This window comes from Kribbella sp. CCNWLW201 (genome assembly GCF_037203805.1).
Taxonomy (GTDB): domain Bacteria; phylum Actinomycetota; class Actinomycetes; order Propionibacteriales; family Kribbellaceae; genus Kribbella.
On sequence record NZ_JBBCBQ010000003.1, the window covers coordinates 489,584 to 546,402 of the forward strand.

A 56,819-nucleotide genomic window follows, 5' to 3' on the forward strand; every position below is an offset into this window, starting at 1 on the left:
CCGTGGTGCGGTCGACGTACCTCGGAGCGTCTGCGGGCGTTGCTGCCGCGTTGCGGGCGTCCGTCTCAGACTCAGACCGCTCGGCCGTGGTGCGGTCGACGTACCTCGGAGCGTCTGCGGGCGTTGCTGCCGCGTTGCGGGCGTCCGTCTCAGACTCAGACGGCTCAGCTGCCTTGTTGTCGCCGTACGTCGCAGGTTCGGAGGGCTCGGGTGCGGAGTTGGGTCCGCGACGAGGCGTGTCGGCGCGACCACTCGGCTCGGAGCCGCGCGCGACCTGGCCTGGGTGATCGGTTGGCTGCCCGAGGCGAGCAGCGGGCGCGTCGACGGTTCGGTCGGAGTGGGTGGCGGGCACGTCTGCGGGCCGCTCGAGGTGAGCGGTGGACTCTTCGAGCTGTTGCAGGCGCTCCTCGACTCCACCGGCTTGCTGGTCGAAGCGAGCTGTGGGCGCGCCGCGGTTGGTCGCAGGCTCGTCCAGTCGAGCGGCGGGGGCGGAGAGGTGGGGCGCGGGCGCGTCCGGCCGGGCGGCAGGGTGGGCTCGTTCGGCAGCGTTGCCGAGGCGAACGGCGGGGTCGCCGAAGCGAGCGGCGGGTTGGTCGAGGTGGGCAGATGGGGCGGACTCGTGGGCTTCCGCCGGGGCGACCGGGGCGAACGGGGACGGGCCGGTGAAGGAGGCGGGCTCGTCTTCCTCGTTGGGGTCGTCGGTGTAGTCGGGCTCGATTACGGCGGCGATCTCGGCGGTTGGGGCGTCGTCGTCGAGTGCGGCTTCCGGTTCGGAGGGTACGGCGACGGGCGGATCGCCCTGGACCGACTGGTCGTCAGCGTGCAGTGGCTGGAAGTCGGGGTGGGGCGACAGGAACTCGGGGGCGACCGCCTCGTGCTCACGCTGGGGCGACTGGAAGTCGGACTGGACCGCCTGGGCTTCGCGGTGGGGTGACTGGAGTTGGGGCTGGACCGCTTGGTGCTCGGGGCGGAGCGGGTGGAAGTCGGGGTGGTGCGGCTGGTGCTCAGCCCGCACGCCGTCGTGCTCGGCTCGCGCGGTGTCGTGGTCGGGGCGGCCGGCGTGGCGTTCGGACTGCGCAGCATGGTCGGACGGCGCGGCAGGGTGTTCGGGGTGTTGGGCGGGGGCGTTCGGGGCTTGGGTGGCGGGGTCTTCTACCCATTCGCCGTTGATCCAGGCGCCGCCGACCCATTCGTGGTCCTGGGGTGCGGAGGGCGGTGGGGCGGTGTCGTCGGTGAAGGGGTTGTATTCGCTGGTGGCGTCCTGGTCGGACCAGGAGGGTTGTTCGGCGGTTTCCCAGTCCTGTGCGTCGGCGGGAGCAGGAGCTTCCTGCTGGAACGCCGCGGCCGGGGCATCGGCGAACAGGCTGGCGTAGAAGTCCTCCCCCTCGTGCACCCCACCACCGACGCGAGGCGGCTCCGACGACGGCAGAGCGCCGTACGGAAGGCCGTTGCCGATCTCGCCTTCGGGCAGATAGGTGCCCGGCGCGGGACCACCCGGGAAGACGTCAGCCGGAGGCGCAGGCTCGAACTCCGGCGCGTCGTCCTGCTTCCGCCGCCGCAGCCAGCCCTGCTTCTTCTCGACAACGCCGTAATTGTCATCACGAGCAGGCTCAGCCCGGTACGGCGTCTGCACGTACGGCGCCACAGCAGGTGGCGCCGCAGGTGGCTCCGCATACCCCACCGGATCGTCGATCGGCTGGCCGGTGAACGGGCTGATGCCGGGCGGGACGACGTACGACTCCTCGTCCTCCGGGCCCTCGGATGCTCCAGTCACGACCTCTTCAACGACCGAGACCTCGGCTGTGTCAGGCTCGTCGGCCAACATTTCCGGGACCGCAACGTTGCGGCCGAAATCCTCCGCCGCGACCACACCGGCCGGCAGGTCCGGCTGGACCGGCGACCGCGGGTCGATCCCGAACCGGTCGAAGAACTCCCCCAGGACGTCGACCGTGATCTCGGCCGACCGAATCAACTGCACCCCGAACGGCACCAACTCGTCCAGCCCGCCGAGGTAGTCGGCCCATTCGGCGACCCACTCGATCATCTCGACGGCGGCTTCCTCGTCCGAGGTGATCCACTGCCCGATCGGCGCGAATCCGTCGTCGAGCGGCTGCCACGGATCTCCCTGGTACGACGCTCGCGCCCAGGTGCCGTTGAAGGCGCCGTACACGAAGCCCAGCTCGCCCGCGGAGATCAGCCGCCGCACCTCCGGCTGCCCGATCCAGTCCGGCGAGCCCGCGAGCAGATCCGACCCGGCCGTCCGGCTGTGCTGGGTGTGGAACCCGAACAGCACCGACCGCCCGCCGTCGAGCCGGACCATCCGCAGGAACGACGCCGTCTCGTCCTGGTGGTGGTACCCGTCCTTGTCGGCGTACCAGCGCCGGTCGAACCCGGTGGCATGGGCGACCGCGGCGAGTGCGCACCAGCGGGCGCGCAACTCCTCCGGGTCGTCCAGGTCAACGAGCGGCATCAGGTCTCCAGCGCATTGGAATCCAGGGCCAGAACGCTACCCGAGCCCCCGGACACTGACCACTCACCGCCGTGGGGCCTCCCGGTCTGGACTGAGGAGTGGAGGGAGCGAAGCGACTGGAGCGACGACCGGGAGTCACAGCCCCACGGCCCGCCGCGCCGGAGGCGTGGCATCAATACTGTCCACAGGCTCCAAGATGGCCACGCACTCGATGTGGTGGGTCATGCCGAACAGGTCGAAAGCGCGCAATGATGCGATCCCGTACCCGAGCTGGCCGAACGTCTTCAGGTCTCGCGCCAGCGCCGCCGGATCACACGCCACGTACGCCACTCGCCGCGGAGTCAGCGCCGCAACCCGCCGTACGACGTCCTTGCCCGCACCGGTCCGTGGTGGGTCCAGTACGACCAGGTCCACGTGCTCGAGCCCCTGCCCGGCTGCCGTGTTCAGCACTCGATCCACGTCACCGGTCTCCAGCGTCACGCCCGGCAGGTCGTGCAGGTTCCGCCGCGCATTCCGCACCGCGTCCTTGTCACCCTCGATCGCCAGCACAGGACACCCAGCCTCGGCCAGGAACGCGGCAAACAGTCCGACTCCCGAGTACAGGTCCAGCGCCGTCTCGCCCGCCGCAGGCTCCAGTCCACTCAGTACGGCGTCCACCAGCGTCTCCGGGGCCGCAGGGTGCACCTGCCAGAACCCACCGGCCTCCACCCGGAACCGCCGCCCGCGCACGACCTCCACCACGCGCCCACCGGGTTCCTCGTCGGTCAGTACGGCGGTCTTGCCCTCAGACGACACCACAGTCTGCACCGACGCGACGCCCGGCCACTGCTGACCCAGCACGGCCGGACTGTCCGGGTGCGCGATCAGGCACTTGTCGATCTGAATCAGGTCGTGCGACCGGTGCGCGTACATGCCGGGTCGACCGTCGACCACGGCATACCGCTGACGGGTCCGCCAGCCCAGACCGTCGTCGCCCGGGGACTCCATCACCACCGTGCGCTCGATCCCGCCGATCCGCCGCAGCGTGTCCGACACCACGGTGGCCTTCAGCCGCCGCTGCTCCACGATGTTGGCGTGCTGGAAGTCACAGCCTCCGCACAACCCGGGCCCGGCGTACGGGCACGGCGGCTCGATCCGCTGCGGCGACGGTGTGAGCACCTGTACGGCGTCGGCCCGCAAGTACTTCGCGTTCTGCTCGGTCACGCGAGCGTGGACCAGCTCACCCGGCAACGCGTGCCGGACGAAGACCACCTGCCCCTCGTGCCGGGCCACACAGTGTCCCCCGTGCGCTACTGGTCCTACTTCCAGCTCTACTACTGTCCCGACGATGTTCTCGTCTGTCACCGATCTCCTGACGCCTTGCGGGCTCCACGCCGTACCTGGCCTGCCACCCGTTCCACCCTGTCCTGCCGTTCCTCCGCCGCCTGCGACGAGATCAGCTGGTAAGGAACCGACGTAACCATGACACCAGGTGTGAACAAGAGCCGCCCCTTGAGCCGCAGGGCACTCTGGTTGTGCAGGATGTGCTCCCACCAGTGGCCGACGACGTACTCGGGGATGTAGACCATCACGACGTCGCGCGGCGACTGGCGCCTGATGTCCCGGACGTACTGCAGGATCGGCCGGGTGATCTCCCGGTACGGCGAGGCCAGCCGCTTCAACGGGACCGGGATGCTCCGGCGGTCCCACTCGGCCTGCAGCGCCTCCGACTCCTCCCGGTCGACATCGACCGTGACCGCCTCGAGCATGTACGGCCGGGCCGCCTTGGCGAAGGCCAGCGCCCGCAGGGTCGGCTTGTGCAGCTTGGACACCAGCACGATCGCGTGCACCCGCGACGGCAGCATCAACTGCTCGTCGCCTTCGGCCGCCATCTGCTTGCTCACCGCCGCGTAGTGCCGGTGGATGCCCTTCATCATGAGGAACAGCACCGCCATCGCGATGATCGCGATATAGGCACCGAGCAGGAACTTGGTCAGCAGTACGACGATCAGCACCACACCGGTGAAGGACAGCCCGATGCTGTTGATGATCCGGGACTGCTTCATCTTCCGCCGCCGGGCCGGATCCTGCTCAGTGCGCAGCAGCCGGGTCCAGTGCCGCACCATGCCGGTCTGGCTGACTGTGAACGAGACGAACACACCGACGATGTAGAGCTGGATCAGCCGGGTGACCTCGGCGTCGAAGGCCATGATCAGGACGATCGCGAAGAGGGCCAGGATGACGATGCCGTTGCTGAACGCGAGCCGGTCGCCGCGGGTGTGCAGCTGGCGCGGCAGGAAGCCGTCCCGGGCGAGGATCGACCCGAGCACCGGGAACCCGTTGAAGGCGGTGTTCGCGGCCAGCACCAGGATGATGCCGGTCGCGGCCGCGACCAGGTAGAAGCCGGGCGAGAAGTGGTCGAAGATGCCCTTCGCCAACTGCCCGATAATCGGATCCTGGTGGTAGCCCTCGCCGACCGGGACTCCGTCGCGGAGCAACTGGTGCGCCGGGTCCTCGGCGAAGCGAACCTTCATCACGTTCGCCAGCGTCACCACGCTGAGCACCATCGTGATCGAGAGGCAGCCCAGCAGCAGCAGCGTGGTCGCCGCGTTCTTGCTCTTCGGCTTCTTGAACGCCGGTACGCCGTTGCTGATCGCCTCGACACCTGTCAGCGCGGCGCACCCGGACGAGAACGCACGCAGGACGAGGAAGGCCATCGCCAGCCCGCCGATGCCGTTGGTGAACTGGTCCTCCGGCGCGATGTCGAAGGTGGAGCTCGACGCTTCGGGCAAAGTGCCGAGCAGCATCCGGCCGAACCCCCAGGCCGCCATCCCGAGGATGGCCACCATGAAGATGTACGTCGGGATCGCGAAGGCCGCGCCTGACTCGCGGACACCGCGCAGGTTCATCGTGGTCAGGAACAGCACCGCGATGACCGCGGCCGTCGCCTGATGACCTTCCAGCGCCGGAATCGCCGACGCGGCGTACTGGGCGGCGGAGGAGATCGACACGGCAACGGTGAGGACGTAGTCGACCAGCAGCGCGCTGGCGACCGTGAGGCCCGCGGTCGGGCCGAGGTTCACGGTGGCGACCTCGTAGTCACCACCACCGGACGGGTAGGCGTGCACGTTCTGCCGGTACGACAGCACCACCACGAGCAGGACCACGGCGACGACCAGCGCGACTTTCCAGGAGAAGGTCAGCGCGGCGAGGCCGGCGATCGACAAGGTCAGGAAGATCTCGTCCGGGGCGTAGGCGACCGATGACAGGGCGTCGCTGGCGAACACCGGCAACGCGATCCGCTTCGGCAGCAACGTCTCCCCGAGTTGGGTGCTGCGCAGTTTGCGGCCGAGCAGCAGTCGCTTGCCGATATCGCCTAATGCAGGAGTCACAACGGTGATGTTAGAGGCAGCCCCGGTCCGGTGTAGCGTCTAACCCTGCCGAACCGATGCCAGTGGCCTCAGCAGGGGCAAGGAGTGAGCAGCGAGTGCACGTCGTCATCATGGGCTGTGGCCGCGTCGGGTCGACGCTCGCCCGGACCCTGGAGAAACGGGGACACACGGTCGCGATCATCGACCAGTCCGCCGACTCGTTCCGCCGGCTGAGCCCGAACTTCACCGGCCGGACGATCACCGGTATGGGTTTCGACCGGGAGATCCTGACCGAGGCCGGGATCGAGCAGGCCGAGGCGTTCGCCGCGGTCTCCAACGGCGACAACTCCAACATCCTGGCCGCCCGGGTGGCCCGGGAGACCTTCGGTATCAACAACGTGGTGGCCCGCATCTACGACCCGGGCCGCGCCGAGGTGTATCAGCGGCTCGGCATCCCGACCGTCGGCACCGTGCGCTGGACCGTCGACCAGATGATGCGCCGGCTGCTGCCGGAGGGCTCCGAGCCGGAGTGGCGCGACCCGTCCGGCACGGTCCGGCTGGCCGAGGTGCATGTGCACTCCGAGTGGGTCGGCCGGGCCGCGTTCGACATCGAGAAGGCCACCGGTGCCCGGGTCGCGTTCCTGACCCGGCTCGGCGAGGGCCTGCTGCCCAAGGCCGACACGGTCATCCAGGAGGGTGATCTGGTCCACGTCGTGATGCTCGAACGGGACGCCGCCTCGGTGGAGTCCCAGCTCGGCACCAAGCCTGAGGAGCTGTGATGCGGGTAGCCATCGCCGGCGCCGGCAATGTCGGCCGTTCGATCGCCGCCGAGCTGCTGGAGAACGGCCACGAGGTGCTGCTGATCGACCGTGATCCACGGGCGATCAAGGCGGAGTCGGTGCCGCGGGCCGAGTGGCTGCTGGCCGACGCCTGCGAGCTGTCCTCGCTGGAGGAGGCCGCGCTGCAGCGGTGTCAGGTGGCGATCGCCAGCACCGGGGACGACAAGGTCAACCTGGTCGTCTCGCTACTGGCCAAGACCGAGTTCGGCGTCCCCCGGACCGTTGCCCGGGTCAACCATCCCCGGAACGAGTGGATGTTCAACGAGGCCTGGGGTGTGGATGTCTCGGTGTCCACGCCGCGGATCATGTCCGCGCTGGTCGAGGAGGCCGTCTCGGTCGGCGACCTGGTCCGGCTGTTCACCTTCCGCCAGGGCGACGCGAACCTGGTCGAGCTGACCCTGCCCGAGGACTCCCCGATGATCGGTCAGCGGGTCGGCGACATCGACTGGCCGCTCGACACCGCGCTGGTCGTCATCCTGCGCGAGGGCCGCGTACTGCGACCGGACCCCGAGGGCACCCTGGAGCTGAACGACGAGCTCCTCTTCGTCGCCGCCGACGAAACCGAGGAACAACTCGAGGACATCCTCTCCCCCCACCACCGCAGGTCGGAGAGCTGACCACCCCGTTACGTCCGAAGAACCGAGGCCTATAGACCTCGGTTCTTCGGACGTAACAGCTACTTCTTGTTGCCGCGGAGTAGGTGGGTGACGTGGTCGCGGGCCTCGTCCCACTTGTCCGGCGGCAGCGATCCACGCAGTACGGCGTACGCGAGCCACAACGCCAGCGCGTAGAGCGGAAGGCCCATCCCGACCTTCGCGATGCCGAGAGCGTTCAGCGCGTCGATGAGGTACAGCGGCACCTGGACGATCAGGCGGAGGGCGAACAATCCCGCGAACACCAGCGTCGCCCGGGTGAAGCCCCTGAGCATCGCCGGGTCCCGGCGCCAGGCCGTGCCGGTCTGGGTGATCACGCCGTACAGGACGCCGAACAGGGGCCAGCGGATCAGCACTGTGATCGCGTACAGAGCGAAGTACCCGAGGTTGGTGAAGAAGCCGGGCAGGTAGACGTCCTTGGCGTTGCCGGTGCGGTTCGCGACCCAGGCGGAGATGAGGACGCCGACGAAGCCGCCGGCCACGTTGCGCAGCGGCTGCTTGCGGACCAGTCGCAGTACGGCGACTGCAGCGCCGCACGCGACGGCGACGATCAGCGCCAGACGCAGATCGTGGTCGCTGGCGGCGTAGACGATCAGGAACGCGATCCAGGGCAGACCGATGTCGAGCAGCGCACCCCAGCCGCCGAGCGCGTGGAAGAAGTCCTTGTCCGTCGTCTGCGGTTTCGCGGGCTGCTCGTCGTCAGCAGGAGGGGTCGTCGCAGCCGCTTCGACCTCCGGCTGCAGGATGTCGACCAGCTTCTCCTCCAGGTCCTGTTCGACCTGGTCGCGGCGCGATGTCGGCTCAGCCATGCGCTGCCTGCGGGCGGAGCTGGTAGCGCGGGTTGAACATCACCCGGTCGCCGTCGACCACACCGATCCGCCCGGAGGCGATCAATTCGGAGCCGGGGTGGATCCCGGCGATCTTGCGCCGGCCGAGCCAGATCAGCTTGACCGTGCCGGTGCCGTCGTACAACTCACCCTCCAAGGCTGGTACGCCGCCGCGCGGGCTGAACGTGATGGTGCGCAGTGTGCCGAACAGCGTGACCATCTCCCGGTCGTGGCAACCAGTGATCGACCGCGCGCCACAGTCCTGCGCGAAGTCCTGAAGAACCTCGGCGTCCTGCTGCTCCCGGTCACCGGCCAGCCCCCGGAAGGCACGCTTCCACAGCCCTGCGGGTTTGTCGCTACCCATGCGTCGAGTGTAGTCCGTCACGCCTCGGATGCACCGTCGGCCGGCTGAGCGCCCGGCGGCAGCCGCAACGGCAGCGATTCCCGCACCGCCATCGGCTCGCTCCCGCGGACCACGATGGTGCTGCGGAGCGTCGCCTCCATCGGCGGTGCCGCGTCCGGCTCGACCGCGGCCCGGCCGAGCACGGTGGCCCGGAGCAGCCAGCGCGGGCCGTCGACACCGATCACCCGCGAGGTCTGGCTGAAGATCTGGCCGTCCGGGTCCTCGACCGGTACGACGAGGATGAGCTCGGTGCCGAACGGCCCGTCGGTCTCGGTCGCCGTACCGCCCATCCGGCTCGCCTCGGCGGCGATCTCGCGCCGTACCTCGGACCAGATGCCGGTCTTCTTCGGCGCGGCGAACGCGCGCAGCTCGAGGGCGGAGTCCTCCAGGACCAGCAGGATCGCCTGCACCTGGCCGGACTGCTCGTCCACCTGCAGCCGCAGCTCCATCCCCGGCTGACCGGTGATCACGAGTGCGCCCAGATCGATCCGGTCCTCCGCCTCCAGGACGTCGGCGTCCACCTCGGTGGAGTCGAACGGGCCCTCGGCCCGCGGTTCCGGCGTACCGGCCTCTTCGTCGAGCCCCTGCTCGGTCGTCTCGAGGTCGTCGTTCTTGGCCTTGCGGCGGAAGATCACTGCTCTGTCCTACTTCCCTGATTCTTTTGACGTACAGCCGCCGTAGTCTCGCGCATCCGCCAGGTCAACGGACGCACCTGATCAGCGTGTCACATCACCGAAACCGCCGGTCGAGCCGTGTCCCCCGTCGCCGCGGGCCGACCCCGGCAACGTGGTCACCTCGACGAACCGGGCCTTCTCCACCTGCTGGATCACCAGCTGCGCGATCCGGTCGCCGCGCCGCAACGTGACCTCGGCGTGCGGGTCCAGATTGATCAGGCAGACCTTGATCTCGCCGCGGTAGCCCGCATCCACTGTGCCCGGCGCGTTGACGAGCGTCACCCCGTGTTTGGCGGCCAGTCCGGAGCGGGGGTGCACGAAGGCGGCGTAGCCGTCCTGCAGCGCGATCGCGATCCCGGTGCCGACCAGGCCGCGTTCGCCGGGCTTGAGGATGATGTCACTCGTCGCCACCAGGTCCGCGCCGGCGTCGCCGGGATGCGCGTACGACGGGACAGGCAGGTCAGGGTCGAGTCGCTGGATCAGAACCTCGGTCACGAGAGGACCCTACCGACGAGCCTGGACCGGCCGCGTGCCAGGCTGGTCCTGTGGGTGCCTATCGCGAACGCTTGAGCGTGCCTGTGTCCTGGTGGATCATCGCCGCCGCCCTGGTCGTCACGCTGTTCGTGATCACCTACGTACCGGTCGGCCTGTTCGCCGGGGTCTTGGTCGGCGGCACCGCGCTGCTCCTGCTGACCCTCTTCTTCCTCCAGTACGGCGCCGCGCAGGTCGAGGTGGACAGCGAGCGGCTCCGGGCCGGGCGGGCCGCGATCGAGCGGGTCCATCTCGGCAAGGTCGAGGCACTGACCGGGGACGACGCGCGGCACGCGTTCGGGCGGGACTGCGATCCGAAGGCGTACCTGCTGCTGCGGAGTTACGTGCGGGGAGCGGTCCGGGTCGAGATCACCGATCCGCGGGACCCAGCGCCGTACTGGGTGGTCGCCACGCGGCACCCGGACCGGTTGGCGGCGGCGCTGACGGGGAACAGCGTGGCAAGATCCTGACTGTCGGGGACTTGCGTTAGGAGGCTGCTGTGGTCGGAGCGAAGATCGGCTGGAAGCTGGTGCTGGCCGTGTTCACGCTGGTGGTGGGTCTGGTCGCGAACAAGGCGGTCAGCACTGCCTGGAAGCTCGGTTCGGGCGGGAAGCCGCCGAAGGGTGGCCAGGGCGGTTATGCCGAGGTGGTGACCTGGGCGGTCGCGAGTGGCGCGGCGGCGGCCGCGGCGAAGTTGTTCGCCGAGCGGCGGGCGGCGGCGTACTGGCTGAAGTCGACCGGCTACGCACCGCCGGGCTACGAACAGGACGCCACGAAGGGCCTCCTGGTCAAGAGCATCTCCAAGGACGAGGACTAGCCGCCTTCCTTCGGTCGGCGCTGTCGGTGTAGAGCACAGCAGCGGGACCGTCCCCAGAGTCTGGGGGCGGTCCCGCTGCTTGTTAGGCGAAGTAGGGCGCTGGTGTCAGGCTGCGCAATCGCGGCAGATCAGCTGCCCGTTCTTCGTTTCCGCGAGCTGACTGCGGTGGTGAACCAGGAAGCAGCTCGAACAGGTGAACTCGTCGGCCTGCCGCGGGAGGACCCGAACCGCGAGCTCTTCGTGGCTCAGGTCGGCACCGGGCAGCTCGAAGCTCTCGGCAGCCTCGGCCTCGTCTTCGTCGACCTTGCCGGAGTTCTTGTCGTGACGGCGAGTCTTCAGTTCCTCGATCGACTCTTCGGAAGCGTCTTCGTCCGTCTTGCGCGGGGCGTCGTAATCAGTCGCCATGGTGTTTCCCTGCCCTCTTCGTACCCGTGGTGTTGCCTGCTGAGCCCTTGAACGGGTAGAGCGGCCGAGAAATTCCGCACTGGAATCTTTCGTCCCCCGAAACCCTTGACAGCCAGGCCGGGACCGGCAACAACCGTTCCCGAGGACGGGATTGTGCCCTATGAAGGGCCCTACGCGCGCGTCAGGGTCCACCTTCCGGCCAGCGTGTCGCAACAAATGTCAGGACCGAACACCAGAATGCTCATGAGTGCGCGATCTTGCGCACTAACGAGCATCCGCAGACGTTTACGCGCGCAACGGGTCCGCGGCGGCCAGCAGGTCGTGGAACGGCCCGAACAGTGCCGGGCTGGCCGCGATCGACATTTCCGGCGACACCGCGGCCCCGTTCAGCCCGCCGACGGTCGCGCCGGCCTCGGCCGCGATCAGCACACCCGCTCCGTAGTCCCACGGATTCAGTCCGCGTTCGTAGACCGCGTCCAGCCGGCCACAGGCGACATAGCAGAGGTCGATCGCACCGACCCCGATCCGCCGGATGTCGCGGACCTCGGTGATCAGCTGCTGGATCACCGTGGCCTGGATCTCCCGCCGCGCCGGGTCGTACCCGAACCCGGTCCCGACCAGGGCGGTGCGCAGGTCGGTGCACCCCGACACCTGGATCGGCGTACCGTCCAGGAACGCTCCGCCGCCCTTGGTCGCGGTGAACACCTCCCCCTTGGGTGCGTCCACGACCACGCCGGCAACGGTCTCCCCGTCGTACTCGACCGCGATCGAGACGGCGTACGTCGGGATGTCGTACAGATAGTTCACCGTGCCGTCGATCGGGTCGACCACCCAGCGGACGCCGCTGGTGCCGACCACGTCGTCACCCTCCTCGCCGAGGAATGAGTCGTCCGGCCGGGCCTGCAGGATCCGGGCCCGGATCAGCTCCTCGGACTCGCGGTCGACCGCGGTGACCACGTCGGTGACGGTGCTCTTGGTGTCGGCGACCGTGATCGTGCCGCGGCGGCGTTCGACGATCAGCCTCGCCGCCTCCTCCGCCACCTCCACGGCCAGCTTCAACAGGTCCTGGGGGTCTTCGGTACTCATCCACGTCCTCGCTTCGCTCCGGGCGCGGATGAGGCTCGGAGCGGGCTGTGTCTATTGATGAACTCGCTTCGCTCGTTCATGCAGAATCCTTCGCTGGTTGTGTTGGTCTACGCAGGGGTGGGCAGCAGTCGTGGCGGCAGTCGTCCCAGGCCGGGCCGAGCTTGCCGACGCACGGGCGGGCCGGCTGCTCGCCGCGCTCGGCCGCGGCCCGCTCGACGACCAGGTCGCGCAGCATGGTGACGAACTGCGTGTCGGTGCCGGGGGTCGCGGCCCGGGCCATCGGCAGCCGGAGCTTCTCGGCCGTCTGGGCGGCCTCGGTGTCGAGGTCGTAGATGACCTCCATGTGGTCGCTGACGAACCCGATGGGTACGACGGCCACACCCGGTACGCCGTCCGCCGCGAGAGCCTCCAGGTGGTCGTTCACGTCCGGCTCGAGCCAGGGCACCTGCGGCGGGCCGGAGCGCGAGCAGTAGACGAGATCGGTCCGGCGAGTCTGACCGGTCCGGCGCTCGAGTTCGGCGTTGATCTCGGCGGCCACGTCCAGGTGCCAGTCGACGTACCCGTTGCCGTCCGGACCGCTGGTCGCGTTCATCGCGGTCGGGATCGAATGCGTCACGTAGGCGATCGCCGACCCCTCGGGCAGCTCGCTCAGCGCCTTCGCGGTCGACTCGACGAACGAGCCGACGAAGCCGGGATGGTTCGCGTAGTGCCGGAGCTTGTCGATCCGGGGCGCATCCGGGACCTGCTTCGCGGCGTCCTCGAGGTTCTCCCGGTACTGCCGGCAGCCCGAGTACGACGGGTACGCCGAGGTCACGATCACCACCGCCCGCCGGATGCCGTCGTCGGCCATCTGCCGCATGGTGTCGGTCAGGTACGGCGCCCAGTTGCGGTTACCCCAGTAGATCGGCAAGTCCAGCCCGATCTCGTCGAACGACTCCCGCAAGGCCCCGAGCAACGCGCGGTTCTGGTCGTTGATCGGGCTCTTCCCACCGAACGAGTAGTAGTGCTCCCCGACCTCCTTCAGCCGCTCGTCCGGGATCCCGCGGCCGCGCGTCACGTTCTGCAGGAACGGCAGCACGTCGTCCGGCTTCTCGGGCCCCCCGAAGGACAGCAACAGCACCGCGTCGTACGGCGAAGGATCAACAGGCATGCTCCAAGTTTCTCAGTTGTGGCGAGAGCCCGGACCGCCAGGCCATCACAATCGCCCCTGCGCGGCCCGGCTGAGTGCGGGCCGGTGGCTGCGGGTGGAAATGAGATGGCCTGGCGGTCCGGACCAGTTAGGGTGTCCCCGGTCCCTCATGCTCAAGCCCTACGTCCATCTCATGCGCCGTCCCGGTGCCGGTGCGTTCGTCACCGCCGGGATCCTCGGGCGTATGCCGATCTCGATGATCGGGCTCGGCATCGTCATCCTGATCGCGCAGGAGAGCGGCTCCTACGGTCTGGCCGGTGCGGTCTCCGGTGTTGCCGTCATCGCGGGCGCGCTGACCGGCCCGATCCAGGGCCGTCTGGTCGACCGGTTCGGGCAGCGCACACTCCTCATCGTCGGCTCGGTGGTCTGCACGATCGCGCTCGCGGCGTTGCTGATCGCCGTACGTGCCGACTCCGCCACCTGGGTGCTCTACCTGTTGTCGTTCGTTGCCGGTGGCACCCGTCCGCAGGTGGGCTCGTTCGTCCGCGCTCGCTGGACGCACCTGCTCGGCCGAGGCCGCGCATTGCAGACCGCGTTCGCGCTCGAAGCGGTCGGTGACGAGGTCGTCTTCATCGTCGGCCCGGTGCTGGTCACCATGCTCGCCACTCAGGTCAGCCCGTACGCCGCTCTGTCCGCAGCCGGCGTACTCGGACTGGTCGGAGGCATCTGGCTCGCGCTCCTGCGTGCGTCCGACCCACCGGGTCGCGGCAAGTCCGACGGGGCCGAGCAGGCACCACTCCCCTGGGTCTCGATCCTGCTGCTCAGCCTGATCGGTCTCGGCCTCGGTGCGACCCTCGGCGGGGCTGAGGTCATCACGGTTGCGTTCACCACCGAGAAGGGCCAGGCCGGCATGTCCGGCGTCGTACTGGCCATCTGGGCGTTCGGCAGCCTGCTGGCCGGTCTCTGGTACGGCTCGGTGCATTGGCGCGCCCCAGTTGAGCGGCGGCTGTTGGTCGGCACGATCCTGCTCGCGCTGACTCTCGCGCCACTCCCCTGGGTCGGCAGCGTGTTCATGCTGGGCGTGGTCCTGTTCTGCTGCGGCCTGACGATCGCGCCGACCATGGTCGCGGTCACCGCGTGCGTCGAGGAGTGGGTCCCGCCGCAACGCCTGACCGAAGCGATCACCTGGACCGTCACCGGCATCCTGCTCGGTGTCGCCCCCGGAAACGCGGCCTCCGGCCACGCGGTCGACCTTTGGGGCCCGTCCGACGCCTACTGGGTCCCCTTCTCCTTCGGCATCGCCTGCGCCCTGATCGCCGCCGTCTCGATCACCTTCGCCCGCCCCAAAACCCGATTCGCCCACAACTGAGGCGGACCTCCAGCACTCACCAACCTCACGCGACGCGGCGGGCTCGCGCTCAGCCGGCCGCCCCGACCAGGCGTGGGCCGGGCTTGGTGAGTGGCGCAGGTCCGCGGAGCAGACGCATAGCCTTGTATCTCCTCCGAGGGGAGATGTGAGGGTGTGGGCATGGACCACTCGATCGGTGAGCTCGCGCGGCGGGCCGGGGTGTCGGTGAAGACCGTTCGGTACTACTCGGACCAGGGTCTGCTGGCGTCCCGTCGTACCGCTGCCGGTCACCGCCGGTACGACAGTACGGCGTTCGCGCGGCTGGAGCTGATCCGGACGTTGCGGGGTCTGGGCATCGAGCTGGCCGTGGTGCGCACGGTGCTCGATCAGGAGCGGACGCTCGCCGACGTACTCACGGCACACGCCGACGCCGTCGCCGTACAGATCCGGACGCTACAACTGCAGCACGCAGTGCTGTCGGTGGTCGCCCATCGTCACTCGACGCCAGAGGAGCTCGAACACATGCATGAACTGACCGCCCGGTCCGGCGAGGAGCGCCGTGCCTTGATCACGGACTTCCTGACCTCGACGCTCGGCGACGATCCCGAGTTCGCCGCGATGCGGCAGAACCTCACGCCGGTGCTCCCCGACGACGCCGACGGACAGCAGGTCGAGGCCTGGCTGGAGCTCGCCGCACTGGTTCAGGACGACACCTTCCGGGCAGCGGTACGACGGATGGCCGCGGGCTACCGCGAGATCGTGAGGAGCGGGCCCCCGTTGCGGTACGACCAGGCGCTCCACGGTCGGCTGACCAAGCTGCTCCGGACCGAAGGCGACCCACGCTGGCACCGCTATCTGGAGCTGGTCGCGGTCGTCAACGGGTGGGCCGCGCCGTCACGGATGGCGGGGTAGCGGCGCGTTCCAGCCCCGCCGGATGGCCAGCAGGCGGATCGCGAAGCAGGTGACCGCGGCGGCGATCGGGACCCACAGCGCGTGGTACTCGAGGGCCGCCGCGACGACCACGATCCCGGCGCCGAGGAACGCCGGGGTGGCGTAGATCTCGGACCGCAGTACGACGGGGACGCGGCCGCTGAGGATGTCGCGGATGACGCCGCCGCCGATGCCGGAGATGGTGCCGAGGAGGGCGGCCGAGAGCGGCGACAGGCCGTACTCGATCGCCTTCAGCGCGCCGGTCACGCAGAACAGCGCCAGGCCGGCCGCGTCGAAGATGTTCACCAGCCGCTCGAGCCGGCCGATCCCGGGATGCAGGAAGAACGTGAGCAGCCCGGCCGCGACCGGGACCACCAAGTGGCGCCAGTCCTCCAGCGCGGCCGGCGGGGTCGCGCCGATCAGCACGTCCCGGATGAAACCGCCGCCGAGCCCGGTGACGAGGGCCAGCACCAGGATGCCGAACACATCGAGCTGCTTGCGTACGCCGACCAACGCACCGGTGATCCCGAACACGAAGATCCCGACCAGGTCCAGCACGAGCGATCCACTCACAACCGGCACCGTAAACCACGAGCGCCGGCCCGCCGGCGCACTCTAGGGTCTGTGGACATGGGAGCGCCCGACGTCGACTACACCGCAACCTCACTGCGACCCGACTGGGACACGCTCCCGCTGGCGCTCCGCGAGAACCTGGTCGTTGCTCTGCGCAGCGAGGTGGTCGAGGCCGCCCCGTCGGTCAGCTCAGGCTTCACCGGCGGCTTCGCGGCCCCGGTCCGCCTGGCCGACGGCCGCCGAGTCTTCGTCAAGGCCTCCGACGACACGCTCCACTCCTACCGCGCCTACCAACGCGAGGCAGAGGTAGTCCCCCAACTGCCAGCTGCCATCCGGGCGCCCGCCATCCTGGCGACTGCGCACGCCACGGATAACGAACACAAGTGGTTTGCGGTGGTGTCTGAGTGGGTGGCAGGGCGGATGCCCGGCGTGCCTTGGACGGCAGCTGACTTCGACACCGTCACCGCGGCCTGTGAGGGGATCGCGGGAGCGATGGATCCGAGTCCGCTCGACGGACTGCACAGCTTCCTCACAGATCTCGCGGAAAACGACCCATTGCAGACCCCCGCTCGAATCATCGCGGGCGACCTCCCCCTGCCCACCGGCCTCCAACCGTGGGTTCCCAGCATCCTGCCCGAGCTGGCCGACCTGATGCAGCTCGCACCTGAAGCGTTCGCCGGCGACACGGCCACGCACAGCGACCTCCGGCCGGACAACCTGCTGATCGACAACGACGGCACCTGCTGGACGGTCGACTGGAACTGGCTCGCGCTCGGCCCGCGCTGGATGGACTGGGTCGGTCTCCTCCCAGTCGCCCACCACCACGGCATCGACACGATCACCGCGATCCACAGCAGTCCGCTGACGGCCGACGTACCGGCTGATCATCTCGACTGCTTCGTCGCGGCCGTGGCGGCGTACATGATGAAGAACGCCGACGCGCCGCCTCCGTTCGGGTGTACGCCGGCACTACGCGAGCACCAGCGGTTCTACGCCTGGACCTTCCTCGACTGGCTCGCGGTACGGCGCGGGTGGTTACCGTTGAGGCATGACTAAGGGTCCGACGACGAGGTTCAAGGTCGAGGTGCTCGACGGCGACCGGACGTCCCGACGGGAGGACGTCGTCGTCACCGAGGAACCGCTCGAGCTCCGGCTGGAGTGGCCCGGCCGGCCGCCCGAGCCGCTGATGGTGACGATGCGGACGCCCGGCTCCGACTTCGAGCTGGCGGCCGGGTTCTGCCTCGGCGAAGGGTTCGCGGTGCGGCCGGACGCGATCAAGACCGTTGCCTACTGCACCGATGCGAAGCTGACCCAGGAGCAGCAGTTCAACACCGTCACGGTGACCTTCGACGGCCCGCCCGACCGGGAGCCGCCGCAGCGGTACGGCGTGACGTCGGCGGCGTGCGGTGTCTGCGGTCAGCAAAGCCTCGACGAACTGGCCGAGCGCGACTACGCCCCCGTCGATCCGGTCGAGGTGCCGCTGGATGTCGTACGGCGCCTGCCCGAGCTACTCCGCGAGGGCCAGCCGATGTTCAGCCGGACCGGCGGTTTACACGCGGCCGGCCTATTCACCGCGGACGGCCGGAAGGTCGTCGTGAAGGAGGATGTCGGCCGCCACAACGCCGTCGACAAGGTGGTCGGCTGGACCGTCCTCAACCACCACAGCCGCAAGGGCCTGGTGCTGGCCGTGAGCGGTCGCGCCGGCTACGAGATCGTGCAGAAGGCGGTCGCCGCCGGGATCGGCATGATCGTGGCGGTGGGAGCGCCGTCCAGCCTGGCCGTCGATCTCGCCCGCCGGTTCAACGTCACCGTCGCCGGTTTCGCCCGTGGCGACCGCTGCGTCGTCTACAGCGCGCCGGAACGGATCATCCGCGCATAGATCGAACGCCGTCCGGGTACCGATTCGTCGCCGCTAACCAGGAGGCGAATGACAATGGACCTTCAGCTGATTGGTCCGACCGACAAATTCCCACCGGCGAGGCTGGTCGACCCACCCGCACGTGGATACATCCACCTCGCGGCGGCCGTCGAGCCGCCTTCCGGGCGAGCGCCGTTCGCTCGCGGCAGTGAGCAGAAGGCACAACTGCTGGAACGGTTGAAGTCGATGGCAGGCGACCTCGCCGACCGTGACGACGTGGACAAGGTCACCGTGTACGACGCGGTTCTGATCCCACCGCCGGCGGGCTACGCCAGACGGCACGGCGTGCACCACGCCCGGTACGACGTCGTGGTGCTGATCGAGACGACCTCACCCGAGGTGATCGGACAGGTACAGGAGACCGAGCAGTACCGGATCCTGCACGACGCGCTGGTGGCAGCCGCCACGGATGTGCACGTGATGGCCGCCCGCTGCACCAGATCGCTTGGTGACGTGGACAAGTCCCGGCCTGGCCTGTTCCTGTTCAACTACTTCGTCGCCGAGGACGCCGACCTGGCAGTGGAGTTGTGGGAGCACCTGTCCGGCTGGTTCGTGAAACAGAGCGGGCTGAACAACTCCACTCTGCTGGTACCGATCGACAAGTCCGACTACGTGTTCGTCAATCACGCGCGCTGGGACTACGGCATCCCGCGGCTCATGCTCCACCAGGTGGCGAAGCCGAGCTTCCGGAGCTACGTCCTGACCAACCTGCTGGTCAATCGAACCGGGGCGATGCCGGTGTTCTACCACCTGGCGTAGACGCCCTCTCAGCTCTCCAGCTTGATGAAGGTGGCTTTCGGGACGTACTCGTAGCGGTCTGGCATACAGGTCAGGATGATGACCTGGCCGTGGTCGCCGGCCCGGCCGAGGAGCGCGCCCATGTCGCGCAGGCGGGCCTTGTCGGACCACCCGAGGGCGTCGTCGAAGATGACCGGCACACTGCTGTCACCGGTGCTGACCAGGTGGCTGATCGCCAGCCGGGTGATGATCGCCAACTGCTCCTGAGCCCCCGTCGACAGCGCCTCGACCGGCAGCCGCACACCATCCAGCTCGCGCTCAGACACGGCGAGGTCGTCGTCCAGCCACACCCGGAACGAAGGCCCGTACACACTCCGCCCGAGCGACTCGATCCGGCTCTGCAACGGCTCGGAGTACTTCGTCTGTGCCTCGGCCCGATGCCGGCTCAGCGTCTCGAACACCCGCCGAGCCGCCTCAGCCCGGCGCCGCAGGCTCTCGTGCTCCGACCGTACGGCGGCCAACTCCAGCTCGGCCACATCGCGCCGCGTCGCCAGCCCGTCCCGGCCCGACTGCTCCAGCCGCCCCTCGGTCGTCCGCAACGCATCGCGCAGCGTGTCCCGCTCACCTTGCAACCGGGTAGCGACGGCCAACGCATCCGCCAACTCACCAGCAACCTGGTCAGCCCCGGCCTCATCAGCCTGCGCCTGTACGGCGGTCAACTCCTCGAGCACCGCCTCGACGTCACCAGTCGCCTCGATCTCTGCCGCAGCAACAGCCTCATCGTCGAGAACGGCTCGCGCAGCCTCCAACGCCTCGACCGCAGCCGCCAACCGCTCCCCCGCCAGCTCCGACCGCGCCCGGGCCTGCTGCGCCTCCGACCGATCCTCGTCGGCCGCCTTGCGCGCCTGCGCCGCCGCGAACTCCGCGTCTCCCAGCAACCGCTCGACCTCGGCCAGCCCGTCCCGCGCCTCCTCGAGTGCGCGCTGCGCGCCGGTCAGATCATCGGGCTCGCTGACCGGCAGCTCGAAGTCGTCGAAGAGCGTGTCGTGCGGCGAGGCGAACTCCTCGAACAACGACATCTGACCCGGCACGCCCTCGACCGCGGGCGCCTTGTCCGAGGCATCCTCGGCCTCGTCCGGCCCGAGCCGCGCCGTCAGCACCGCGATCCGCTCCCCCGGATCACCGCCCGCCGTCAGCGACCGCTCGGTCCGCCGGGCCTCGTGCAGCTCGGCGGTCGCTGTGTCGGCCTTCCGCAGCAGCTCCCGCGCGGCCGCGACATCCTTCACGCCGGCCTTCTTCAGCAGGTCCTTCTCGCGACGGACGGCGTCGTCCACCCGCGACCGCAGTGTCGCCGCCTCGCCGCCGGCCCGGACCGTCACCTCGACCTGCCCCGGTACTCCGACCACCAATTCACCGGAGACCAGCAGCTCGGCCGATTCGTCGAAGCCCAGTTCCGCCGGCACACCGTTCGGACCCGCGTCGAGCCCGGTGCCCGACAACTCGACCGGCTCCGCGCCAAGACGTCGTACCGAAACCTCTGGCACGCCGGCTGCCAGCGCGGCGCGTGCCTCGACGACCGCGGCCCGGGCGTCCTCGAGCGCGGCGACCAGCGCGTCGTCGACCTTGATCCGGTCCAGGATCGTCCCGGCCGCGGCGATCCGGGCCCGTACGTCGACCAGCTCGGCCTGCTGCCCGAGCAACCGGTCCAGCTCGGCGCGGTCGACCAGCTCCGAGACGCGACGTTCCGCTTCCTGGACGTCGGTACGACGTACGTCCTTGAGCTCGACCACCTCGGCCAGGGCTGCTTCGGCCGCCTGCACGGTCTCGGCCGCGGTCTTGGCGACTGTCTCGGCATCGGCCCGGCGTTCGGCCAGTTCGGCGTCGGTCTTGGTGAACCGTTCGACCTCGTCGAGCAGCCGTTCCCGCTCGACCCTGGTCCGGCTGTGGTTCTCCAACCGGGCGCGGGCCGTCTCGGCGCGGGCCTTCACCGAGTCGCGGCGGAGCAGGATCTCGTCGGTCGCCTTCTTGCGTTCGCGCAGTTCCTCGACCGAGGTGAGGTGGTCGGTGAGCCGGCTGGTGACGTCCTCGAGGTCGAGCGCCAGCCGCTCGGCGCGACGGATGTCCTGCTGGACCTCCTCCATCGCCTTCAGCGCCTGGGCCGCCGTGAGCTCGGCGGTGGCCACTGCCTTCTCGGACCTCGCGAAGTCACCGGTCGCTCGGCCACCGCGTGTCCAGTAGCGCAGGTACTCGTGTTCGACCGCTGTCACGAGTGGCATCGACGCGCCGTCGACCGGCGTACCCGACTCCGCTGTCACCGCGGTGATCAACGGCTCGGCATCAGCCGGTGTTGGCAGCACCAACGACTGACCCTGGCTGACCATCAGGGTCTGCCACAACACCGGGTCGACGTGTTGGTGGAACAGCCGCTCCGCCTCGTTGTGGGCCTCGCGACCGGTCCACGAAGTACGGCGGCCGCCGGAGTCGACGACGGTGAGCTCGGTCGAGCGGTTCTTCAGCCAGCGCTTCGTGTAGGTCAGCTCGCTGCCGCCGAGGGTGAGCTCGACCGTCACCTCGGGACCGACGTCCTGGCCGACCGGCTGGATGTCGCGGATCCGGGTCGACTTCGAGTCGTCCGGCAGGTCGAAGATCAGGCCGAACGCCTCGACCAGGCTGGACTTGCCGACCTCGTTGTCACCGACCACGACGGTGGTGCCGAGTGCGGGCAGCCGAACAGTACGGTCTTTGACGCCGCGGAAGTCCCGCAGCGTCAGACGGTGCAGCCTCATCCCGCGTCCCGAGCCAGTCTGTGCATCAGGGACAGAGCTGCACCAGCGCCCTCGTCACCGGCAGCCAGGGCCTGTCGAAGCTCCTCCATCGCCGCTCGCGCCGGACCGCTCAACTGCAACGCGTCCAGGTCGGCCGCGTCGGGTGCCGGCCGCACGGTCCAGAACTTCGCCCACCGCTCGACACTCGCGAACACCTCGCCCTGTGCGTCGATCATCGCGTCGAGCCGGCTGAGCAACGGGAGCGACAACGAACCGTCACCGGCCAGCCGGACATAGGTCCGCTCCTTCTCCGGCAACTCCGCGAACCAGTCCTCCAGCGCCTGCAGCGACTCCTCGTCGAACAGCTCGGCGCGATGGTCGACCATGTGCCACGCGCCGACCCGCACCGGCTCGACCTCGATCTCACCGCCGCCGACGGTCACCTTGAGCACGTTGCCCGGATCGTCCTCCTCGGGCGACGTGACCTCCTGCGTCCCGGAGAACCAGATCCGCTCGGTCACCTGCGTCGTCGAGTGCCGATCGCCGAGACCGACGTACTGCAGCCGCCCGTCCGCCACCGCCGCTTCGAGGGCGGCCTGATCGATCGTCGGTACGTCGGACATGCCGCCGCTCAGACTGGTCAGCTGACCGTGCGCCAGCAGGATCCTCGTCGTACCGGGCTTGGGCTTCAGGTCGGCGTACCCAGGGGCCGCCGGGTCCGACAGCGGGCGGCGGGAACGCCACGGCGCGCCGACGATCTCGACACCGGGCACGATCGCCAGCGGCGTGGTGTCGGTCAGGACGGTCACGTGCTCGGGCGCGTGCGCCTGCCACTGCGCCGACGTCCACAGCGACCCAGGCTCGAGGGCGTCGTGGTTGCCGGGCAGCAGGACGACCGGGACCGGGATCCGCTTGAGCGCTTCACAAGCACGCAAGATGGTCTGCCGCTCGACCTGGTTGTGCTCGAACACGTCGCCGGTGACGACCACGAAGGCCGCTCCGGTGCTGGTTGCGACGTCACCGATCCGCGCGACAGCATCCAGCCGGGACTGACCCCACCGGGCCTGACCATCCGGCCCCAGGAACCGGCGCATCATCCCCAGCTGCCAGTCCGAACTGTGCAGAAACGTGATCGACTCTTCCATCGCGCTGAGAACGCTAACCTGCGGCACCGACAACCGCCCAACCCAACACACCCCAACCCCCACACCGCCCACACTCCGGACGCCGCCGTAGACCCGGCAGCCGCGGCAGAGTGATCACTGCGGGTGCTAGCTGTTTGCAGGCATCCGGCCAGTCTCGACGGAACGCACGCGTCGTCCAGAGAGCAGCGCACTATGTCCGAAGCCAGCATCGTCGACACACCAATCGCCGCAAACGGCCGTCCGACTGCACTGGACACTGACGGCAGCCCGGAGACTGAGGGCAAAGTCGACCAGGGCGAGCCTGAGTCGCCGACGACACCGACTCCGCGACCCAGGAAGCGCACAGCGCGAAAGCGGACAGCAAAGAAGGCAGCTAAGAAGGCATCGTCCGGCAAGGCGACTCGCCGCACGCGGATATTCCCAGCGACCACGTTCGAGGACGCCTTGGAACGTCCGTTGGCGATCTATCAACTGGGGTCCGGGCAGCCAGTGCGGCGCCTTACATTGTTCAACAATCTGGGCAAGAGTCCTGACAGTGGTCCCACAAGGCAGTTGGTGACTACAAGTGCGAAGTACGGGTTGACAACAGGCAGCTATAAAGCCGAATTCCTCGCTCTCACGGACGACGGTCTGGCTGCGGTAGCCGATGATGCGTCAGCCGCCACCCGATTGCGAGCCCGCCTTCGGCTAGCCATTGAGTCCATCGACGTGTTCCGGAAGCTCTACGAAACCTACGTTCACAACCGCCTCCCCGCACAGGCCGTCCTGATGGACAAGGCCAAGGAGGTTGGGGTTCCAGATGAAGACGTGGCCGCATGCGTCGAGACCTTCACGGTTAACACCAAGTTTGTCGGCGTACTTCGCTCGATCAGCGGCGCGGAACGGTTGCTTGACATCGACACTGTCATCGACGATTTCCCACCCGAAGCGAAGGCCACATCAGCCAGGGCGCCAGAACCGTACAGCGACGACCGAGTTACTCAGCTAGCCGAATCGGCGATCCAGGCCGTCGACCACGACCACGCATGCTTCTACATCACCCCCATCGGAGCGGCAGACAGCGAGGCGCGGAAGCATTCAGATCTCTTCATGGGCTCACTCATCGAGCCTGTGCTGAACGACTTCGGCCTCAACTTGGTCCGTGCAGACCAGATTGGCGACGCGGGGATGATAACCAAGCAGATCATCGATCACATTGTGCACAGCAAGCTTGTGATCGTTGATCTGTCCTTCCATAACCCAAACGTCTTTCATGAACTGGCCTTGAGGCACGCCGTTCGCAAGCCAATTGTTCAGCTTTGTCGGGCGGCTGACAAGCTACCCTTCGATGTCAATCAGGTCCGAACCATTGTGGTTGACACGACCGATATCTACACGCTGGTCCCAGCCCTCGACTCGCTGCGCGCCCAGATCGCGACCCAGATCCGCAAGACTCTGGACGAGCGATCGAACGTCGAGAACCCATTGAGTGTTTTCGCTCCAGACTTCTGGACACATCTCCCGATAAGGACCCAGTGACCGACGGCATCGGTTCAGGCCCTTCGGTTATCTATGGTCCGACAGACCGCACCTCCACCCCAGACCACCCACACTCCCGCCGACCTTGAGAAGGCGCCGACCAATTCTGCGCCCGCAGAACGATCGATAGGTTCTCAAGGTGCATCGGCGTGCGGATCCGGCTTCTCCGCGGGCTGATGATCACGGTGGGGGCACAGCAGCGGGCCTGGGCGGAGAAGGGGAACTATCTCGCGGAGGCTGGTTGGATCGCCGGTGCGCTCGAAGACCCGGAAGGCGAGGATCACGATCGCCAGCCGGGGCAGACCGACGATCACAGCAGACACCAGCACGACGATGATCGGCTCAGGCACGACTCCTCAAGTCTCGGCCCCGGCACCGTCTGCCGCGCTCTGCGACAGCCGCCACACCGCCCTCGCGGTAGGCCATGAATGGTAGACGATGGCCTGCGTGGATGTGTACCTCGAAACCGAGCGGCTGGTACTGCGGCGGTTCACCGCGAGCGATGTCGACCTGCTCGCCGAGCTGTACTCGGATCCGGAAGTGATGCGGTTCCTGACCGGGCGGGCGACGCCGCGGGAGGAGATCGAGAGCTACGTCCTGCCGGCGATCCTGCGGCGGTACGACGAGTATCCGGGGCTGGGCACTCTCGCCGCCGAGCAGAGGACCGGCGGGGTGTTCGTCGGATGGTTTGGACTGCAGCCGACTAGTGTGCCGACGACCGTGGACGTCGGGTATCGGCTGAACCGGACCGCCTGGGGCAAGGGGTATGCGACCGAGGGCACGAGGGCGCTGACCGACAAGGCGTTCGGCGAGCTCGGCATGCAGCGGGTCGTCGCGGACACGATGGCGGTGAATCACCGGTCGCGAGCGGTGATGCGCCGGTCCGGGCTGCGGTTCGTCCGGATCTTCCACCAGCACTTCGACGATCCGCTGCCCGGCACCGAGTTCGGCGAGGTCGAGTACGCCGTCGACCGCCGTACCTGGGAAGCTGGACGACGTGCCTGACGATCAACGCCCGTACGCCGTACTGGACATCGACGCGACCTTGTCCGACACCAGTGAGCGGATCCACTTCCTGGAGAAGCGGCCGAAGGACTGGGACTCGTTCTTCGCGCGCGCCAAGGACGATGCGGTACTGGACGAAGGGCTCGCGGTCGCGACCACGCTGGCGGCCGACCACGAGATCGTCTACCTGACCGGCCGGCCCGAGCGGCTGCGCCGGGACACGCTGAAGTGGCTGAAGGACAACGGCTTCCCGGCCGGCAAGGTGTACATGCGCGGGAACACCGACCGCCGGCCGTCGGTGATGATGAAACTCGGCCGGTTGAAACGGCTGGCCGAGGAGCGTCCGGTCGCCGTCCTGGTCGACGACGACGTCAAGGTGTGCGCGGCGGCCGAGAAGGCCGGCTACACGGTGATGAGGGCCGACTGGGGACTCGATGCCGAGACCCAGCCGACCCTCTTCGAGGCCCAGGAGAAAGAGGGCCGGACGTAACTACTTGCTACTACTTGCTCAGGCCGACGATCAGCACGTTCGGGTAGGGCGGGTACGGGGGCAGGTAGAAGTTCTGCACCTTCGAGCCGTGCAGGAACGCGTTGCGGGCGTAGAGCAGCGGGACGACCGGTGCGTCGGCCATGATCTGCTTGTCCGCCGCAGCCCACATCCCCGCTGCCTTGGTCCGGTCCGATTCGGCCGTGGCCGCGGCGATCGCGGTGTCGACCGCCGGGTTGGAGTAGCGCGAGATGTTGTAGCCGCCGTTACCGGCCTCCGACGACGCGAACAGCGGCTGGATGTTGCCGAGCGCGCTCGGGAAGTCCGGCAGCCAACTCGACACGGTCAGATCGAAGTCCGGCTTGTTCCCGGTGACCAGGTCGGTCAGCGGCTCGGTCTCCAGCGGCCGGATGGTGACCGTGATACCAGCGCGCTTCAGGCCCTGCTGGATCGCCTGCGCGATGCCGAGACCGGATGTGCTGTCCGCGGCGAGGACCAGGTTGAGGTTGCTCACCCCGGCCGCCGCGAGCATCGACTTCGCCTTCTCCGGGTCGCCCTGCGGCGGCGCCTGGTAGAGGTCGTACTTGTTGTAGCCCTCGATCCCAGGTGTGATCAGAGTGGTCGCGATGTCACCGCCGTACTCCGGTCCACCGTCGGCGACCTGGACGGCCTGCTTGTCGACCGCGTACTCGATCGCCTTGCGGACCTCGGGGTTCGCCAGTCCCGGGCGCTTGGTGTTCATCGCCAGGTACAACAGCGCACCGGACGGCGACGTCGCAACACGCGCCTTGACGGCCGGGTTGCCGCTCACCGTCGGGATCAGCGCGGCCGGCACCGAGACACCGGTGGCCGCGGCGAACTTGTCGTCACCCGCGTCCGCGATCAGCCGCTGGTTGACCACGTCGGGCTGCAGGCCCATGGTGATCACGATCGAGTCCGGCAGACCGGTCCGGGCCTCGTCGGTCGACTTGTCCCAGTTCGGATTCCGCTCCAGCTCGAGCTTCGAACCGGGAGCGTACGACTTCACCTGGTACGGACCGCTCGCGACCGGGTCCTCGCCGTAGTGCGCCGGGTCCTTGTCCGCCGCCTTCGGCACCGGCGAGAAGGCCGGCATGCTGACCACCCATGGCCAGTCGCCGAACGGCTTGTTCAGCTTGAAGATGATCGTGGTGTCGTCCGGGGTCTCGATCGATGCCAACTGCGCGCCCTTGTAGGGCCCGGTGTACTTGTCGCCGCCGACGAGCAGCGACTTGTGGTAGCCGAGACCGCCGGACAGCTCCGGCGCGAACGACCGCTCGATGCCGTACTTGATGTCAGCGGCAACGATCGGCGAGCCGTCGGCGTACTTGAGACCGGGCTTCAGCTTGTACGTCCAGGTCTTGCCGCCGTCGCTGACCTGACCTGTGTCGGTGGCCAGGTCCGGGACCAGCTCGGCCGCCTTGTCCGGCGAGGTCTTCCACGAGGTCAGGCCGCGCAGTACCAGGTGGATCGTGCTCGTCCCCAGGTTCTGACTCTTGGCCGGGTCGAGGCTGATCTCCTTGCTGGTGCTGAGAACCTGGAACGTGCCGCCCGGCTCCGCGGCCGCAGTGCTGCCACCGCCAGCGGTGGACTGGTTGTTGGCGTTGCAGGCGGCCGCCGCCAACGCCAACGCGGCCGCAACCGCGACCGCTCGGGTAATGCGCTTCATATTGTCCTTTCAGACAGTGGAGGGCTCAGGGAAGTAGCAGGCGGCCCGGTGTTCGGTGCTGCCCTCGACGGGTTCGAGCACCGGCCGTTTCGTCGCACAGACGTCTTCGGCCTTGTAACACCTGGTCCGGAACGGACACCCGGACGGCGGGTCGATCGGCGTCGGCACATCACCCGACAGCACGATCCGATCCCGTACGACGCCAGGCTCAGGCACCGGTACGGCGGACAACAGCGCCTTCGTGTATGGGTGAGCCGGAGCCGAGTACACCTCAGCCGCCGGCCCCTCCTCCACGATCGTGCCGAGGTACATGACGGCGACTCGACTAGCCACCTGCCGTACGACGGCCAGGTCGTGAGCGACGAGCACATACGACAGGCCGAGCTCGTCGCGAAGGTCGGCGAGCAGGTTCAGCACCTGGGCCTGCACGGAGACGTCGAGAGCCGACACGGGCTCATCGCAGACAAGCAGATCGGGCTTCATCGACAAGGCCCGCGCGATACCGATGCGCTGGCGTTGACCGCCGGAGAACTCGTGGGGATAGCGCTCGAGGTGTTCCTCGGACAACCCGACCTGCCGCAGCAACTCGACGAGCTGCGCCCGGGTCGGACGGATGCCCTGCGCGCGGAACGGTGTGGTGAGGATCGTCCCGACGGACTGCCGTGGGTTCAGCGACGCCTGCGGATCCTGGAACACCATCTGGATCGTGCGCCGTACCGGCCGCAGCTTGCGTCCGCGCACCTTCGTGACATCCGTACCGCCGATCGCGACCCGGCCGGCGGTCGGATCGAGCAGTCGAGTCGCGACCCGCGCCAAGGTCGACTTGCCGGAGCCGGACTCGCCGACCAGCCCGACCGTCTCGCCCTTGCGCACCACGAAGTCGACCCCGTCGACGGCCTTGACCGCCTTGCTCTCGCGCCACGGTGCACCGCGGACGCCGAAGTACTTCCTGACTCCGTCGAGGCGGAGCAGCTCGTCAGGCATCGGATGGCCTCCGCCCCAGGTGACAGGCCGCCTCGTGATCGCCTTCGCCCGGTCGCGGCGTCAGCTCGGGTCGCTCCGTGACACAGCGCTCGCCGACGCGTTCGGCGTACGCGCACCGCGGCTGGAACGGGCAACCGGTGGTGATCGACCCCGGCGACGGCGGACTACCCGGGATCGTCGTCAGCCGCGGCTTCGGCGGTACGTCGACCCGCGGCATCGCACCGAGTAGCCCGAGGCTGTACGGGTGCGCCGCACGCTGGAACAGATCGCGGACCGTGCCTCGCTCGGCTTCCCGTCCGGCGTACATGACCAGGACGTCGTCGGCTGCCTCCGCGACCACCCCGAGATCGTGCGAGATGAGGACCAGCGCCGTACCGAACTCCGCCTGGACGTCCTCGAGCAACCGCATGATCTGCGCCTGCACGGTGACGTCGAGGGCGGTGGTCGGCTCGTCCGCGATCAGCACCTTCGGGTCGTTCACCAGAGCAATAGCAATCACGACCCGCTGCCGCATTCCCCCGGAGAACTCGTGCGGGTAGTTGTTCGCCCGCCGGGCCGCGTCCGGGATGCCGACAAGGTCGAGCAGCTTCACCGCACGCTGCTGCGCTTCCTTCTTCGAGACCGCGTGGTGCAGGCGGTACGCCTCAGCGACCTGCCAGCCGACGGTGTAGTACGGGTTGAGCGCGGAGAGCGCGTCCTGGAATACGAGCGCGATGTCGTTGCCACGGATCTTGCGAAGCTCGTCGTTGACCAGGCCGACGAGCTCGCGACCGTCGAGCAACACCTCGCCCTTGACGTCGGCGTTCGACGGCAGCAGGCCCATCACAGCCGCCGAACTGACGCTCTTGCCGGAGCCGGACTCGCCGACGATCGCGAGCGTCTTCCCGGCCGCGACCGCGAAGTCGATGCCGTCGACGGCCGGGACGAGGCCGTTCTCGGTCCGGAAGGTGACGTGCAGGTCGTGGACCTCGAGCACTGGTCGGTCAGCCATGACTCACCCTCGGGTCGAGTACTCCGTGCACTACGTCCACCACCAGGTTCGCCAGGATGATCAGGAACGCCGAGAACAGCGTCGTACCGACGACCACGGCGACGTCCAGCTGACCGACCGCGCTGAGCAGCAACTCGCCGAGGCCCTGCATGCTGAACACCTTCTCGGTCAGGATCGCGCCGCCGAGCAGACCACCGAGGTCGAGCCCGAACAGCGTCACGATCGGCACCAGCGCGCCGCGTAGCCCGTGCCTCAGCACCACCCGAGCCTCACCGGCACCCTTGGCCCGAGCGGTGGTGATGTGGTCGAGGTTCAGCTCCTCGAGCATCTGAGCGCGAGTGAGCCGGATGTACGACGCCGCCTGCAGCAACGCCAGCACGAGCCACGGCGTGACCAGGTGCCAGGCCCAGTCGACCGGGCTCTCGGTGAGCGGGACGTACCCGTTGACCGGGACCATGTTGAGCCAGAACCCGAACACCAGGATGGCCAGCAGACCGACCAGGAACGACGGTGATGCGACCCCGATCAACGCGAAGCCGACGGCCAGCCGGTCGGCGAGCTTCCCACGTTTGAGTGCGGCGACGACTCCGAGTGACACACCGACGAGCAGCCAGATCACCGCGGCACCGAGTGCGATCGACGCGGTGATCGGCAGTCGTTCGAGGATCAAGGTGGTGACCGACCGGGCCAGCGGGAACGAGTAGCCGAAGCACGGTGCGTTGCACTGCACAGCCGCCGTACCCTCGCCGAAGGTCCGGCCGGCGAAGATGCCCTTGAGGAAGTTCAGGTACTGCTGGATGGTGCTTTGGTCCAGCTGCATGAAGTGCCGGGCCTGCTCGAGGCGGTCCGGCGTACAGGGCTTGCCGCAGGCCAGGAGCGCGGGGTCCGCGGGCAGCGCGTAGAAGATCAGGTAGACGGCGAAGCTCAGCGCGAGCATCACGAGCACGGTCGCGGCCAAGCGTCGGACGACGAACCAGGCGAGGTCAGGCATCAGTTCGCCCTCCGCAGCCGTACGTCGAACGCGTCGCGGACCCCGTCGCCGAGCAGCGTGAACCCGAGTACGGCGAGGAACAACGCGGCACCGGGGAACGCCAGGAACCACGGGTCGGCGCCGGTGTAGACCCAGGCGATCGAGTCCGAGATCGACCGGCCGAGGCTGGGTGTCGGTGGTGGCACGCCGACCCCGAGGAACGAGAGAGCTGCCTCTGCAGTGATGTAGCCGGGGACGGCCAGTGTCGCGACCACGAGCACCGGGCCGAGCAGGTTCGGCAGCAGTTCGCGGGTGATGACGTGCCAGCCGGACGAGCCGACGCTGCGGGCCGCCTCCACGAACTCGCGAGCGACCAGCGACTTCGCCTGGTTGCGGATCAGCCGGGCGAGCGTCGCCCAGCCGAACACGCTGAGCACCAGGATCAGCAACAACCAGCGCGGGAAGCCGGCCGGGATGATGATGCCGAGGGCAATCATGAAGACCAGTTGCGGGAACCCGAACAGGAAGTCGATCAGTCGCGACACGACCGCGTCGTACCAGCTGCCGAAATAGGCCGCGCTGATGCCGATCAGAGTGCCGACGACCGTGGTGACGACGGTCGCGACGACCGCGATGAACAACGAGGTCCGCAATCCGAGCACCACGATCGAGAACAGGTCCCGCCCGGTCAACGGCTCCACGCCGAACCAGTGGTCACCACTCACGCCGCCCATTGCGCCTTTGGGGGCGTTGCCGCGGGCCGGATCGAGCAGGTCGATGTGGTACGTGTACGCATCCTGCCCGGCCAACTTCACCAACAACGGCGCCGCCGCGGCGACCAGGATCAGCAGGCCCACGATCACGACCCCGACACGTGCACTCCGATCCCGCCGTACCCGGCGCAACGCCTGCCGGGTCGGCGAAACGGTCCCGGCGACCGACGAACTCACAAGCACTCCCGACAGATCGAACCACGCAGCCGACAAACGCTAAGCCCGCATCCTCCCACCACCCCGGTCCCATCCCGAATCCTGAGAATCCCAACCCGAAAACTCGAGATTCAGGTAGTAGGTACGCTCCGCTCGTGGACCACGAACTGCGCATCGGTGACCGGGTTGTGCACTACTCCCTGTACGGCGACCCGGCCGGCACGCCAGCGGTGTCTCTCACGGGCTCACCCAGCACCCGCTGGAGGCGCCCGGACGCCGTCCGGGTCATCGAGGAATCCGGCCTGTGCCTCCTCATTCCCGACCGCCCCGGGTACGGCGGATCAACCAGGCAACCAGGTCGCACAGTCGCCGATGTGGTCACCGATGTGCAGGCACTGGCCGACGCGCACAACTGGGATCGTTTCGCGGTCACCGGAGGTTCGGGAGGCGGCCCACACGCACTGGCCTGCGCAGCCCTGCTCCCTTCTCGTGTGACGCGTTGCGCCGTCAGCGCATGCATAGCCCCGCCTCTCGTCGACGGCCCGGAGCCGGGCGTGGACGAGGCGGACCCACGGCGGAACCACACGTCCTGGTTGGCCGCCCGCGGCGAGGAGCGCATCCGGCCTCTCTTCGAGGAGACCGCCCGCAGCATCATGGCTGCGGTCGAAGCCGGCGGGCCTGAGTTTCTGCCCGACCCGCACTCCCCCGCGCCACCGGCACCACCTGCCCGCGACGACCCGGAAGCGATGGCCCGTCTCACTGCGACCTTCGTCACGAGTCACGACGGCTGGGTGGACGACAACATTGCCTTCGCGACCGAGTGGGGTTTCAGCCTCACCGACATCCGTGTCCCGACCAGCATCTGGTTCGGTTCCGCCGACGGCCGCGCCCGCAAGTACGCCGACCTCCTCGCACCGGAAATCCCGCACGCCGAAGTCATCCCGTACACCGGCGGCCACATCCAACCCGCAGCTGCCTACCGTGACCTGCTGCGCTGGCTCATTCAGAGCGGTAACTGATAGCGGCTCACCCAGGTCGTGGGACCGTCGCTCTCGCGTTGTCCGGGTGCGCCGCCGACTGGGACGTCGCCTTGGTGGTGGAAGCCTCGGGACTCGTAGTAGGAGCGGAGACGGGTGTTCGAGGTGACGCAGTCGAGGCGGAGATAGGTGCAGCCGAGAGCGCGCGTGGTGGCGACGGCCCAGTCGAGGAGGGCCGCGCCGAGGCCGGTTGCTGAGCGGCGGACCGCCATTCGATGCACGTAGCCCGCGGTGCCTTCGAGGTCAGACCAGAGGGGGTCGTCCCAGTCGAGGGTGATCGTTCCGGCGACGACACCGTCGAGGCGGGCCAGCCACGTCTCACCGCGTTCGATCGCGGGCTCAACCCATGCGGACTCAAAGCGATCCGGCCATTGGTCGATGCCGGAATCCCGGAGCCAGGCGGCTGCCTCGTCCAGCACGGTGAGTACGTCGCCTACCTCCGCCGGCGTCGCGGACTCGAGGGTCAGCCTGTTCTTGCGCACACCCGGCAGCTTATCAGCGTTTGATATAGTGAACGTATGGTTTGGCAGATTGCACCGACGATTGAGCAGCAGGCGACCTACCTCGAGGACAGCTATCTGACCGAGGTGGTGACTCGGGTCGTAGCGGTCGAAGATTCCGGGAGCCGGATTGCTGTGCGGGAGAACGTGTTTCATCCACAGGGTGGCGGCCAGCCGGCGGACCGTGGGTGGGTCGGTGAGTGGCCGGGCTCCCCGGTCCGGGGCGATGACGGACTGGTCTATCTGGTGGCCTCCGAGCCGACCGAGTTGAGCGAGGGCGACGTCGTACGGGCGCGGGTGGATGCCGAGCTTCGGTTGCTGCATGCGGCGCTGCACACCGCTGGGCACGTGGTGGACGGGGTGGCTCGGGCCGAGGGGTGGATCTGGGCGGGGAACAGCCACTTTCCGGGGCAGGCCCGGATCGAGTTCACCTCGCCCGACCCGGTTGAGTTGGCGGGCGCCGCCGAGCGGATCCAGGCTGGTGTGGACGCGGCGATCGCGGCCGATCTGCCCGTGACTGCGGTGGCGAACGCCGGGCACCGGGTCGTGCGGGTCGGGGACCTGCACGAAGAGCCGTGCGGTGGGACCCATGTGCGGAGTCTCGCGTCCCTGGCGACCGTGACCATCACCGGCGTGAAGGTCAAGAAGGGACGCGTGCGCGTGTCCTACACGGCGACCCATCGGCCGCTGCGATGACGAGGTCCGTCAGCAGTGCAGCCGCGGCCGCGGGCATGCAGGTACTGCGAAGGCGTCAGCAACGCGGCATGAGTCAGGCCGAGCTGGCAAGGCGGACTGGCCTGAGCAAGGCGACGCTGTCCCAGCTCGAAGCCGGTACGAGCAACCCGACGATCGACACCCTCGACGCGATCGCGGTCGCCCTGGCGCTCCCCCTCACCGACCTCCTCACCCGTCCAGCTGACTCCGGCACGCTGCACCTGCAGGCGACCGCAGCCGACGGTGACGGGCCTACCAGGGAGCTGCTTCGACGCATCAGCGGCGGCAACAGCCTGGAGATCTGGCGACTCCGTCTGCCACCCAAGACCTCAGTAGACGGCGTTCCGCACGCCCCTGGCACCAACGAGCATCTGCTGGTCTCTGCCGGTCAGCTGTCGGCCGGACCGTCCGGTGACCTCCGCCAACTCGGCCAGGGCGACCTGCTGGCGTTCGCCGGCGACGCACCGCACAGCTACCACACGACGGACAGCTCAGCCGACGTCACAGTCGTCATAGCCTCACCCGTCCACGCCTGAAACCCAGTGGCAGCCCGACAGTCCACAGCCGGACACTGGACTGATGGTGAACGACGCGGCGGAGGTCGCACGACAACTGGTGGCAGAGCAGTACCCGGACGCGCGGGCGGCGTGGCTGGGCGGCAGCGTCGTACGCGGTGACGCCTCCTCCACGTCTGACCTCGACATCACTGTGCTGCTGAGCGGTCAGCCGGCTCCGATGCGACGGTCGCTCGAGTACGGCGGCTGGCCGGTCGAGCTGTTCGTGCACACCGAGGAGTCATTGAGGTACTTCTGCGGCAAGGACCAGCAGCGTCGCCAGCCGACCATGATGCGGCTCGTTGGCGAGTCCGTCGTACTGCTCGACACAGATGGTTCCGGCGCCCGGCTGCAGCAGGCGGGCCTAGAGGAGGTGGCGGCCGGGCCTGCCGCGTTGACGACCGCTGAGCTCGACCTCCTTCGCTACGGAATCACCTGTCTGCTGGACGACTTGGCTGACGCATCGACGGACGACGTGCGGACTGCTCTCGCTTCAGTGCTCTGGCAGGACGCGGCTCGGCTGCTGCTCACTGGCGCGCGGCGCTGGTCCGGCACTGGGAAGGGTCTGCTGCGGGAGCTCAAGGCGTACGACGAGGTGCACGGGACAGACCACGCAGGTGCTTTGCTCGCCGGTGTCCGGGACACCGCTGCGTTGGCCGAGGAGGTGGACGGCATCCTCGATCTGTACGGCGGGCGGCTGTTCGCCGGGTTCGAGCTGGCCGCTCAGCCCGTGTGACTCACTCCGCGTCGATCAGCTGCCAGTCGCGGCGCTTGGGCAGGAAGCGTACTGCGATCAGTGCGATCACCGCGCCGAGCAGGACGCCCGGGATGGTCCAGCGCCAGCCGGTGAACGCACTGGTCGAAGCAGTCTCAGTCGATGTGGTCGCGGCCGGCGGCTCGGTTTCCGGTTCGGTCGCGGCCGGTGCGGGTTCGCCGGCGATGTAGGTCGGACCGCCGTACGACGGCTCACCGTTGCGCTGGCCTGCGAGCAGGTGCAGGGAGCCGAGCAGCTTCAACAGGTTGACGGGGTCGGCGGGGGTGTGCCAGGTGGCCTGTTCCGGCATCCCGGAGCCGCCCATCGACTCTCGCCGGGCAATCCAGGGACCGCCCGGTGCATCCGGGTAGATGACGTCCTGGCGCCAGACGGCCATGTCGTGGATGAGCCAGGTGGCGCGGACGAAGCTGCCGACGGCATGCCGGTCATCGCCGTCCTTACCTCGCGATCCCACCGCTTCCGTGAGTCGCTGGAGCGCGGCGTACTGCGGATCCTCGTAGCCGATGGCAACCAACTTGGGCGGGCTGCTGAGCAGCACGCTGGTGGGCCCGCCGGCGTGGGCGGGAGTGGTGCCGAGGGCGGCAACCGCGAGCAGGGCGACGAACAGAGCAAGAGTACGGCGAACCATGGCAGGCCTCCTTGAGCAGACTCACCCCTGGTACACCGCCGAGGGCTAGGAGGTTCCCTGGGCGAGTTGCGCTGCCCGCGCCTTGTCGGCAACGCCTTCGAGCCGGAAGGTGACACCCGCCCGGACCCACACCAGCGTGGGGCCTGCCACGCGTACGCGGCGCTCGACTCCGGCAGAGTCGACCAGCACGAGCTCATGCGGTGTGTCGAACCAGTAGCCGTTGACCTCCGGTACCTCCTGCAGGCTCCCGTAGTACTTCTTGAAGTACAGCGGTGACACCTCGGCCCGGAACTGCTCCAGCCGTACGCCGTCCCACCCGATCGCCACGAACGCCTGCGACGCCTCCACACCCTTGGGCGCCCCCAGCTCAGTCGGCAGGGCCGGCTTGAACCCGGCGACCCGCTCCGCCTCCTCCAGCGACAGCTGACCGGTCACGGCGGGCGGTGCGGTCGGTGCACTGGTCGGCGCGCTCCCGACAGGTTGTGCCTGCACTCCCCCGATGTTGAGCCACTCCGCCACCGTCGCACGCACCGGAGGCGTCGCCACTGCGCCCGCGACCAGCACGAGGAACAGGGCCAGGAAGGTCCGCCACCGGTCCCGCAGCGATCGCCGTACAGGCAGATCGGCCACCCGGGACAGCACTGCAGCCGTCAGACCCTCGTCTGCCGGAGGTACGACGGCAGAACGGCCGAGAGCCCGTAGCTCGTCGTCCAAGCTCATCGCTGCACCTCCTTGTCAGGCAGAGAGTCCCGTAGACGGCCCAGTGCACGGTGCAGCCGGGACTTGACCGTCCCACGCGGCCAGCCGAGCACCACGGCTGTTTCCTGCTCATCGAGGTCCAACAGATAGCGGCAGGTCACCACCAGCCGGAAGGACTCCGGCAACGACCGCACAGCCTCGAGCAGCTCTCTCCGCCGCTCCAGCGACACAGCCTCCTCCGCAGGGTCCAGTACGACGTCAAGCGGCGCAGCCAGCTCCTCACGGTGGGCCCGGCGGCTGCGGGACCGCTGAACGTTCCGCGTCTCGTTGGCCACGATCCGCAGCAACCAGGGCCGGAAGGACGCTCCGGTCCGGAAGCTCCCGAGCGCCCGGTACGCCTTCACGAACGACTCCTGCACCACGTCGTCCGCATCCGCGCCGGCGCCGAGGAAGACCGCCGTACGCTTCGCCACCTGGGCGTGCAGCACCACCAGCTCGCCGTAGGCGGCCGAATCCCCACCCCGCACCCGAGCCAGAACCTCCGCCTCGTCGATCCCGCTGATCGCGCCTCCTGTCCACCCCCACAGCGCCGAGCGAAGCGAGGCTAGCCTCCCGCCGCGCCGAGCGAAGCGAGGCCGTTTGGTGTCATTGTCTCTACACCACAGGTCGCGGGCAGGTTCCGTGTATAAGGTCGACTTCGTGCCAGAAGTCGACGCGAGCTTCCTCGCCCTTCCCCGTCATGAGCTTGCCGAGGCCGCCCTGCAACGGGCCAAGGACCTCGGTGCCACCTTCGCCGAGTTCCGGCTGGAGCGGATCCGGTCGGAGTCCATCGCGCTGCGCGACAGCCGGCTGGAGAACGCCAAGGACGACGAGGACCTCGGCCTCGCGGTCCGGGTCATCCACGACGGCACCTGGGGTTTCGCCGCCGGCGTCGCGCTGACCAAGGACGAGGCCGTCCAGGTCGCCGAGCAGGCGGTGAACATGGCCCAGGTGTCGCGGCCGATCAACGCCGAGACCATCGAGCTGGCCGACGAGCCCGTCTACCACGACGTCACCTGGGTCTCGTCGTACGAGATCGACCCGTTCACCCTGCCGCGGGCCGAGAAGGTCGCGCTGCTGACCGATTACAGCGACCGGCTGCTCCAGGCCGAGGGCGTCGCCCACGTGAGCGTCCACGTCGCCTCGATCCACGAGTGCAAGTACTACGCGAACTCCGCGGGGACGTCGTACACCCAGCAGCGGGTCCGGATCGGGCCGAAGATCACCGCGTTCGCCGTCGACGCCGAGACCGGGCGGTTCGACTCGATGAGCACCTGCGCACCGCCGGCCGGGCGCGGCTGGGAGTACCTGACCGGCACCGGCTGGAACTGGGACGAGGAACTGGCCCAGATCCCCGGCTGGCTGGCCGAGAAGATGGCCGCGCCGACCGTCGAGGCCGGCACGTACGACCTCGTGATCGACCCGACCAACCTCTGGCTCACCATCCACGAGTCGATCGGCCACGCCACCGAGCTCGACCGCGCGCTCGGCTACGAGGCCAACTACGCCGGCACCAGCTTCGCCACCACGGACAAGCTCGGCACGCTGAAATACGGCTCGCCGATCATGCACGTCACCGGCGACCGCACCGCCGAGCACGGCCTGTCCACCGTCGGGTACGACGACGAGGGTGTGGCCGGCCAGCAGTGGGACCTGGTGAAGGACGGGGTCCTGGTCGGCTACCAGGTCGACCGCCGGATGGCCAAGGTCAACGAGGACCTCCTGGGCACGGCGCGCTCCAACGGCTGTGCGTACGCCGACTCGTCCGGTCACATCCCGATCCAGCGGATGGCGAACGTGTCGCTGCAGCCGGCCGCCAGCGGCCCGTCCACCGAGGAACTGATCTCCCGGGTCAAGAACGGCATCTACATCGTCGGCGACAAGTCGTGGTCGATCGACATGCAGCGGTACAACTTCCAGTTCACCGGCCAGCGGTTCTACAAGATCACCGACGGCAAGCTCGACGGTCAGCTCCGCGACGTCGCGTACCAGGCGACCACGACCGACTTCTGGGGCTCGATGGAGGCCGTCGGCGGCCCGCAGACGTACGTCCTCGGCGGCGCACTGAACTGCGGCAAAGCCCAGCCCGGCCAGTCCGGTGCGGTCAGCCATGGTTGCCCGTCAGCCCTGTTCCGCAGCGTCCGCATTCTCAACACCACGCAGGAGGCCGGCCGGTGACGACCGCCATTCAGCTCACCCCGCAGGACACCATCGAGCGGGGTCTGGCCCTGGCCGCGGCCAAGGGCGCCGACGGCTGCGTCGTCATCGTCGCCGAGACCTCCAGCACCAACCTGCGCTGGGCCAACAACACCCTCACCACCAACGGCGCCATGCGTGGCTCCGGCGTGACCGTGATCGCCACGGTCGGAGCCGGCGAGGGTACGGCGGCCGGAGTGGTCGGCCGCTCCTCGGTGACCGACGCGTCATTGCGCGAGATCGTGTCGGCCGCGGTGGCGACCGCGCGGTCCGCGAGCCCGGCCGAGGACGCCCGCCCGCTGATCGACGGCACCGTCAGCACCGACTGGGACGAGGAACCCGAAGAGACCACGGTCAGCGTCTACGAGAAGTTCGCGCCGGCACTCGGCGACACCCTGAAGCGGGCCGGCCACGAGAACCGCTGGCTCTACGGTTTCGCCGACCACCAGGTCATCACCCTGTACGTCGGTTCGTCGACCGGACTGCGGTTGCGACAGGCACTCCCCCGCGGCTTCGTCACCGCGACCGGCAAGTCCGGTGACCTGAGCCAGTCCGCGTGGGTCGGCGCTGCCACCCGCGACTTCACCGACATCGACGCGCACGCGATCGACGCCGAGCTGACCCGTCGACTCGGCTGGGCTTCGCGGACGGTTTCGGTCGATGCCGGTCGGCACGCCACGGTGTTGCCACCAGCTGCCGTTGCCGACCTCACGACGTACCTCTTCTGGTGTCTTGACGGGCGGGAAGCGTTCGAGGGGCGCAGCGTCTTCGCCAAGCCGTCAGGTGGAACGCGGGTGGGTGACGTGCTGTCGCTGCAGCCGGTCAACCTGCGATCGGACCCGCACCTGCCCGGGCTGGAGACGTTTCCGTTCGCGGTGGCCCGGTCGTCCGGTGGTTCGTCCAGCGTGTTCGACAACGGGCTCACGCTGAACGCGACGGACTGGATCCGTGGCGGCAAGCTCGAGGCGCTGATGACGAGCCGTCGTACCGCCGACCTGATCGGCGCGCCGGCGGCGACGCCCGATATCGACAACTACATCCTGTCGGTGGACGGCGCGACCGGGACGACCGACGACCTCGTCGCGGGCCTCGACAACGGACTGCTGCTGACCTGTCTGTGGTACATCCGGATGGTCGACCCGCAGACGCTGCTGCTCACCGGGCTCACCCGGGACGGTGTCTACCTGGTCGAGAACGGCGAGGTGACCGGTGCCGTGAACAACTTCCGCTTCAACGAGAGCCCGGTCGACCTGCTGGCCCGTTTCACCGCGGCCGGCGCGACGGTGCCGTCGTTCTCCCGCGAGTGGGGTGACGACTTCTCCCGCACCGCAACGCCGCCACTGCTCATCCCGGACTTCAACATGTCAAGCGTCAGCCAGGCCAGCTGACTCTTTTATCCACAGGGAAATCCACATTTCCGAGGGTTTCCACAGGTGGTTTCCTCAAGGGTTTCCGCAGGCAGCGAAACGCCCCGCGAACCGGCGTCTCTCACCGGGTTCGCGGGGCGTTCTGCGTGGATCAGACCGTCGGGTACCCAGGCTCGGCCGGACCGGCCGGACCGCCGAAGCCCTGGCCGCGCTCGGCCGCCTTCGGGTCGGGACCGTACTGGTTGTCACCGACCGTGCCCTCCTGGGCGGCCAGCACGATGAACCAGATCCAGCCGATGCAGGGGATCAGATAGACCAGGACCCACACGCCGCGACGGTTCGTGTCGTGCATGCGCCGGATGGAGACACCGATCAACGGCAGCAGCACGGCCAGGTAGTAGATCGTCGACAGCCAGCCGCCGCCCGTGCGGCCGCCGAAATCCGTCCCGATGATCCGGTCGATGATGGACAGGATGATCCCGACGATCGTGTTGAAGAGCACGAACATCCAGAACTCTTTGCGCCGGGCCCGCCCGTCGAACACGGCGTACTTCTTGATGACGTCGATGTACCACTGCATTGCTTTTCTCCGATGGTCGAAGGTGAGACGCGGACAGAGCCTGTCGGAACCGATCGGGTTCGTCAATGCAACATTTCCTTTTGGTGACCACACCGCAACCTGGCACGCCGCAGCTAGAGTGAACTTCACCTTTTCGGAATCACGCACAGCTAGAGCCGGCTCCAACTTCCCGGCGGAGAGTGCCGAATCAGCTTGCAGGGTTGGGCTTCGCGAGCGCGACCCGCCACATCCGGCGGGCACCTTCCTCGTACGGCGTGGTGTCGTCGACCCGCCAGCGGTCGGCCAGTTCGCCGATCAGCGCCTCGTCGAAGAACCGGCCGGCGAAACCGTCGTGCACCGACAACCCGTCCGCCAGTTCCTGCCAATGACCGGAGCACGGGTCGTCGGCCGACCAGACGGCGTACACGAAAAGCCCGCCGGGACGCAGGACGCGATGGATCTCGCCGACGAGCGACCGCAGCTCGGCGCGGGAGAACGCCATGTTCAGCAGGATGTTCGCGAACACCGCGTTGACGGTCGCGTCGGCCGGCGGGAGCGGATCGCGGACGTCGTGCAGCGCCGCGGTGACCCGGTCGTCGAGTCCCTCGCGCTGCGCCTCCAGCCGCAACTGGTCGAGCGCGGACTCGCTGAAGTCGGTGGCGTGCACGCTGAATCCCTGCTGTGCCAGGAAAAGCGCGTCGCGGCCCTGCCCGGCGCCGAGCTCGAGCACATCATCGATGCCTGCGGCACCGAATACGCCGGCCGCCCAGCGCGCCGCCGCGGACGGCTCGGTCCCGTGCAGATGCGGATGCTGCTCGTACGCCGTCTGCCAACGTTCCTGCTGAGCCCTCGCGAGCTCGACATGCCCAGTGTTCATGTTGCTCCCCGTGTTCGTCACGCCGGTCTGGACGACCGGCAGACCGCAGCAGCCTACGTCACGAATTGAGTAGACGTACTCACGCGGCCACCCGTTCCGGCTGGCGATAGTGAGGTGAGACTCAGGAGGATTGCCATGAACGCGCATGTCACCGCACCGTTCCAGTGCCCGGCCTGTCACACGCTGCTACACCTCAGTGTGCAAGCAGGCCCACAACCTGCGCCGCCCCCTCCGCTACCTGTCCCGCCGCCCGCACTGGCATACCAGCTACCCGCGCCGTTCTACCCGCCTCCTCCCCCGCGCGGTATCCCCGCACCACCTGTGCCCTCACGACCTGTGCCCGCACCGCAGGCGCACCCCGTTCGCCGTCCTGCTGCGAGCTTCCAGCCTCTCCCGCCGCCTCCTCAGCCAGTACGGCGTCCCGCACCGCACCGCCGCCGGCTCAGTCCACAGGCCACACTGCTCAGCCTCGGCGTACTCCTGCTGCTGGCGGCCGGCGTCACCTTCCTCGCCGTCAACTGGGACAGCCTTCCCGTCGCCGCACAGGCAGGCATCATCGGCACGCTCGCCGCCCTCGCCTTCGCCGGTTCCATCCCAGCGAGCCGTAGCTCCCTCGCCGCATCGGCCGAAGCCCTCGCCATCCTCGGCTGCGGTCTGCTCACCGTCGACCTGTACGGCGCCCGCGCCCTCGGCCTGATCTCGAAGGATGCCGTCGACGGCCTCACCTACAGCGCGATCGTCTTCGGGACCGTTGCCCTGGTCAACCTTCTGATGACCAGGCTGGCCCCCACAGTGGTCACGTACGGCGTCACCACAGTGATCGCAGGCCAGCTGCCGTTGCCGTTGGTCCTGATCGACCGGGTCAGCCTGCCTTGGCTGCTCGCCGCTCTGCTCGCGCAGGTCGTCGTCACCCTCGTCCTGTCCGCCAAGGGCACACCGATCGTCCGTCGTGCCGGCTCGATTACATCCGCCATCGTCTTCTGCGGCATCCTCGCCACCGGCATGATCCGGACCTTCTCGGGCCTGCTGACCAAGTACTCGATCGACTACCGCGACTTCTTCGGTACGGCGTTCACCTCAGCGGAACTCCGGACCGTGATCGCCACTACCGCGGTCGTCTGTCTCGCTGCTGTCACCGGCATCCTGATCCTGCGGAAGCGACCGCTCCCGTCGTCCGTCACCTCGGGACTCGGCGAGGCCGTCTGCACGATCGCCGCCGGCTTCGCGGTCGCCACCTGTCTGCCGCAGCTTCCCGGTCCCGGCCGCTGGTTGACTACCGGCCTCGCCACGGCCCTCGCGATCACGGTCATCCTGCGCAACCGCCGTACCGGAATGATCTCGGTCGTCCAGCAGGTCGCGACCGTCACCGTTGCCTCGGTCAACCTTCTGTTCTGCGCGTGGCAGGCCGACGTACGGCAACTCGGGTTCATCGCCGGCATCGTCGCCGTACTGGCCGTCTTCGCGGCGCTCCGCAAGGTGGTCGACGCGGTCCCGGCCGCCGGGGTCGCAAGCCTGGGTGCGCAGTTGGCCGTGGTGCTGTTCACCATCGACGAATTCATCAGTCTGTGGGCGGGCGCGGTCAGCCTCGCCGTGGTCGGCGCGTGCGGTATCGGCCTCGCCTGCCGGTACGTCGGCCAGCCGCTGGAACGAGTGTTGATGTGCTCGGCGGCGAGCGCCGTTCTGTCGGCCGAGATCGTCGCGGCAATGGTCTCCGCGGACGCCGGCACCGGTGTCGTCCTCACCATCGCCGCCGCGCCCCTGGTTGCCTATGGCATGAACAGCGCCCGCCGCCCCACCCTCCTGGTCGCCGGTCTGCTGCTGATCATCGCGAACACCGCATTCGTCCTCGCCGCCGGCGGTACGACGATCGAGTGGTTCACGGTGCCGCCGGCGATCGTGATGATCGCGATCGGCATCCTCGCCTGGCGCGACCAGCCAAGCTGGGTCTACCTCGGCCCCGGCCTCCTGATCGGCCTGGTCCCCTCAGCACTGATTGCCGACGGCAACGACAACTGGATCCGCGTCACCCTCGTAGTCGCCGCCGCCCTCACCGTCATAGTCCTCGGCGCCCAACTAGGCCTGCAAGCCCCCTTCATCATCGGCGCCGCCGTCCTGGCCAAAGTCGGCATCTGGCAATTCCTAGAGGTAGCCCCCCTCATCCCCCGCTGGATCACCCTAGGCACCGCCGGCACCATCCTCCTAGCCGTAGGAGCCACCTACGAACGCCGCCTAACCCAAGCCAAACAAGCCGCCCGCTGGCTATCCGCCCTGCGCTGACCGAAGCTTCGCTGCGATCGCGCGGTCGAGGATTTCGTACCGCGGCCAGACCTCCACCTGAGGCAGCTGCGCCGCCGGCGTCCTCCACTGCGCGACGTAGTCGATGTCGTCGGACCGCAGCTCGTCCTGCCCCGCGAGGAGAAACCGCTGAGCCCGGAAGTACTCGATCTGATCACAGGTGATGTCGATGATGTAGTGCCCCGGCGCTTCCAGGTCGTCGACCTCGACCCAGCAGTGATCCGGCAACGATTTGGCGGCATCACCTGTGGAGACCACCTCGCCGCAACAGAATTCCGCCTCGATCCCGTAGCGCTGTGCCAGCTCGAGCACGATCCAGGCGGAACTCGGACCACATTGCCCAACCGGAGACATCCGCACGAACTCGTAGTCCGGGTGAATAGTCTGCGCCGACCAGCCGGACTCGATGATGTCCCTGAACTCGCCGAGCTGAGCCTTCAGCGCGGCAAGCGTGAGCGTGGTCGACAAAGTTTCTCCTACCTCCGAGGACGTACTGCCAGGGCATTCTACGGAGCGAACTCCAGGCGGTCAGACGAGGAAGACGGTTGCCGGGTTCCGCCCGCGCTCAGCTCGATGAGCTGAACGCAGCCCCGCTCACAGCGAGCAGACCGGCGCCGACCAGGGCGGCGACGATCCGGAACGCCAGCGGAGAGTCGTCGCCCAGAATCGCCGGCAGGGCGACCAGGACCGCTCCTGTGCTGGCCGCACCCAGCCGCCGGAACATCCGCGTCTTCGACCGGCTGACGACCAGCGGCAGCCGGACGTACGCCGGGATCGTCGTGGCAGCCGCGTTCTCACTCGCCAGGCTGATCGTCACCCGGGACAAGGTGTCGAAGTTCTCGGCGGCCAGGTGCAGCCAGAACTCGACCCGGTCGTACCGGAGCGCGACGTCGTACACCTCGTCAGACGCGTTCCGCAGGCTCGTGCCGCCCGGGGTACAGGCCAGCTTGAACCCGGCGTCCGATGCGTACTGCTCGGCGAAGATGTACGTAACGACCCGCAGCGACTGACCGTCGATCGTCTCGATCTGGCCGTCCTGGTCGAACCGCAGCACCTTGTTCCGCTTGGTCTCGATCGGGGCGACCCGCAGGAAGTAGGACTTCTGGAAGGTGGGATGCAGAGCCAGCCGGCGCGCGATGCCCAACCAGCGCTCGTCCATCCGGTCGGTGACCTCCGCCGGCATCGGCGGGAAGGTCGCAGTGGCGGGACGGAAGACAGTGTCTGTCGTCAGTTCGCCCTTTGTGACCCGGCTCAGTTCGACGAGCTCGGGCAGCGAGGTCGGATACCCGTCCAGATCCGGATATCCGCCGATGCGCAGCTTGAAGATGTACATCTCCGCGACGCACTCGGCTTCGACCACCGTGGCATAGCGGACCGGCAGCACAAAGGGATCCGCGCTGCGACTGGAGGAGAAGCCCAGCAGGGCGCTGCTGCCCTTGGCCTGCCGGTCGCGCACCGCAGCCTGCAGCCCCGGGGTCACCCACTTCTGGTCGTAGCGGAACTGAATGACCGATCCCACCGGCGCCGCGAGCACAGTCTGGATGTCCTCGGCGTACCGCCTGCGGTCGTCGGACGAGAGCAGCAGGAAACTCACCATCGATCCCCCTCACGGTGCATCCGTGATTTCTACCCCGGAAGTCGCGGGTCCTACCAGGGGCGTTGGGGTGAAATGGCGCGCACGTTCGACAGCGGGTTCGGGATGGTGCCTGTGGAGGGGATGGGTGGGCGGGTGTCCAAGTCGGTGTAGCCGAGGGTTAGGCGGTAGCCGTTGAGGGGGTAGCGGGTGAAGGTTTCGCCGAGGAGGGCGGTGGCGTTCAGGCGGTCGGCGTACTCGGGGTGGGTTTGGGTGTAGAGGTCGATTTCGCCTCGGGTTAGGGCCCAGAAGGTGTCTGGGTGCATCAGGCCGGTGTCTTGGAGGAGGTTGGCCAGGGGGTTGAGGACGCCGAGGAGGAGGGCGTCTACGAGGTATTGGCGGAGGATGTGCCAGGGCTTGCGTGGGAGGACTCGGTGGTGGGAGTCGGGTTCGATGCCTCGGGCATGGACCTGTTCGGTGGAGATGTTGATGTCGTCGACGAGGTCTTTGATGGCTATGCGGGTGGGGAGGCCTTCGGGGTTGCAGATGACGGCCAGGTTTTCGCCGTGGGGGTTCACCGTGATGCCGTAGTGGTGCATCAGGTGGAGGAGTGGGCGGAGCAGGGCGGACAGTAGGTGTGAGACCCACTCCTGGGGTTCGGCGCCGGACTTTTCGATGAGGGTCTGGACGAGTGGGCCTTCTGGTGTGGTGTGGAGTACGGCGGCCAGCGCCCAAGCAGACTCGTCCGGTCGCAGCCTTGGGTCGAGTGGGTCGCGCCAGATACAGCCGAGTGTTTCGGTCCACTGGTAAGGGATGCCGGGTGCACTCGAGAGTTGCGGGTGGCGGACCGTGACGGACGCGACCTCACCGAGCAGTTCGGTGCCGAGCCGGCCGAACACCTCGTCGCGGTACCACAGGCCGCGCAGCCACTGGGTGATCATCGGCGCCGCCAGAGTGCAGTGCTCGGGGATGCCGCGATACACGGAGGTGTTCAGGATCTTCAGCGGCAGCTTCACCTGGTAGCGCAGTGGCTGGGTAATGTTCACCATCGTCCGGATCGACTGTGTGGGCAGGTACTCGTCCGGCCCCTCACCCAGTACGACGATCTCCCCGCTGGCCAGCTCACGCGCCCACTGCGTGCGTACGACGTGGTCCAACTGCCACGGATGACACGGCAGCCACACATACGAGTCCGGATCGACCAACTGCCCCCGAAAGGCCTCCAGGACCTCAGGACCCAGCTCACGCCCGACCACCGAGTGCTCCGACAGGTCCGGCGTACCGCGGAACTCAGCAAGCCCACGACGTACGGCGAGCCACACCAGTCGCAGCGGTGTACGTGCCTCCGGTGCGTACCGCAAGCTGTCCTCGGCCGAGAACCCCAACCGACCCTTGTTGGCCACCAGCAACGGATGCCCGGTCAGATGTCCTTCCAGCCGACTGTGGTGCAGTCCCAGCAACTCAGAGCGGTCCACCGCAGTAGCAGCCATCCGCACGTCGGCCGCCAACGTGCTGGCCAGCTCCGCCACGTACCCGGCCACAGTGGACCCGTCCAGACCGAGTACGTCGGCCGCTTCGACCAGGAACTGCACTGGGTCAGTCGCGACCTCGCTCTCGTCGTTGCCCAGGATGCCGGCAGTGGTACGGCGTACTGAGTCCGGAGCCACCCGCCAGCTACCGAACGCGCCACGGGTCGCCTCGAACGAGTAGGACACCGGCCCGAGGTCGAGGCGATTGTCGACCGGCTGCAGCAGGTTCTCCGTGCAGAACTGGGAGATCAGCTTCGCCAGCAGCTCTGACGAGCAACGAGTCCAGTCGCTCATCCCGGAATGGCGAAGCTTGTGAAGGCGGTGGACTTGGGTAGACGGAACACCTCACGCCCCGCGACCGCGTTCAGGATGGTGGCGTTGCGGATGGCTCCGATGCCGAGGTCTGGTGCCGCGACGCCATGACTGTGCAGGTCGGCGTTCGAGACGAAGAGCCGGCCGGTCAGCGCGTCGTCGGTCTCGACACTGTGGTCCCTGTTGATCACCCAGCGCCCGGCGGCGTCTCGTCGTACCCGGTCTTCCAGCGCGGTCATGAAGGGCAGTGGGCGGTTGCGGTAGCCAGTGGCCGCTACCACCGCGTCGCAGAAGTGCTGGAAGTTCTTGCCGCTGTCAGAGTGGTGCAGCGTCAGCTCTACACCGTCTGCACGAGCCACAGCCGACACCACAGCTACACCGCACTGGAGCTCCACCGGCGCGACAGGACCAGCACCGAGGTCGCGCTGGTAGAGCACGTCGTGGATGTCGTCCAGCGTGTCCGACGAGATGCCCTTGTAGTGCCGCCACTGCTCCTTGACCAGCTTGTCGCGCGCCGACTCGTCCAGTGCGTGGAAGTAGTCGACGTACGACGGTGTCGTCATCTCCAGCACCAGCTTCGAGTAGTCCAGCGGTGCGAACGACTGCGTACGCGTCAGCCACGACACAGCAGGCCCACCCTCGGCGTTGGCGCGCAGCAGGTCGAGTGCGCACTCGGCACCCGATTGACCCGAGCCGACGACGGTGACTCGTCCTGCACGCAGTAGGTCGTCCCGGCGGAACAGGTAGTCGGCAGAGTGCAAGAACCGCTCCTCTGGCAGCCCGGCGAGTGCAGCCGGTACGGCGGGTTCCGTGCCGACACCGACGACCAGATGGCGAGCTGCAAAGGTCTCGATGGCTTCACCCCGCTCCACGGTCAACTCGAACACCGAGCCGTCCCAGGACGCGTCCCTGACGTGGTGACCGAAGTGCAACGAGTCCAACTGCGCCGCGCACCAGCGCAGATAGGCCTCGTACTCACGCCGGGTCGGGTGGAACTTCTCCCGCACGTAGAACTGGTACAGCCGGTCGTTGTCGCGCAGGTACGACAGGAACGAGAGCGGGTGCGCCGGCTCGACCAGACTGACCAGGTCGGCCAGGAACGACACCTGCAGCATCGCATCGTCGAACATCAGCCCGCGGTGCCAGGTGAACTCCGGGCGGCTGTCCAGCACTGCGATGCGTACGTCGTCCACACCGTCAGCCAGCGCGGCCAGTCCGAGGTTGAACGGCCCACAGCCGATCGCGATCACGTCATAAGGGGCGGTACTCATGTGATGCCTCCACGGTCCCGGGTGCGGACCATCAGTAGTGCTGTCTTTTCGGGGAGCTGTAGCTCTCCTTGCCTGACGAAGCCGGCCGCGGCGAATGCGCGGACGGACGGCGTGTTCTCGATGTCGGGCTCGGCCACGACCCGGCGGCAGTCCGGATCGGTCCCCAGCAAGGCGTCGGCGAGCGCTCGCAGTAGCCGGCGTCCGAGCCCTCGGCCGATTCGCGTGACATCACCGATGGCGACGTGCACTCCCCAGTCGTGCTCGTCACTCGCGTAGTACTCGGCCAACCGGTCGTGCCTCACCCGGTAGAGCTCGACGTACCCGAAGTCTTCAGAGTCGACCGCGGCGACACAGGGGATCGAGTGCTCCCCCGCGGTCTGTTCGCTCAGCTCCTGCGCCCACCGCTCGGCCGGCCAGTCCTGATGCCACCACCGCTGGATGTGCGGCTGCGCCATCCACAACGCAATCGTGGCGGCGTCCGAAGGCGCGGCGGGTCGTAGGTCGAAGCCGTTGTCCAGATGCAACATCGGCCCGACCTCACACTGCACGATCACCGAGCCGGAGTGGGTTGGGGATATCCAAGTAGACCGACTGCGCGTCCAGCGGCGCGACCACCTCGTCGATACCGCGCAGCCGCGTCAGCATGTTCGCCTTGCAGGGCAGCTTGTCGGCTTCGAGCCACCTCCGCGCCAGCCGGTCGCCATCAGGACCAGCAGCCTTCAGCAACGGCAACGCCAGCGTCAGCCGGTCTCGCACCACGCTCAGCAGCTCGCGCTCATCGGCCAGCCCGTCATACGCCAGGCACCCCGCAACAGCCAGAGCCTGGTTGTGCAACAAGTAGTAAGTCAGTCGATCGTCGACAATCGGATCATCGACAACCGCGAGCGTCGAGTCCCGCAAGCCAGTGACAGCCAGGAGCCCACGCAGGTACGACGACGCCAGGTAGTACCCCTGGTTGTCGCGATAAGCCCCACCCTTGATCCGCCCAGCACCGTCCAGTCGCACCAACGTGTTCTGCTGGTGTGCCTCCAGTCCGATACCCGTCTCGGCGTACAGGTGCAGCATCGGCACCAGCACATTGTCGATGTACGTCGCCACCCAGCCGGCCGGGTCCTCAGCGGCGTACTCGCTCAACCGACTGACCCCACCGGGCCGTGGCGCGACCAGACCGGCCAGGCACGCGTAGCTGTCGACGTCAGCAGGCACCTCGCGTACGGCGACGTCCAGGCCGGTCAGCGTCGGACCACCCTCGTCCAGGGCGACCCACGCCGGATCACGGACGATGGTGAATCGCGGGTGTGCGGTCGCCGTACCGGCGTTGTAGGCCGCGTCCAGCAACCTGTTGATCTCCAGACCGCGGCGTAGCTCGGTCGGCGTCGACTCGCGGCGTGAGTTCGTGATGCGTAGTCCCAGTGACAGCTTGAGCATCACCGGCAGGTCCGGGTGGTACACCGTCCGCAGGCTCGAGGTCGGGTACCACTGCGCTCCCTGCGGACCGAGCGCCTTGACGCGACCTGCGGAGATCAGCTCGGCCACCCGCGGGCGCTGAGCCACCGCAGTGGCCTGCCACGGGTGCGCCGGGATCAACACCCGGCCGGCCGACGGAGTGATACCGGCCAGCGCGCCCATCAGCTGCAGGGCGTCCAGTCCCTGCAGTGAGGGCGCGCCGGCCACCTGGTCCGACGACACCAGCTCGGCGTCGGCTTCGAACCAGTGCACCGCGAAGCGGCCGCCGAGCTCGGGCGAGTACGCCGCCAGTTCGTCACCGCTCAGTCTGTCCCGGCTCTTCGGTGCCGGGTGGTTCAAATGACCGAACAGCAGCGCCTGCTCGACCTCCAGGAAGCGACCCGGACCACGCTCGCCGTCAGCCTTTGAGACGAACAGCTCGACATTGCGGACCGACTCCGCCGTCCGGGCCGCGAGATCGTCGACCTCGGCCGGATCCGCGTCAGCGGACAGCAACCTGACCAGATCCTCCGGCGCAGGCGGCACCCCGTCCACCAGTACGTCGGTGAACTCGTGCAAGCCGGTCCGGGACGCGTGCTCGACCCGCGCCGTCACGGTCGACTCGCCGACCGAAAAGGTCAGCGGCCCGACAGCGACCGGGACAGGTGTCTCCCGGGTGTAACACCGCAGGATCGCGTTCAAATGGGCAGCAACTGCAGTCGAGGTCATAGGGCCTCCCGCCCGGCCAAAAGCACTGTCACGCCGCTCCTTCGCCACTTTCCGCCCGGACGTCGAGGCCAGTGGCCACGACCTGGTCGAGCAGGTCCTCGATGTCCGACACGGTGGCGTTCGGATTCAGCAGCGTCAGCTTCAACGCGACCGCCGCCGGGCGGCCGCCGCGGGCCGGCAGCTTGGTCCGGCCGATCAGCACCCGTCCAGACGTCAGCAACCGGCGCCGGACCTCACCCTGGACGGCGTCCTGGGACACCGGCTCCAGGCCCTGCCCGGCGACCCGGAACAACACCGTGGTCAGGGTCACCGGCGCCAGCAACTCGAGGTTGCTGTCGGCAACGACTCTGGCTGCGGCGGCGTGCGCGAGCTCGTGGCAGGTGTCGAGCATCTTGCCCAGTCCGGCCCGTCCGTATGCCGTCAAAGTGGTCGCGACTTTCACCGCGTCCGGGCGACGGGTCGTCTGCAGGCTCCGGCCCAGCAGTCCGTCCAGACCGGAGTCGATGTCGTCGGCCGGGTTCAGGTAGTCGACCGAGCGGCCGAAGGAGGCGAACCGGTTCTTGTCCGCCACCAGCAGCACACTGGTCGCGGCCGGCTGCCAGCCGATCTTGTGCAGGTCCAGCGTCACCGAGTCCGCATGCGACAGATCGGCCAGCAGCGGCGCCAGCTGGTCGGAGAACAGGGCACCGAACCCGTACGCCGCGTCCACGTGCACCCAGGCGCCGTACTGCCGGGCCAGCGCCGCGATCGGCGCGATCGGGTCGACCGACCCGAAGTCCGTCGTACCGGCTGTCGCGACCACCGCGACCGGGGTCCGGCCCGGCTTGGCCAGCTCGTCGGCGAGCACGTCGGCGCGCATCCGGAAGTTCTCGTCGGAGGCGATGGTGACCGCCGCCTCCTCCCCGAGCCCGAGGGCGGCGCAGGCTCGCTGGACCGAGAAGTGGGCGAGCTCGGAGCAGAACACGACCGGGTGATCGAGCCCCTGCAGGCCGTTCCGCCGTACGTCGACACCGGTCGCGGCAGCCGCGCTGTCCCGGGCGATCAGGACGGCGAGCAGGTTCGAGATCGAACCGCCGGGGGTGAGGACGCCGTCCGCCTCGGGACCGAATCCGGCCAGCCCGGCCAGCGCCTTCACGACCCACTGCTCGATCGCCAGCGTCGCCGGACCTGAGTCGTACGTGTCCATCGACGCGTTGCTCGCCGAGGCCAGCGCATCCGCATCCACCGCCACCTGAAGAACCGGCGGCTGCAGGTGGGCCGCCGCGTGCGGGTGGCTCAGATCGATCCCGTTCTCCGCCAGCAGCCCCGCGATCAGGTCGAGCGCCGCCGATTCACCGACGCCGGTCGAGGGGATGCGCGGCTCCCCCAGCAGCTCGGAGGTACGCCGCAGTACGTCGGCGGGCCGCCCGGCGGGCAACGGACCCCGGCCCGGATCGGTGACGGTCGTGGCCATCGGCCAGGAAAGGAACGGGCTGCGCACCGGGGCGGGCAGCGCAGTCAGACGCGCGGGTTGCGGCATCCAGATCTCCCGAAGAAGTTGTTAGGTAAACCTTAGTAAGGCAGACCTAACTTAGTCTGGGAGCGCAGTACCGTGTCAACTCCGCTGCGTGGCGGTCCACTAGCTGAAACCCCAACTCCTACAAGGAATCAATGACCGTACGCCGCCCACGCCCACTACGAATGTGGCGAGCTTCACGTGGCCGATCTCCCGCCCCACCCTCACCACCCGTAACTTCTCTCCCCAATCCGGCGGGCAGCGCGTGGAAGGCCTCAGGACTGGCAAGGGGCCGACGTCAGGCAAGAACTCCGGCGATGCCTACTCGCGCTCCGACCGAGGAGCCACTGCCCAGTGGGGGTCGACGGTCCAGCCGAGTAGCCGTCGTCCACCGGAAACGGACCGGCCGGTGCCGTCGAAGCGGCGGCCCTCCATGACCGCCGCCAGACCGTCGACGCCGCAACTGCCCCACCGCGTAAGCGGGAGACGCCGTCACCCCTGCCTCGTCCGGCACAAGACACCCCCGTTCTCTCAACCAGACCTGGAGGCGAGGATCGAACTCGCGCCCTCCCGGTAAGCAGCCGGGTGATCTACCCCTGATCTACTCAATGCAGCGCGCCACAGCCTAGCGACGCTTCAGGTGGGTGGCGACCTTGCCGCGATCCGCGCTGTCATGCCGGTGAGCGGGCGAGGCATTGGCTGCCGATCAAACCGTCCAGGAGGGATCGAGTTCCGAGCATTCCGCGACCTCATCGTGGAACGGCTGCCGTTCCACGATGAGGTCGCGGTCGACCATCAGGCGTCAGGCGCTCTCGGCGAAGCGCACGCCCGGTACTGGCATGGCACTGGTACCCGAACGAGGTTTCTTCGCGAGGTACTGCTGGTGGTGGTCCGTACAGCACGTAAGAGAGCCGCGCTGATGTTCCTCACCGTCTGGACCGAGCACGGCGATGGAGTCACTCGGCCCGAGGCCGCGGCTTGAAGCGGCGAACCTCATGCGGCCAACCGCATGCCTCCGCGACCTTGCCCGCCCACATCTTGGCGGCCTCGTCATCGGCCACGTCCACGAGAGCGAACCCGCCCAGATACTCCTTGGTCTCGACGTATGGTCCGTCGGTGATCAATACGTCGCCACTGGTGGGGTCGGCGCTGTAGACCGGGCCGTCCTCCTCCTCCAGCCCCCCGGCGAAGACGTAAACGCCGGCAGCCTTCATCTCGTCCACGACCGCCCTGGCGAGTGGCCCGCGCCCGCCGAACCACTCCTCGGTGTGGTCGCCCACCCACTGTTGGTTGAAGTAGATGAGGTACTCGGGCATTTCTGCTCCTTCGGCTCGAGCGGACCCGCTGTCCGCCTCTACTTACGCTACGAACGGCGTCCGGTGGATCCGACAGGCGGTCGGCAAAGTTTCCACGGGACCTCCGCCGTTCGGCCCCCGCGCAGGCGCCATGTATCCCTGTTCGCGGTGATCATCCGCCCCCGCCATCGGCTACGCGTATCCCAACCGCACTCATCTGCCGCGATCCGCGCGCTCATGCCGAGTTGAGGGCGTTGGTATGCGGGCGCCGCCGGTCCCGACCGAGCCATTCCTGGGACTCACCCACCGCAGCGGGCGACGGAACCCGCGGCGGTGCTCGCGCTCCCGGCGCCGGTTCGGGGGACCTCGGCCAGCCGGTGACCCTTCGGAGTCAGAGGCCGTACGGCTCGCGCGTGAGAACGAAGGTCGCGAGGTTCAGGTGCGTGATGGCGATGCCTTCGCGCACCACACGTAGCTTCTCGCCGGCGAAATAGCCGTCGCGGCCCTGGTAGAGGTCGGGACCGAGTGGCGAGAAGCGGGAGGTCAAGGCGCCGGTCAGTTGCAGGATGCCGCCGGAGACACTCATCGTCACCGGCGAGTTTCCCCAATACCAGTGGCCGAGGAGGTCTTCGCCCTGGTCGAGCGTCGGCTCCGGCACCCACTCCTGCGCGACGACCGGCTCGTGCGCGACCAGGATGCGGAGAAGGTCCGGCGGTAGCGATGCGACCTTGCCGTAGGTCGCGTTGCCCAGGGTCACGGCGCCGATGCGGCGAACGCGATCGACGAAGAGGCCGGCCAGGAAGCCGGGCATCGAGCCGGTATGGCCGATCAGGAGGCACGGGTCGTCGGCGATCAGCCGGAGGCCGAGCCCGTACGACGCGGTCAGTCCCTCACGTGGATCAGCGGCCGACGGGGCCGCCATCTCCTCGACCGTGTCCCGGCTGAGCACCTCGTACACCGGATCGATCCAGAACACCGCGTACTTCGCCAGGTCCTCGATCGTGCTCCAGAGTTGCCCGGCCGGCGCCATCGCACCCGAGTCGTACGCCGGCTCAGCGACGAGCTGCCCGCTGAACGGATGCACCGAGAAACCTTCCGCGGCGGCGCCCGATGGGAAGTACGTCGTACGCCGCATCTCCAACGGGTCGAGAATGCGATCCTGCACGAGGTCGAGCCAGGACGCACCGCGCAACCGGGCGACGATCTCGCCGAGCAACCCGTAGCCGAGGTTCGAGTAGTGGTGCCGGCGATCGGCCGGACCGGCGGCCTGCGACTCGTCCATTGCCGCGGTCAGCTGCTCGAACGAGACCCCAGGGTTGCGTTCCCACCAAGGGCCTTCCGGCTCGGCGTTCATGCCGCCGGAGTGCGCGAGCAGGTGCCGGATCGTCCTGTCCCCGAACGCGATCCCGGGCAGATGCTTGCCCACGGCATCGTTCAGCGAGAGCAACCCGTCGTCGCGGCACTGCAGCACCAGAACAGCGGTCAGCGTCTTCGTGATCGACCCGATCCGGTACTGCACGTCCGGACCGGGCGCACCACCGTCCGCCGTGGCGAACTGCCCGCGCGACCCGGTCCACACCAGCGAACCGTCCCGGACCACCCCGGCGTTCACCGACGGCAACTTCCATTCGCTCTGCGCCGCCGCGATCTCGGCGTACAGAGCGTCGGCGGTGTCAGGTCGAACTGAAGTCACTCAAAGGCCTCCGGGGCTGGGCAGGAGCAGATGAGGTTGCGGTCACCGTAGGCGCCGTCGATCCGGCGGACCGGCGGCCAGTACTTCGACGCGCGGTCGACCGAGCGCGGGAACGCGGCCTCCTCGCGAGTGTAGGCGTGCTCCCACTTGTCGTTGATCACCGACTCGGCGGTGTGCGGCGCGTTCACCAGCGGGTTGTCCGCGGCCGGCCACTCCCCCGCCGCGACCCGGTCGATCTCGTGCCGGATCGCGATCATCGCGTCGCAGAACCGGTCCAGCTCACCGAGATCCTCCGATTCCGTCGGTTCGACCATCAGCGTGCCGGCCACCGGGAACGACATCGTCGGCGCGTGGAAGCCGTAGTCGATCAGCCGCTTCGCGACGTCGTCGACGCTGATCCCGGTCTCCTTCGTCATCGGCCGCAGGTCGAGGATGCACTCGTGCGCGACCAAGCCGTTCTCGCCGGTGTACAGCACCGGGAAGGCGCCCTCGAGCCGCTTCGCCACATAGTTGGCCGTCAGTACGGCGGCCTTGGTCGCGGCGGTCAGACCCTCGGCACCCATCATCCGGATGTACGCCCACGAGATCGCCAGCACACCGGCCGACCCGAACGGCGCGGCGCTGATCGGGCCGACCCCGGACTCCGGCCCAGCCTGGTCCAGCAGCGGGTGGTTCGGCAGGTACGGCGCCAGGTGCGCAGCCACCGCCACCGGTCCGACACCGGGACCGCCACCGCCGTGCGGGATGCAGAACGTCTTGTGCAGGTTCAGGTGGCTGACGTCGCCGCCGAACTCACCGGGCCTGGCCAGCCCGAGCAATGCGTTCAGGTTCGCGCCGTCGACGTACACCTGGCCGCCGTGGTCGTGGACGATCCGGCAGACCTCGGTGACGCTTTCCTCGTACACGCCGTGCGTGGACGGGTAGGTGATCATGATCGCGGCCAGCTTGGCGGCGTGCTCGGACGCCTTCGCGCGCAGGTCGTCCAGGTCGATCGTGCCGTCGTCGTTGCCCTTGACAACGACAACCTTCATCCCGGCCATCACCGCGGAGGCGGCGTTGGTGCCGTGCGCACTGGCCGGGATCAGGCAGACGTTGCGGTCCTCGTCGCCCTGGGCCCGGTGGTAGCCCCGGATCGCGAGCAGGCCGGCCAGCTCACCCTGCGAGCCGGCGTTCGGCTGGATCGACACCTTCGCGTACCCGGTCACCTCGGCCAGCCAGCGCTCCAGCTGACCGATCAGCTTCACGTATCCGGCCGCGTCCTCGATCGGCGCGAACGGGTGCAGGTCGGCGAACTCCGGCCAGGTGACCGGCTCCATCTCGGTGGTCGCGTTCAGCTTCATCGTGCAGGAGCCGAGCGGGATCATGCCGCGGTCCAGCGCGTAGTCCTTGTCGGACAGCTTGCGCAGGTACCGCAGCATCGCGGTCTCCGACCGGTGCGTGTTGAACACCGGGTGAGTCAGGTAGTCCGACGTACGACGGACCGCCTCGGGCAATGCCGTCGTACCGATTGAACCGTCGTACCGGAGGTCGAAGGCGTCGCAGACCGAGCGGAGGGCGTGGGCGTCGGTCTTCTCGTCGCAGGAGATGCCGACGTGGTCCGCGTCGACGAGGCGGAGCCAGACGCCGTTCTGCCGGGCGGCGTCGACGACGTCCGCGGCACGACCCGGGATGCGGGCGAGCACGGTGTCGAAGAAGTTGTCGTGGACAACCTCGACGCCACCGTCACGCAGAGAGGCGGCCAGCTTGCCGGCGTAGTCGTGGACGCGTTCGGCGATCGCCTTCAGTCCGTCCGGTCCGTGGTAGACGGCGTACATCGACGCGACCACGGCGAGCAGGACCTGCGCCGTACAGATGTTGGAGGTCGCCTTCTCGCGCCGGATGTGCTGCTCGCGGGTCTGCAGCGCCAGCCGGTACGCCGGGGAGCCGTCGGCATCCACCGAGACACCGACGAGGCGACCCGGCAACGACCGCTCGAGGCCGGTGCGGACGGACATGAAGCCGGCGTGCGGACCGCCGTAGAACAGCGGTACGCCGAAGCGCTGCGACGACCCGATGACGATGTCG

General features: G+C 68.2%; 54 protein-coding genes (1 of these 54 cut by a window edge). 19 read left to right on the plus strand and 35 right to left on the minus strand.

The window, feature by feature from the left end; all coding sequences use genetic code 11:
• From V9K99_RS17730 to V9K99_RS17740, 3 genes are all read right to left on the minus strand, one after another.
• The coding region (locus V9K99_RS17730; RefSeq protein ID WP_336999810.1) for a hypothetical protein at positions 1-2,470 on the minus strand (2,470 nt) is incomplete at its 3' end.
• 135 nt (positions 2,471-2,605) lie between these two features.
• The gene (locus tag V9K99_RS17735; protein ID WP_336999808.1) at positions 2,606-3,814 is read right to left on the minus strand and encodes a class I SAM-dependent RNA methyltransferase; all 1,209 of its coding nucleotides are present in this window, start codon (positions 3,812-3,814) and stop codon (positions 2,606-2,608) included.
• Positions 3,811-5,841 carry an APC family permease gene (locus tag V9K99_RS17740; protein ID WP_336999806.1) on the minus strand — a complete coding sequence of 677 codons (2,031 nt, stop codon included), beginning with the start codon at positions 5,839-5,841 and terminating at the stop codon, positions 3,811-3,813. Before V9K99_RS17740 ends, V9K99_RS17735 begins: the two co-directional genes overlap by 4 nt.
• 95 nt (positions 5,842-5,936) lie before the next feature.
• Here V9K99_RS17740 and V9K99_RS17745 point away from each other — a divergent pair, with 95 nt between their 5' ends.
• Both V9K99_RS17745 and V9K99_RS17750 read left to right on the plus strand, forming a co-directional pair.
• Positions 5,937-6,599: a potassium channel family protein gene (locus tag V9K99_RS17745; RefSeq protein WP_336999804.1), complete on the plus strand. Its 663-nt coding sequence runs from the start codon at positions 5,937-5,939 to the stop codon at positions 6,597-6,599.
• Positions 6,599-7,276, plus strand: coding sequence for a potassium channel family protein (locus V9K99_RS17750; RefSeq protein WP_336999802.1), 678 nt, complete (start codon positions 6,599-6,601; stop codon positions 7,274-7,276). The genes V9K99_RS17745 and V9K99_RS17750 overlap by 1 nt, the downstream gene beginning before the upstream one ends.
• Positions 7,277-7,335: 59 nt before the next feature.
• Here the strand turns inward: V9K99_RS17750 and V9K99_RS17755 are convergent, their stop codons facing one another.
• The 4 genes from V9K99_RS17755 to dut form a co-directional block, all read right to left on the minus strand.
• Positions 7,336-8,121, minus strand: a complete 786-nt coding sequence (locus V9K99_RS17755; RefSeq protein ID WP_336999800.1) for a DUF3159 domain-containing protein — start codon at positions 8,119-8,121, stop codon at positions 7,336-7,338.
• Positions 8,114-8,503 carry an OB-fold nucleic acid binding domain-containing protein gene (locus V9K99_RS17760; protein WP_336999798.1) on the minus strand — a complete coding sequence of 130 codons (390 nt, stop codon included), beginning with the start codon at positions 8,501-8,503 and terminating at the stop codon, positions 8,114-8,116. The genes V9K99_RS17755 and V9K99_RS17760 overlap by 8 nt, the downstream gene beginning before the upstream one ends.
• A 17-nt stretch (positions 8,504-8,520) precedes the next feature.
• Positions 8,521-9,177 carry a DUF3710 domain-containing protein gene (locus V9K99_RS17765; RefSeq protein ID WP_336999796.1) on the minus strand — a complete coding sequence of 219 codons (657 nt, stop codon included), beginning with the start codon at positions 9,175-9,177 and terminating at the stop codon, positions 8,521-8,523.
• Between the two features lie 81 nt (positions 9,178-9,258).
• Positions 9,259-9,711 (minus strand): dUTP diphosphatase, encoded by a 453-nt coding sequence (gene dut, locus V9K99_RS17770; RefSeq protein WP_336999795.1) that lies wholly within the window; start codon positions 9,709-9,711, stop codon positions 9,259-9,261.
• Between the two features lie 77 nt (positions 9,712-9,788).
• Between dut and V9K99_RS17775 the strand changes: the two genes are divergently transcribed.
• Positions 9,789-10,217, plus strand: a complete 429-nt coding sequence (locus V9K99_RS17775) for a DUF3093 domain-containing protein (protein WP_337000292.1) — start codon at positions 9,789-9,791, stop codon at positions 10,215-10,217.
• Between the two features lie 29 nt (positions 10,218-10,246).
• A complete protein-coding gene (locus V9K99_RS17780; RefSeq protein WP_336999794.1) occupies positions 10,247-10,564 on the plus strand; it encodes a DUF4235 domain-containing protein in 318 nt (105 codons plus the stop codon).
• 105 nt (positions 10,565-10,669) lie between these two features.
• On the opposite strand, the gene V9K99_RS17785 is transcribed toward V9K99_RS17780, so the two are convergent.
• From V9K99_RS17785 to V9K99_RS17795, 3 genes are all read right to left on the minus strand, one after another.
• Positions 10,670-10,969 carry a DUF4193 domain-containing protein gene (locus V9K99_RS17785; RefSeq protein ID WP_130379292.1) on the minus strand — a complete coding sequence of 100 codons (300 nt, stop codon included), beginning with the start codon at positions 10,967-10,969 and terminating at the stop codon, positions 10,670-10,672.
• A 285-nt stretch (positions 10,970-11,254) separates the two neighbouring features.
• Positions 11,255-12,055 carry an inositol monophosphatase family protein gene (locus tag V9K99_RS17790; protein ID WP_336999778.1) on the minus strand — a complete coding sequence of 267 codons (801 nt, stop codon included), beginning with the start codon at positions 12,053-12,055 and terminating at the stop codon, positions 11,255-11,257.
• 76 nt (positions 12,056-12,131) lie between these two features.
• The gene (locus tag V9K99_RS17795) at positions 12,132-13,205 is read right to left on the minus strand and encodes a ferrochelatase (protein WP_336999776.1); all 1,074 of its coding nucleotides are present in this window, start codon (positions 13,203-13,205) and stop codon (positions 12,132-12,134) included.
• A 148-nt stretch (positions 13,206-13,353) separates the two neighbouring features.
• On the opposite strand from V9K99_RS17795, the gene V9K99_RS17800 reads away from it, so the two are divergent.
• Positions 13,354-14,553 carry an MFS transporter gene (locus V9K99_RS17800; RefSeq protein ID WP_336999774.1) on the plus strand — a complete coding sequence of 400 codons (1,200 nt, stop codon included), beginning with the start codon at positions 13,354-13,356 and terminating at the stop codon, positions 14,551-14,553.
• Positions 14,554-14,712: 159 nt separating this feature from the next.
• Positions 14,713-15,444 (plus strand): MerR family transcriptional regulator, encoded by a 732-nt coding sequence (locus V9K99_RS17805; RefSeq protein WP_336999772.1) that lies wholly within the window; start codon positions 14,713-14,715, stop codon positions 15,442-15,444.
• Here the strand turns inward: V9K99_RS17805 and V9K99_RS17810 are convergent.
• The gene (locus V9K99_RS17810) at positions 15,427-16,035 is read right to left on the minus strand and encodes a trimeric intracellular cation channel family protein (RefSeq protein ID WP_336999770.1); all 609 of its coding nucleotides are present in this window, start codon (positions 16,033-16,035) and stop codon (positions 15,427-15,429) included. The two genes, V9K99_RS17805 and V9K99_RS17810, sit on opposite strands and share 18 nt — an antisense overlap.
• Positions 16,036-16,092: 57 nt before the next feature.
• On the opposite strand from V9K99_RS17810, the gene V9K99_RS17815 reads away from it, so the two are divergent.
• The 3 genes from V9K99_RS17815 to V9K99_RS17825 are packed head-to-tail and all read left to right on the plus strand — an operon-like array spanning position 16,093 to position 18,712.
• Positions 16,093-17,091, plus strand: coding sequence for a phosphotransferase family protein (locus V9K99_RS17815; RefSeq protein WP_336999768.1), 999 nt, complete (start codon positions 16,093-16,095; stop codon positions 17,089-17,091).
• Complete coding sequence (fdhD, locus tag V9K99_RS17820) at positions 17,084-17,914, plus strand: formate dehydrogenase accessory sulfurtransferase FdhD (protein WP_336999766.1); 831 nt, start codon at positions 17,084-17,086, stop codon at positions 17,912-17,914. Before V9K99_RS17815 ends, fdhD begins: the two co-directional genes overlap by 8 nt.
• A gap of 48 nt (positions 17,915-17,962) precedes the next feature.
• Positions 17,963-18,712, plus strand: a complete 750-nt coding sequence (locus V9K99_RS17825) for a hypothetical protein (RefSeq protein ID WP_336999764.1) — start codon at positions 17,963-17,965, stop codon at positions 18,710-18,712.
• Between the two features lie 8 nt (positions 18,713-18,720).
• Here the strand turns inward: V9K99_RS17825 and V9K99_RS17830 are convergent, their stop codons facing one another.
• Positions 18,721-21,477, minus strand: coding sequence for an AAA family ATPase (locus V9K99_RS17830; protein ID WP_336999762.1), 2,757 nt, complete (start codon positions 21,475-21,477; stop codon positions 18,721-18,723).
• The gene (locus tag V9K99_RS17835; protein ID WP_336999760.1) at positions 21,474-22,601 is read right to left on the minus strand and encodes a metallophosphoesterase family protein; all 1,128 of its coding nucleotides are present in this window, start codon (positions 22,599-22,601) and stop codon (positions 21,474-21,476) included. Before V9K99_RS17835 ends, V9K99_RS17830 begins: the two co-directional genes overlap by 4 nt.
• A 192-nt stretch (positions 22,602-22,793) precedes the next feature.
• On the opposite strand from V9K99_RS17835, the gene V9K99_RS17840 reads away from it, so the two are divergent.
• On the plus strand, positions 22,794-24,119 hold the full coding sequence (locus tag V9K99_RS17840) for a hypothetical protein (protein ID WP_336999758.1): 1,326 nt from the start codon (positions 22,794-22,796) through the stop codon (positions 24,117-24,119).
• Positions 24,120-24,253: 134 nt separating this feature from the next.
• Here the strand turns inward: V9K99_RS17840 and V9K99_RS17845 are convergent, their stop codons facing one another.
• Positions 24,254-24,469, minus strand: coding sequence for a hypothetical protein (locus V9K99_RS17845; RefSeq protein ID WP_336999756.1), 216 nt, complete (start codon positions 24,467-24,469; stop codon positions 24,254-24,256).
• 88 nt (positions 24,470-24,557) lie between these two features.
• On the opposite strand from V9K99_RS17845, the gene V9K99_RS17850 reads away from it, so the two are divergent.
• Both V9K99_RS17850 and V9K99_RS17855 read left to right on the plus strand, forming a co-directional pair.
• Positions 24,558-25,124, plus strand: a complete 567-nt coding sequence (locus V9K99_RS17850; RefSeq protein ID WP_336999754.1) for a GNAT family N-acetyltransferase — start codon at positions 24,558-24,560, stop codon at positions 25,122-25,124.
• Entirely contained in the window at positions 25,117-25,614 is a 498-nt protein-coding gene (locus V9K99_RS17855) for a phosphatase domain-containing protein (RefSeq protein WP_336999752.1), read from the plus strand. Before V9K99_RS17850 ends, V9K99_RS17855 begins: the two co-directional genes overlap by 8 nt.
• A 10-nt stretch (positions 25,615-25,624) precedes the next feature.
• Here V9K99_RS17855 and V9K99_RS17860 read toward each other — a convergent pair whose 3' ends face one another.
• Genes V9K99_RS17860 through V9K99_RS17880 form a run of 5 tightly spaced genes read right to left on the minus strand, consistent with a single transcriptional unit; the run spans position 25,625 to position 31,193 of the window.
• Positions 25,625-27,298 carry an ABC transporter substrate-binding protein gene (locus V9K99_RS17860; RefSeq protein ID WP_336999750.1) on the minus strand — a complete coding sequence of 558 codons (1,674 nt, stop codon included), beginning with the start codon at positions 27,296-27,298 and terminating at the stop codon, positions 25,625-25,627.
• A gap of 9 nt (positions 27,299-27,307) precedes the next feature.
• Complete coding sequence (locus V9K99_RS17865) at positions 27,308-28,282, minus strand: ABC transporter ATP-binding protein (RefSeq protein ID WP_336999749.1); 975 nt, start codon at positions 28,280-28,282, stop codon at positions 27,308-27,310.
• The gene (locus V9K99_RS17870; protein ID WP_336999747.1) at positions 28,275-29,273 is read right to left on the minus strand and encodes an ABC transporter ATP-binding protein; all 999 of its coding nucleotides are present in this window, start codon (positions 29,271-29,273) and stop codon (positions 28,275-28,277) included. Before V9K99_RS17870 ends, V9K99_RS17865 begins: the two co-directional genes overlap by 8 nt.
• The gene (locus tag V9K99_RS17875; RefSeq protein WP_336999745.1) at positions 29,266-30,264 is read right to left on the minus strand and encodes an ABC transporter permease; all 999 of its coding nucleotides are present in this window, start codon (positions 30,262-30,264) and stop codon (positions 29,266-29,268) included. Before V9K99_RS17875 ends, V9K99_RS17870 begins: the two co-directional genes overlap by 8 nt.
• Entirely contained in the window at positions 30,264-31,193 is a 930-nt protein-coding gene (locus V9K99_RS17880; RefSeq protein WP_336999743.1) for an ABC transporter permease, read from the minus strand. The genes V9K99_RS17875 and V9K99_RS17880 overlap by 1 nt, the downstream gene beginning before the upstream one ends.
• Before the next feature lie 134 nt (positions 31,194-31,327).
• Between V9K99_RS17880 and V9K99_RS17885 the strand changes: the two genes are divergently transcribed.
• Positions 31,328-32,191, plus strand: coding sequence for an alpha/beta fold hydrolase (locus V9K99_RS17885; protein ID WP_336999741.1), 864 nt, complete (start codon positions 31,328-31,330; stop codon positions 32,189-32,191).
• On the opposite strand, the gene V9K99_RS17890 is transcribed toward V9K99_RS17885, so the two are convergent.
• Positions 32,176-32,691, minus strand: a complete 516-nt coding sequence (locus V9K99_RS17890; protein ID WP_336999739.1) for a GNAT family N-acetyltransferase — start codon at positions 32,689-32,691, stop codon at positions 32,176-32,178. The genes V9K99_RS17885 and V9K99_RS17890 overlap by 16 nt on opposite strands.
• Positions 32,692-32,727: 36 nt before the next feature.
• On the opposite strand from V9K99_RS17890, the gene V9K99_RS17895 reads away from it, so the two are divergent.
• Genes V9K99_RS17895 through V9K99_RS17905 form a run of 3 tightly spaced genes read left to right on the plus strand, consistent with a single transcriptional unit; the run spans position 32,728 to position 34,713 of the window.
• Positions 32,728-33,405, plus strand: coding sequence for an alanyl-tRNA editing protein (locus tag V9K99_RS17895; protein WP_336999737.1), 678 nt, complete (start codon positions 32,728-32,730; stop codon positions 33,403-33,405).
• Positions 33,402-33,959, plus strand: coding sequence for a helix-turn-helix domain-containing protein (locus V9K99_RS17900; RefSeq protein ID WP_336999735.1), 558 nt, complete (start codon positions 33,402-33,404; stop codon positions 33,957-33,959). Before V9K99_RS17895 ends, V9K99_RS17900 begins: the two co-directional genes overlap by 4 nt.
• A gap of 43 nt (positions 33,960-34,002) precedes the next feature.
• Positions 34,003-34,713, plus strand: coding sequence for a nucleotidyltransferase domain-containing protein (locus V9K99_RS17905; RefSeq protein ID WP_336999733.1), 711 nt, complete (start codon positions 34,003-34,005; stop codon positions 34,711-34,713).
• Between the two features lies 1 nt (position 34,714).
• Here the strand turns inward: V9K99_RS17905 and V9K99_RS17910 are convergent, their stop codons facing one another.
• The 3 genes from V9K99_RS17910 to V9K99_RS17920 are packed head-to-tail and all read right to left on the minus strand — an operon-like array spanning position 34,715 to position 36,606.
• A complete protein-coding gene (locus V9K99_RS17910) occupies positions 34,715-35,380 on the minus strand; it encodes a hypothetical protein (RefSeq protein WP_336999731.1) in 666 nt (221 codons plus the stop codon).
• Positions 35,381-35,425: 45 nt separating this feature from the next.
• Positions 35,426-36,100, minus strand: a complete 675-nt coding sequence (locus V9K99_RS17915) for a hypothetical protein (RefSeq protein ID WP_336999729.1) — start codon at positions 36,098-36,100, stop codon at positions 35,426-35,428.
• Complete coding sequence (locus tag V9K99_RS17920; protein ID WP_336999727.1) at positions 36,097-36,606, minus strand: RNA polymerase sigma factor; 510 nt, start codon at positions 36,604-36,606, stop codon at positions 36,097-36,099. The genes V9K99_RS17915 and V9K99_RS17920 overlap by 4 nt, the downstream gene beginning before the upstream one ends.
• A 172-nt stretch (positions 36,607-36,778) precedes the next feature.
• On the opposite strand from V9K99_RS17920, the gene V9K99_RS17925 reads away from it, so the two are divergent.
• Both V9K99_RS17925 and V9K99_RS17930 read left to right on the plus strand, forming a co-directional pair.
• Complete coding sequence (locus tag V9K99_RS17925; protein WP_336999725.1) at positions 36,779-38,296, plus strand: TldD/PmbA family protein; 1,518 nt, start codon at positions 36,779-36,781, stop codon at positions 38,294-38,296.
• On the plus strand, positions 38,293-39,702 hold the full coding sequence (locus tag V9K99_RS17930; RefSeq protein ID WP_336999723.1) for a metallopeptidase TldD-related protein: 1,410 nt from the start codon (positions 38,293-38,295) through the stop codon (positions 39,700-39,702). Before V9K99_RS17925 ends, V9K99_RS17930 begins: the two co-directional genes overlap by 4 nt.
• Positions 39,703-39,832: 130 nt before the next feature.
• On the opposite strand, the gene V9K99_RS17935 is transcribed toward V9K99_RS17930, so the two are convergent.
• Positions 39,833-40,261, minus strand: coding sequence for a DUF805 domain-containing protein (locus V9K99_RS17935; protein WP_336999721.1), 429 nt, complete (start codon positions 40,259-40,261; stop codon positions 39,833-39,835).
• Between the two features lie 187 nt (positions 40,262-40,448).
• Positions 40,449-41,117, minus strand: a complete 669-nt coding sequence (locus tag V9K99_RS17940; protein ID WP_336999719.1) for a class I SAM-dependent methyltransferase — start codon at positions 41,115-41,117, stop codon at positions 40,449-40,451.
• Between the two features lie 336 nt (positions 41,118-41,453).
• On the opposite strand from V9K99_RS17940, the gene V9K99_RS17945 reads away from it, so the two are divergent.
• Positions 41,454-43,394 (plus strand): SCO7613 C-terminal domain-containing membrane protein, encoded by a 1,941-nt coding sequence (locus V9K99_RS17945; RefSeq protein ID WP_336999717.1) that lies wholly within the window; start codon positions 41,454-41,456, stop codon positions 43,392-43,394.
• Here the strand turns inward: V9K99_RS17945 and V9K99_RS17950 are convergent.
• The 10 genes from V9K99_RS17950 to gcvP all read right to left on the minus strand — a co-directional run.
• The gene (locus tag V9K99_RS17950) at positions 43,377-43,880 is read right to left on the minus strand and encodes a hypothetical protein (protein ID WP_336999715.1); all 504 of its coding nucleotides are present in this window, start codon (positions 43,878-43,880) and stop codon (positions 43,377-43,379) included. The two genes, V9K99_RS17945 and V9K99_RS17950, sit on opposite strands and share 18 nt — an antisense overlap.
• A 97-nt stretch (positions 43,881-43,977) precedes the next feature.
• Complete coding sequence (locus tag V9K99_RS17955; RefSeq protein WP_336999713.1) at positions 43,978-45,009, minus strand: hypothetical protein; 1,032 nt, start codon at positions 45,007-45,009, stop codon at positions 43,978-43,980.
• A gap of 50 nt (positions 45,010-45,059) precedes the next feature.
• On the minus strand, positions 45,060-46,808 hold the full coding sequence (locus V9K99_RS17960; protein ID WP_336999712.1) for an IucA/IucC family protein: 1,749 nt from the start codon (positions 46,806-46,808) through the stop codon (positions 45,060-45,062).
• Positions 46,805-48,097, minus strand: a complete 1,293-nt coding sequence (locus V9K99_RS17965) for a lysine N(6)-hydroxylase/L-ornithine N(5)-oxygenase family protein (protein WP_336999710.1) — start codon at positions 48,095-48,097, stop codon at positions 46,805-46,807. The genes V9K99_RS17960 and V9K99_RS17965 overlap by 4 nt, the downstream gene beginning before the upstream one ends.
• Complete coding sequence (locus tag V9K99_RS17970) at positions 48,094-48,624, minus strand: GNAT family N-acetyltransferase (protein WP_336999708.1); 531 nt, start codon at positions 48,622-48,624, stop codon at positions 48,094-48,096. The genes V9K99_RS17965 and V9K99_RS17970 overlap by 4 nt, the downstream gene beginning before the upstream one ends.
• Positions 48,625-48,634: 10 nt before the next feature.
• Complete coding sequence (locus V9K99_RS17975) at positions 48,635-50,272, minus strand: IucA/IucC family protein (RefSeq protein WP_336999706.1); 1,638 nt, start codon at positions 50,270-50,272, stop codon at positions 48,635-48,637.
• Positions 50,273-50,300: 28 nt separating this feature from the next.
• Positions 50,301-51,791: a pyridoxal phosphate-dependent decarboxylase family protein gene (locus V9K99_RS17980; RefSeq protein ID WP_336999704.1), complete on the minus strand. Its 1,491-nt coding sequence runs from the start codon at positions 51,789-51,791 to the stop codon at positions 50,301-50,303.
• A gap of 932 nt (positions 51,792-52,723) precedes the next feature.
• Positions 52,724-53,083, minus strand: coding sequence for a YciI family protein (locus tag V9K99_RS17985; protein ID WP_336999702.1), 360 nt, complete (start codon positions 53,081-53,083; stop codon positions 52,724-52,726).
• 370 nt (positions 53,084-53,453) lie between these two features.
• The gene (locus tag V9K99_RS17990; protein ID WP_336999700.1) at positions 53,454-54,755 is read right to left on the minus strand and encodes a serine hydrolase domain-containing protein; all 1,302 of its coding nucleotides are present in this window, start codon (positions 54,753-54,755) and stop codon (positions 53,454-53,456) included.
• On the minus strand, positions 54,752-56,819 hold the 3' portion of the coding sequence (gene gcvP / locus V9K99_RS17995) for an aminomethyl-transferring glycine dehydrogenase (protein ID WP_336999698.1). It continues 779 nt past the right edge of the window; the window shows 2,068 of its 2,847 coding nt (coding positions 780-2,847); its start codon lies beyond the right edge, outside the window; it ends in the stop codon at positions 54,752-54,754. Before gcvP ends, V9K99_RS17990 begins: the two co-directional genes overlap by 4 nt.

What these genes read in the sequence shown, in the direction of transcription:
- V9K99_RS17795 (WP_336999776.1), bottom strand. Translation starts at nt 13,205, where the DNA reads ATGCCTGTTGATCCTTCGCCGTACGACGCGGTGCTGTTGCTGTCCTTC.
- V9K99_RS17760 (WP_336999798.1), bottom strand. Translation starts at nt 8,503, where the DNA reads ATGGGTAGCGACAAACCCGCAGGGCTGTGGAAGCGTGCCTTCCGGGGG.
- V9K99_RS17980 (WP_336999704.1), bottom strand. Translation starts at nt 51,791, where the DNA reads ATGCCGCAACCCGCGCGTCTGACTGCGCTGCCCGCCCCGGTGCGCAGC.
- V9K99_RS17800 (WP_336999774.1), top strand. Translation starts at nt 13,354, where the DNA reads ATGCTCAAGCCCTACGTCCATCTCATGCGCCGTCCCGGTGCCGGTGCG.
- V9K99_RS17895 (WP_336999737.1), top strand. Translation starts at nt 32,728, where the DNA reads ATGGTTTGGCAGATTGCACCGACGATTGAGCAGCAGGCGACCTACCTC.
- V9K99_RS17830 (WP_336999762.1), bottom strand. Translation starts at nt 21,477, where the DNA reads ATGAGGCTGCACCGTCTGACGCTGCGGGACTTCCGCGGCGTCAAAGAC.
- V9K99_RS17870 (WP_336999747.1), bottom strand. Translation starts at nt 29,273, where the DNA reads ATGGCTGACCGACCAGTGCTCGAGGTCCACGACCTGCACGTCACCTTC.
- V9K99_RS17815 (WP_336999768.1), top strand. Translation starts at nt 16,093, where the DNA reads ATGGGAGCGCCCGACGTCGACTACACCGCAACCTCACTGCGACCCGAC.
- V9K99_RS17940 (WP_336999719.1), bottom strand. Translation starts at nt 41,117, where the DNA reads ATGAACACTGGGCATGTCGAGCTCGCGAGGGCTCAGCAGGAACGTTGG.
- V9K99_RS17910 (WP_336999731.1), bottom strand. Translation starts at nt 35,380, where the DNA reads ATGGTTCGCCGTACTCTTGCTCTGTTCGTCGCCCTGCTCGCGGTTGCC.
- V9K99_RS17750 (WP_336999802.1), top strand. Translation starts at nt 6,599, where the DNA reads ATGCGGGTAGCCATCGCCGGCGCCGGCAATGTCGGCCGTTCGATCGCC.
- V9K99_RS17825 (WP_336999764.1), top strand. Translation starts at nt 17,963, where the DNA reads ATGACAATGGACCTTCAGCTGATTGGTCCGACCGACAAATTCCCACCG.
- V9K99_RS17970 (WP_336999708.1), bottom strand. Translation starts at nt 48,624, where the DNA reads ATGTTGCATCTGGACAACGGCTTCGACCTACGACCCGCCGCGCCTTCG.
- V9K99_RS17850 (WP_336999754.1), top strand. Translation starts at nt 24,558, where the DNA reads ATGGCCTGCGTGGATGTGTACCTCGAAACCGAGCGGCTGGTACTGCGG.
- V9K99_RS17965 (WP_336999710.1), bottom strand. Translation starts at nt 48,097, where the DNA reads ATGAGTACCGCCCCTTATGACGTGATCGCGATCGGCTGTGGGCCGTTC.
- V9K99_RS17960 (WP_336999712.1), bottom strand. Translation starts at nt 46,808, where the DNA reads ATGAGCGACTGGACTCGTTGCTCGTCAGAGCTGCTGGCGAAGCTGATC.
- V9K99_RS17840 (WP_336999758.1), top strand. Translation starts at nt 22,794, where the DNA reads ATGTCCGAAGCCAGCATCGTCGACACACCAATCGCCGCAAACGGCCGT.
- V9K99_RS17935 (WP_336999721.1), bottom strand. Translation starts at nt 40,261, where the DNA reads ATGCAGTGGTACATCGACGTCATCAAGAAGTACGCCGTGTTCGACGGG.
- V9K99_RS17955 (WP_336999713.1), bottom strand. Translation starts at nt 45,009, where the DNA reads ATGGTGAGTTTCCTGCTGCTCTCGTCCGACGACCGCAGGCGGTACGCC.
- V9K99_RS17805 (WP_336999772.1), top strand. Translation starts at nt 14,713, where the DNA reads ATGGACCACTCGATCGGTGAGCTCGCGCGGCGGGCCGGGGTGTCGGTG.
- fdhD (WP_336999766.1), top strand. Translation starts at nt 17,084, where the DNA reads ATGACTAAGGGTCCGACGACGAGGTTCAAGGTCGAGGTGCTCGACGGC.
- V9K99_RS17985 (WP_336999702.1), bottom strand. Translation starts at nt 53,083, where the DNA reads ATGCCCGAGTACCTCATCTACTTCAACCAACAGTGGGTGGGCGACCAC.
- V9K99_RS17835 (WP_336999760.1), bottom strand. Translation starts at nt 22,601, where the DNA reads ATGGAAGAGTCGATCACGTTTCTGCACAGTTCGGACTGGCAGCTGGGG.
- V9K99_RS17905 (WP_336999733.1), top strand. Translation starts at nt 34,003, where the DNA reads ATGGTGAACGACGCGGCGGAGGTCGCACGACAACTGGTGGCAGAGCAG.
- V9K99_RS17860 (WP_336999750.1), bottom strand. Translation starts at nt 27,298, where the DNA reads ATGAAGCGCATTACCCGAGCGGTCGCGGTTGCGGCCGCGTTGGCGTTG.
- V9K99_RS17865 (WP_336999749.1), bottom strand. Translation starts at nt 28,282, where the DNA reads ATGCCTGACGAGCTGCTCCGCCTCGACGGAGTCAGGAAGTACTTCGGC.
- V9K99_RS17915 (WP_336999729.1), bottom strand. Translation starts at nt 36,100, where the DNA reads ATGAGCTTGGACGACGAGCTACGGGCTCTCGGCCGTTCTGCCGTCGTA.
- V9K99_RS17975 (WP_336999706.1), bottom strand. Translation starts at nt 50,272, where the DNA reads ATGACCTCGACTGCAGTTGCTGCCCATTTGAACGCGATCCTGCGGTGT.
- V9K99_RS17790 (WP_336999778.1), bottom strand. Translation starts at nt 12,055, where the DNA reads ATGAGTACCGAAGACCCCCAGGACCTGTTGAAGCTGGCCGTGGAGGTG.
- V9K99_RS17900 (WP_336999735.1), top strand. Translation starts at nt 33,402, where the DNA reads ATGACGAGGTCCGTCAGCAGTGCAGCCGCGGCCGCGGGCATGCAGGTA.
- V9K99_RS17785 (WP_130379292.1), bottom strand. Translation starts at nt 10,969, where the DNA reads ATGGCGACTGATTACGACGCCCCGCGCAAGACGGACGAAGACGCTTCC.
- V9K99_RS17755 (WP_336999800.1), bottom strand. Translation starts at nt 8,121, where the DNA reads ATGGCTGAGCCGACATCGCGCCGCGACCAGGTCGAACAGGACCTGGAG.
- V9K99_RS17875 (WP_336999745.1), bottom strand. Translation starts at nt 30,264, where the DNA reads ATGCCTGACCTCGCCTGGTTCGTCGTCCGACGCTTGGCCGCGACCGTG.